A 57,671-nucleotide genomic window follows, 5' to 3' on the forward strand; every position below is an offset into this window, starting at 1 on the left:
TAGTAATAATAAAAATTTGAAATTTGAAAATGAAAAAGAGCAATTGTTACTAGAACTAGATTTAATCTAAGTTCTTTTTTTATGCTCGAAAATAAATTAAGGATGGTGCAATTATGAATAAAGAATTAAGAGAATTATTAGGACAAATAAACAATATGAAAACTAATGCTAAGAAATTAGTCAACGATGGAAAGTTAGAAGAGGCTAAAGCTATGAAAAATGATATAGCAGAATTACAAGCAAAATTTGATTTATTACAAGATTTAGAAATAGAAAAAATGGAAGGAATAGATAATATGATAGAATTTGAGAATAGAACAGAAAAAGTTAGTGACATAGTAGCATTTAATAAAGCCGTGTTGGGAAAAAAATTAACTGAGGCTGAAAATGCATTAGTTGAGAAAGCAGATGAAGATGGTGGATACTTAGTACCCAAGGAACAAAGAACTCAAATAGAAGAATTAAAGAGAAAATTAATACCTTTAAAACAATTCTGTAACGTAATACCAGTTGGTACACTATCAGGTTCAATGCCTTTAGAAGTTGATGCTAACGATGAATTAATTAATTTTGAAGAAATGACTGAAATAGGACAATCAACTATAAAATTCGGCAATGTACAATGGAAATTATCTGATTATGGAAATATAATACCTATATCTAACACATTATTACAAGATGAAAAAGCTAACTTAACAAACTATATAGGTCATAGATTTGCTAAGAATGCAGTTAAAACTGAAAATAAAAAGATATTAGAAATATTAGCTACAGCCACTAAAGTGCCTGGAACAGGTGAAGCTGGTGGATATAAAGCTATACAAAAGGCTCTTAATGTTCATTTAGATCCTGAAATTGCAGCTAATTCTATAATTATAACAAATCAAGATGGATATGATTATCTAGATGAATTAACTGATGGGAATAGAAGGCCTTTATTAACAGATTCATTAACAGTTCCAGGGACAAAAGAGTTTAAAGGTAAAAGAATAGTTGTACTATCTAATGCACATTTAGCATCTCCAGAAGGTAAATTAACTTTCTATGTGGGGGATATATCTGAAGCAGTAGCTTTCTTTGATAGAGAATCTTACGAAATGGCAGTTTCTAAAGAAGCAGGATTTACAAAAAATGCTACCTTAATAAGAATTGTAGAAAGATTTGATGTTAAATCAGTAGATACTAAAGCCGTTGTAAATGTTGAAATAGATTATACTCCCAGTGTCTAAGATACTTCAAATAAAGAATATATCATTAGAAGAAGTATCAGTGTCAAAAACTGAACCGGTTAAAAAAACTAGAAAAAAAAGAAGTAGGAAGGTGGATTAATATCTGCCTTCTTTTAATTAGGTGGTGATTAATTTGTTTAAATGCAAATGTGGGGAATACTTCATGCCTAATACAGGTGATGGACAAGAAAGAGGTATGCATGGAATTTTTCATAGCGCACTACATATAAATTCTGAAGGTACTTGTGCCATAGATAATTATTTAATTGACTGTGTGAGTGTCAAAAAACATTTAAATATAGAAGAGGACTTTCATACAGACGATGAAATTATCAATGGATACTGTATTGCAGCATTAGAATATGTACAAGATTATACAGGTATATCAGAAATTGATTTTGGAAATGAAGTTGATGGTGTAAAAAATTATAGTTTAGGGTTAGCAGTTTTATTATTAGCAGGTCATTTTTATGAACAAAGACAAGTTTATATTGATAGTAATAGTGATATAAACTTTACACTAAAATCAATTCTTACTATGAAAAAGGAGAATTGGATATGATGAATCCATCGGAATTAAGAGATAAGGTAACTATAATAAAAAAAGAATTAGTTTATGATAAAAACCATGGTGTAGAAGAAATGAAAGATATTATCATAATAAAAGGATTAAGAGCAAAAAAGAAAACTGTATCAACTAAAGACTATATGAGAGCTAATGCAGATAATACTAAAGTTACTTATAAATTTATAGTTAGAAAAAGGGATATCGATGAGTCTATGTATCTTATATATAAAGATAAACAATATGAGATTAAACATGTTCATGAATTTGAAGACCATATGTATTTAGAATTGGCTGTAGAGGAGGTCAATTAGTGTGGGATTTGAAATAGATTTTAGTGAGTTAATAGATAAACTTGATGAAATAGAGCGTAAACTTAAAACTGAGGTAATTGATAATGCATTAGAAAAAGGTGCAGATGTCATACTAAAAGCTCAAAAAGAAGCTGTACCAGTGGATACAGGAAACTTACAAGACTCATTGGATAAAGGAGATAAAACAGGATCAGGTACAAATAGAAAAATAACTATTGGTATTCAAAATACAGACGATGAATCTATCAGATATGGCTACTATCAAGAGTATGGAACTTCAGATATGGTCGGTAAGAAGTGGATGAAAAAAGCCTGGAATAAATCGGTTAGTGAAGCAAATAAAGCGATAGGTGAAAGTTTAGCTAAAGACCTATTTGAGTAGGTGATAAGGATGAATAAAAAAATAATTGATATAATGGGAAGTCTTGGTATAGAGGCTTATTATCATAAGACATTAAGTCCAAAAGATAAGTATGTAATATTTACTTTTTATGACGAAGAGGATACAGATGTGTTTGATAATAATAGTTTATCGACGATATATTATATTAGTTTAAATTTTTGGTGTAAGAATATTGAAAATTTAGATTTATATAAAGATATTAAAAAGAAATTTAAAGAAAATAATTTCATATTTAATGGATGTAAAGATGTATTTGATGAAAATTACTTCGGTAAAAATATGGATTTTATATTCAAGGAAATGAATTCAATTTAAGAATTCTTTTTTTATGAAAAAATTAAAGAAGGAATGGTGAAAATTAATGGCAGGGAAAAATTATAAACAAAAAATTATTTTTGGTATGGATTCTATACATGTTGCTACAGTAGATACTGACGGTACGTTTGGAACTCCAGTTGAAATACTAGGTGCAAAAGCATGTGAGTGCAGTTTTGAAAGTTCTGAGAAATTTGAATATGCTGATAACAAGGTTGTTGACTCAGATAAAAGAGTTACAAAAGGCTCAGGTAAGCTATCAGTCATAGGACTTACTATGGAAGAAAAAGCATTACTTTCTGGAGTAGAAGTGATGAGCGGTGGAGTTGCGATAGGTGCCACAACAAATGCCCCTAATTTAGCTTTAATGTTTGCACAAAATAAAAGGGACGGAGGAAAAATATTGAATGTGATATATAGTTGTCAATTCTCAATACCTAGTATTCAAGCTGTATCGACTGAGGAAGAAAGAGAAGCACAAATAGTTGAACTAGACTTTACTTGTTTACCAGACATAAATGACCAATTATTTATGTATCAAGTAGATACAACGGATTCAACAGCTGATAGCACAATGGTTAGTAAATGGTTTACAGAGGTGCAAAAACCAAAGCCTACAGCAGGGGTTTAATTTTATATAGAGGCCTAGTTTTAGGTCTCTATTTTTTTTACTTAAAATAAGCGAGGTGTAAAAATGAATCTTTCACATAAAATTATCTATGGACTATCTGATATTTATGTATGTCCACAAAATGGAACTCCAGTTAAGTTGGATGGAGCAATAGATGTAAATATAAAAGTTAGTAGAAATAGCATTTACATAAAGAAAAATGGAGATAAGTCAGAGAGAATTGACACTTCAGTTGATGCCTCTGGTACGTTGTCTTTACTTTCTTTAGATTTTAATGCTAGATCATTAATATTGGGACATCAAATAATTAACAATGGTTTAGCAGTAACTTTAGGGACTCCACCAAGGGTTGCATTGATGTTTAGTAGAGAAAAGGCAAATGGACATAAATTATATCATGTCTTTTACAATGTACAGTTTAAAGAAGATAGTTTAAAGGCCAGAACATTTGAAGGAAGTAGAGAAAAGGATATAGTAAGTATAGACTTTGATGTATTTAGAGATAAAGATAAAGATTTAATTTACTATGTTATAGATACAGAAACAGCTAGTAAATCTTTAATAGATAACTGGTTTAGTAAAGTCACATATCCTGAGGGGCTATAACAATGTTAGAAGGTACAATTGGAATACAAATAGATAAGTCTATCTATAAAATGAGACTAGACATGGGTTGCTTGAAGAATATGAAATACATATTTGAAAAGCACACAGTTGAAGAAATAATAGAAGGTGCATTCGATGGTGATAAAGATTTAGTGTATCAATTTTTAATACAAGCAATTTTAAGGTGTAATGATGATATAGACATAGATATGTTAACTAATCAAATAACATCAATAGATTTAAATTTGGCTAAAACTTATGTATGTTACTTAATATCAATATCATTTCCAAAAAATCAACAAAAAGAAGAATCTGAGTTAGCTAGATTTAGACGTTTAAAAAGTAGCTTAAACAGAGAGGACTGGAATTTTTCAGATATGGAATACATGTGGCATACTATATTAAAAAGAACAAATGACTTTAATTGTATATTACCTTTAAGTTATTTTAGTCAAATAGAGTCGCATAAAAAATTTAATAACATTAACAATGGAGATGAAAACACTGAGATTGTTAATGGTACAGAATACTTTTAAGAAAGTTGGTGATTAAATGTCAAGAAGTGAAGAAATAGCAAAACTAACGTCCAGTTTGAGTTTAGATTCTCAATCATTTTTAAAAGAGCTTAGTAATGTAAAAAAGCAAAGTAGAAATCTATCTAAAGATTTTGATGTAGCTACTAAAAGTATTGAAAATGCTGAAGATAAAATGGAAGCTATGACACATGCCTTACGAAAAGGTGAACGAGCTATAGAATCAAATTCTAAGAAGTTAGAAATGCAAAATAAACAGTATGATGATTTATTTAAGAAGGTTGAAAAACAGGTTAAAGCATATAATGAGTTAAAACAGCAGTTAAATGAAGCAGAAGATGCTTTAAGTAAAATGAATAAATCTGATAATGTAGAAGCATATACAAAACAAGAAAAAGCTGTAAATGACTTAAGGAAAGCACTAGAAAATAAAGCAGAGTTAATACAAAAGAACTCACATAAGTTACAACAGTACAGTACAGATATAGATAAAACTGTAAATGACATGAAGAAGTTGGAAAGGTCTATGGATGATATTAAAACATCCATGAATAACATGGACAGTGAAAATCCGTTAGAAGACTTGGGAGAATCATCTAATAAAGCTGAATCTTCTATTGCTAGTGTAGTAAATAGCATAACAGACTTAGCAGGCGTATCTAAAACAGCAGCCGCAGCAATAACAACTATTTTTACAAGTGGTATTGTAAGTGGTGCAATAAGCTATGATAAGGCTATAACATCTTTAAGAATAAATTTAAGACTAACAGAAAAGGATGCTAAATCACTTTATGATCAAATAAAGTTAATAGCTGATGATGGTTACAGTTTAGAAGGCGTTACACAAGCTACTACATTACTACAAAAAAGATTTAAATTAAGTAATCAAGAAACAAAAGATTTGGCTCAATCGATGGAATTATTAAATACTATGGGGTATGACTATAATAACCAAGTTAGATTTATGACATCAGCAGTTAATGACTTGGGCATGACTCATTCTGAAGCATTAGACATGATTATAGCAGGCGAACAAAAAGGTCTTAACATTAGTAATGACTGGTTAGATACATTGGTTGAATATACACCGATACTTAGTACATTGGGTTTAACTGGACAAGATGCATTAGCATTGATTAGTGAAGGTGTTAATGCAACGGGTTTGAGCAGTGATCAAGCTAGTGATATGATAAAAGAGTTTTTTTTATCGTTAACCGATGGTTCTGATACTAGTAAAGATGCATTTAAAGATTTAGGAATAAATATTGATAACCTAAAAAAACAAATTGATGATGGATCAATAACAAGTATTGATGCTTTGAAAAAAGTATCTAAAGCTATAATGAAGGTTGGCGATGATACAGAAAGAGCTAGGTTACTTCAAGAGATATTCAAAGGTACTGTCGAATATGGTTCTGAGGGCGTAATAGAGGCATGGTCTAACTTAGGTAATGAAGTTATAAATACTTTAGGTGCTATGGATGAAGCAAAACAAGCATATGAAGAATCATATGAGGCTATGCAACAGGACTTATCTAACGAATGGAAAGAATTATCCCAAACATTAGGCTCTATGGTTATACCTGGTTTAAGTAATGTAATGGATTATACCAACAAAGTTATGGATACTCTTAAATTATTGCCTATGGCTTTCCAATTCTTAGGTAATGATATAGGTAATGTATTCGATGGAATGAGTGGTAAAGTTAAAGAATTTGTATTGGCAGCAGGCGAAGATCTTGCTGGAATGTTTGAGTTCTTAAATCTTAATGACGCAGCAAAAGACGTTCGAGAATGGTTAAAACCAGTAGAAGAAGAACATAAGGCACTATCTGAAAGAATAAGACAACGTAATGAAGAAAATGCTAGACTAGATAAAGAGTTTTCTAGGATTTTTCATGCTACATGGGATGATATAACTGGTACATATGAAAATATTCCCGAAGAAGTTAAGACTAAGTTTACAGTTGAAACTGAAGAAGATAAGCAAAAGGTATTAGACTTATATAATGTGTATGAACAGCTACCCGAAGAAGTGCAAACTTTAATTAGCGCTGATAATTATGCAGCTTTAGAAGGTGCTAAAACTTTTGAAGATGTACTTAAAAACATACCAACTGAAAAGTTAGTATCAATTCTAAGCAACATTGATTCAAGTGGAACAATGACACCAGAAACATTACAACAAATTCTTAATGCCTTACCTGAAGAAGAACGTGTAAAAATACAAGCTAATATAGCAAATCAAGAGGCAATTAAGAAGACAACTGAAGATATTAAAAATATGCCGAAGGAAACAACGACAAATGTAAATGTAAATACTGGTGATAGTGCTACTAAAACTCAAAAAGTTAAGCAAGATATAGAACAATTGGATGGTAAAACATCAACTACTAAATTTGATGCTAACACAAAAGCAGCTCAAAATAACATAAATGCATTAAATAAAAATACTAGTGATTTTGATGCAAAACATACAGGCAGAACTAAGTTAATTAACTTTAGTGCAAATACAGGTCCCGCAAGTAGAAGTGTAACAGCTTTAAAAACCAATGTATCTGATTTTGTATCAAGATTTGCTAAAACTTTTACAACTACATTTAAAGTTGTTACAAAATATGAAACGCAAGGATCACCAACTCAACAAAGTAGTGGTGCAAAACCTGGTACACAATCTGTTAATTTACATCCTGAAACAAGATTAATAAGTAGTAGGGTATTAGATTTAAACTACTTAAATACAAATGTAAATACAGATAAATTAAAGGTATCTACTTTTGATATGCCTAAAATTAAATTATCAGATGTGAATTATACATCACCTACTTTTACTACTTCTCAAACGAAAACGATTGTTGAAGATAATTCTAGTGTGAATTTTCATGCCCCTTTGATAGTTGTTGAAGGAAATGCTGATAAGAATACAGTTAATAGTATAGAAAAAGTAAGTGATAGTTTAATTAATGAAATAATTAAGAAAATAGATAATAAAAATGAAAAACAGCGTCGTTTACAAGGTAGATAAAATACATATTTTAATGAGTTTGCAAATTTATTAAATTGGCCTATAGTATTCCGAAAAGGAGTATTATAGGCCTTATTTTTTAGTATTAAACAAGATATTACAATAATAGGTGTCAGCGGAGTAGATGTAACTATTCCATCTGTACTGGTTCAAAAAATAGATATGTAAATACTAAGGCTATAGGTAAATTCAATAATGAAAAACTATAGCCTTTTCTTATATAAATTTAATAATATTTGAGTATGTAAATTCTACATAACTAGTTACTATAATACGTTTGAAGACTAATTTAAATATATCTTAAGCTATTTCCTCAACGTGACATATAAAATCAACTAGTATATTTCTATCATCCCAACTATCATCCATTCTTAATGTTATATTCAATTCTTCATGTACACTGATATTAGGATCTGTACATACATAATATTCACTAATATTAACTAATGTCCCTTCCAAATCACCATAAAAACCATCTGCCAATCTATATTTTTTTCCTAATTCTAATTCCACTTCATTAACAAATTCATTGTTTATTACTACACTTCTCATTTGTATTCCCCCTTAAATTTATCAATTGTTTTAAGGCTACACATATGATATAATCTAATTGTGACTTAGGGCTTATACCATTGTGTGTAGGCTCTTTTTTATTTAAATATTTTAAATATATTCCATATACTAAATGTTGTTTTATTATAAACTTTATTATAGGCGGCTTTTTTAGGATTTTTAATCCAACCCATTCCTTTTTTACCATACCCAGGTATAACAGCTTTTTTGACTTGCCTTTTGAGTTTACCAGTAGTATGTGCTTTGATGGATTTTTTTAAGTTAGGTTTTCTTATACCAGTCTTCATTTTATTCTCCTTTCTGTATTTATTTGAGGTGTGATTCTCCCTACTCAATGGAGCAGGGATTAGTTTTACTTTTTCTTGATAGTTATTGTTTTACTTTCTTCATTAAAAGTAACTTCAACGGTTCTGTCATCCTTAGTTATATTCATTTCTTTAACCCATGCTATTGGAATCGTCAATCTACTAGTAATACTTCCTGATCCAGATTTAGCAAACATAACATTCAAGTCTCTTTTTTCTTTCATTTGTTCACCTCTTAATTTAATTATATAACGACTCGTTAATTAAGTCAATTAATTTTTCAAATAAAGATAATTAATCTAAATGATTGGTTATCTTTATTTTAATTTTATGGAAAAGTACAAGCACAATATTAACTAACTATACATAATATTAACTAAGATTATAAAATCTTATAAAAAATTAGATAAGGAGGTTATGATGGCATATAAACCAATAGTTATACCTGTTAGCTTTAAAACAACCGATTTGGATGATAAATTATTGCTAGATTGGTTGGAAGATAAATTTAGGTCATATGGGAATAATAAGAGTGCATATATCAAAAGTATATTAAGGGAAAAGATGAAAGAAGAGTTGGAAGAAAAATAAAAATTAAAAAGGACTCCTATCGACCCTCAGAAAGCAATAGGAATCCTAACACAGTGAACTATAAAAATATAATTCAATATATATTTCTACAATACGCAATTAAATCCTTCAAATTAATTAACAAAATGGATTTATTTGGAAAAAATTCGTGATATGAAAGTTAAAAAAACGGAGCTGAATCAAAATATAAAATAAAAAGACTCCTTAACGGAATCTAAAAAAATCTAACGGCTATTTCAACAAATGCGTAACAAGTTATATATCCACCAAAGAAAATCATTCCAGAAGTCATATCGTACCTCCAAAGATAAATTTATTATAAGATTATTGTTTCTAAAATAGGAGGATTTTATCCATGTTATTTACTATAAATGAAGTTAAAATTTATACTTTTGAGGAGTTTAGAGCAATACAAGAAAATAAGCAATCGGTATTATTAAATGATGAATTAAGTTATTTAGACGCAGTAATAGGACATATAGAAAGAAATAAAAGAAAATATATGACATTAGTGCTAATAATAGCATTAACAGTTGATTTGAGTACAGTAACATCATTTGCGATGGATACAACAGCTATAGATAAAGCTGGTATGCAAATATTGGAGTTAATTAGAAAAGTTGGTTACTGGATAGGGATAATACTTTGTAGCAAAGATGTAATAAAGCATTGTATGAGAGGTCATTTAGATAGTGTTGGAAGTATAGTGGCAATGTATGGTCTAGGATTTGGAGTTCTATATTTCTTACCTTGGTTATTTGATTTAATAAAAGGATTATTCTAGGAGGTATTTATTATGGATTGGATATTTAGTAAACTTAATGGAATTTTAATAACTACATCATCTTTAATGTATTGGGTATGTTTATTTGCATCGATGATATGTATATTGTTAGGTATGGCAGGTAGTGAGAAGTTTAAAAATGGAACTACTGTATCAGTGATAATCTATACTATACTTCAATGTATATTCAGCGTTGTAATTAAATAGGAAGTCATTATGTTATGAAGGTTAAATCTATAAAGATAAGTGATTATTTTGAAATAGTTAATCCGAAGTATGTTTTCTTTAAATTAATACCTCATTCTAGTTGCAAGAATAATAGCTCTGATAAATTAGCGCAGTTAGTCAATAAGATGTATTTAGATTTAACTAAGAGGGTTTATAAAGATCAACAGAAAATATTCTTTAAAACTGAATGTAAAGTTAGTTACTATATCTATTTAGAAAAAAGTAAGGCAGAATTTTACTTTATAATACCAGTACCATATAAAAGGTTATTCAAAGAAAAAATTTCTGATACATGGAGAAATGTTGAAATAAAAGAAGTTAATGAATTACCTCAATTCTCAAAAGATGCTACAAAGTATAGTTTATCGTATAAGAAGGCTGACGCACTGTCATTGGCAGTTGATAAACGTAATAACGACTTACTATCAAGCACACTTAACATAATGGATATATTAGAATCTGAAAATAATGATAAGATAGGGATAATTTATAACTTTGTCCCTTCTTCTCCAACTATTCTTAATTCATTCAAAGATTATCATAAAGAGGTTATGGAGAAATATAGAAAGAATAAGCCACTTGATAAAAATAAAAAGAATATTTGGTACATCATCAAAGTAGCATTTGGATTTTTAGCAAATACTATAGATGGACTAATAGAAGGGACTCAGAATGATTTAAAAGCACCTATTCAAAATAACATAACTCTTATTCAAAATAAAGAATTATCTAAGGCAACTTATAAGAAAGAAAACTCTGTATTATGCAGAAGTCAAATTATGGTATTATCTGAATCAAGTAATACTCAAAATCAAGAAGTTAATGCAAGAGCTACATGTGAAAATTTTTCAATAATAGATGAAGATAATGCACTTATTTATGATGAAGTAAAAAAAGACTTCGATATATTAGACTATCAATACCCATGCAAACTTAATGATACTAGCACTCAAGAATGTAGCAACTTTTTACAAATGCCAGGTCGTGAATTATTGCAACATTTTAAAGATATTGAACACTTAAAAGTATTAGAAAATCCAGTTCCCAAAGAGCTACAAACAGGGTTCTTTAGGCTTGGTAATGTAAAGGTTAAAGAAACAAATACCAATGCGTACAAGTCTAATGATAACCAGCTATCACGTTTAGGCATGGCGTATCTTGGTTGTATGGGAGCTGGTAAAACTACTTTCATGACTAATAATGCAAGTGATATTATTCAAGCTGGTTATGGTCTTGTTAACATAGATATAATTAATAATTGTGAATTATCTGAGTCGATTAAATCAATAACTCCTAAAGATAAACTAATAGAGATTGATTGTAGTAATCCTAATCAGATACAGAGTTTTGCATATAATGAAATACAGATAAATGATAGTATGTCTGATTATGAAAAGATAACAAATGCAACACTTCATACACAACAAATCGCAGTATTACTAGACTCCATTAATGATGACACATCCAAACTAAGTCCAAAGATGCTTAAATACTTATACGCAGCAGGTACAGTTGTATTTACTACAAAATATAATGCAAGTTTAAAAGATGTAATAAACTGTCTCACAATACCAGGTAAACGAAAATCATTTATTGATTCTTTATCAAAGTCACTGAGGGCATTATTAGAAGATGAAGTGTATACCCTTCAAGAACTTGATAAAGAAGAGAAGAGTGGTAAAATATCTAATAACGATTCTAAGGTTGAAGGCATTATTGATAGATCTATACACCTTAAAACTTCATCACACACTAAGTTGGCTTTTATGAAGTCTAGCGAAAATAACTTAAATTTTGTTGATTTATTAAGTCAAAATAAAGTTATATTAATTAAAATACCCGAATCAAAATTCCCTAGTAAAATGATTCGTAACATCTTAGCAACATACTTTTTAAGCAGAATATGGCTCAGTAAACAGATATTAGCAACTACAACACAACCTAAAACATTTTTATTCTTTGATGAATTTTACAAGTGCCATAACTGTCAATTATTGTATCAAGATATATTTGTAGAAGCACGTAAATTTGATTTAGTATCCATTGTTGCATTACATTACCTTAATCAACTAACGCAACAATGCAAAGAAGCATTAAAGGCTTCAGGAACATCATATTTGTTAATACAAGGAGCTGATGTAAAAGCTTATCAGGATTTAAAATCTAACTTAATACAATTTGGTTACGAAGAAGATGACTTATTAAATCTTGAAAGATACCATGCCCTTGCATTAATTAAAACGACTAAAAATTACGCTTCATTTATTACTAAATTACCACCACCTATAAATTAGGTTTGGTGGTTTTTAGTGTTTCCAATGGTTGTAGCTTTTGCATTAAAAAGGCATGAAGTTAGCCTAATTCGCTAAAGCTAACATAACCGCTTACTTCATATGACACTACGACTAGCGTCGCTTAACGCTTACATATTCGCTACGCATGTTATAGCGTATGATAGTTAGTAGTAAAAAGTTGCATGTCCTCCTATAAAATTTTAGTTTTATAGTAAATTATATTTAATTGTTATAAATAAATAGATTGATTATTTTAAGAAACACAAGAAAAGTATGATTTTATCAAAATTTAATCTTATCTTATATCCTTATATAGTATAATACAGTTATAAAATTAATTTAAATGAGGGGGATAATTGAGTGAAGGTTTTAGATATTGATATGGATTATTTTTTAGAAGATGTACCTTATTCCATACCTCAAGAGTGTACAAGTAGAGTTAGTGAAGATTATAAACCTTGGAATAAAGAGAAAATTATTGATTTTATTGAAAATAACTTGGGACTTTCAACAAACAGTAAAATCAAAGGTAAAATAGTACAAAATCACCATGAAGCATTATATTATTGGAATGATTTAGTAAGTATTGAAGCCCTTAGAGCACCTTTTGAAGTGATACATGTAGACTCGCATGCTGATTTAGGGTTAGGTTTTGCTTCTCAATTTTTTATTTTTGAAAATTTATTAGGTTTAGATGTAGATAAAAGGGTTAATATTCCAAATTACGAAAATCTATTTGAAGAATATAGTTTGCCTGGAATAGGTGATTATCTTCTATTTGCAATTGCTTTTAGATGGATTTCTAAACTTACATATGTTGCTAATCCAAATGGATTTGGTGATGATTATCCAATATTTATTATGAAAAATTTTCAAGATTCAAGCGGAATAATACAATTACCCTATAATAATAAATATAAATTAACAAAATTATTTGAATTATTTGGTGACAATAGAACTAGTATGGAAAAAAAATACTTAAATAATTCAATATTAGAGCCTGAAGTTCCATTTGAGATTAAAAAAAATATTGATGATGTAAAATATAATGGAGATTTTGACTTTATTACATTTTGTATTTCTCCTAATTATACTCCTAAAAGTGCAGATTTTATTATTGATATCTTTAAAGAGTATATAGAAATAGATTAATTCACTTTTTGTAGTATATATAGTTAAATTTTTACAATAAAATTTCATTTAAATTCGATATTTTATTTTATATAAGGACTCCGAAATGTTTTGGAGTCCTTATTATATTTCTATTTAAATAAGAGCATACCATAATCAACTAATATAGCTAATAAAATAATCCCGATAACTCCAGTATCAATATATCAATTTATAACTATTTCTAAAAAGTAATCATATGAAACAAATTACTCACCATATTTTAATCTTTGACTTTCTTTTATTTTAAGATCTAATTCTTCAGGAGAATATTTAGTAAATGATTCTTTAAAATTATGAAAGCTAGTTTTCTTAAACTCATGTTTAATACTACGGTTATTAAATTTTTTACTTTGGACTTCGAATAAATGTTTCTCTAATGCTTCAGCACTACCAAAACTAAATATAGCGTCATTATTAGATCCAGCATTAAATCTATTTTTATGGTTGTACTTTGGCTCAAAATTGTCTATAATATTATTATAATTTTGTATATTTGATTTGTTAAAGTCCTTGTTATTGCGAGTAACAGGGGCTTTTTTCTTTTCTATAAAGTTTTTATCATTGTTATATATCTCTTTTATATATCCAAAAGTATAAGACTCTGGATTGATTTCATTAGCAATTTCTATAGATTTTAATAGTTTATCTGTATTACAAGTAGACACAAATTCTTTTTGCGTATCAGTTAACTTTCTTTTAAGTTTGCACTTAGTTTCTACTATTGTTACATTAATGTTTTTATCTATTGACTCTTCTTGTTCATGATGTTCTTCTACAACTACTGAATAAGTATTATTATTAAGTATTATTATAGAGTCACAGTCTCCAGAGTTACAGTCTGTATCTATGGATTTATCCATGTGCATAGTCTGTGTAATTGGTGTTTTTTCAACGTTTTTATCTACATTCACAGTCTGTGTATCTGGACTATTTCCATTTACAGAAACTATAGTACCCTTCTTTTTAAAACCATTGTTTACAGTTTTATAAACATTTTTCTTTATTTCTTTAGCCTTATTAAACCTATCATCGTCATTTAACTCTGATTCATCTAATAATTCATATTCGTAGTAGAAAGTACCTGTCTCTTCATCTTTCATTTTGTATACTTTTAAGTATCCTAATTCTTGTAACTCTTTCCATGTTCTATCAAATGCAGTTCTACCTTCTTCTGAAATCTCCATTAAGAAACTTTTGTATAAATCAAAATCTGGTATAGTTATGTAACTTTGTATTAAAGAGTAAAGTCCCTTGGCACTAAACGATAAGAACTTATCTCTTAGTGCATAATTACTAACTTGAGTGAAGTATATTTTTTTCTTTCTAAATTTACCATTATTATTTTTCATTTTATTATCTCCTTAACATGTTTTGATGCAAAACATATTAAATTGAATTTGTTGACGTCACCAAAAGATTTTGTATCCATTATGACACCATTAAACATCATCATGCTATAACTTATATCTAATAAACCCTAGTATAAAGCAACAATAATGAGCATATAAGATGCTTATAACAATAAGTTCTCTTGGTATAGCGGGTCTTCCTGGTACAGCAACAATGGCTGTTTCAGTAGTTTTATCAGGTGTTGGATTAGGAGCTCATTTCCCACTAGCTGCTGGTATAATAGCAATAGATCCTATATTAGATATGGGACGTACTATGATAAATGTAAATGGAGCTAGTACAACAGCTATAGCAGTTGGAAAGTCTTTAGGAAAATTAGATAAAGACGTTTTCAATGGAAGTGAAAATAAGAGTAATAGTGAGAAAACAGCTTAGTTATATATATATTAAAAAGAGTTGCTTTTAGATTTGTAAATTTAAAAGCAACTCTTTTTTTATTTATAAATGTAATATAAAATAAATCAAAATTAAAATTAATTTTAAAATTTATTATAAAACTAAAATATTTCATATTATTACAAATTAAATAAAAAAATAATAATTAAGAAAAATAAATGTGAAAAAAGTAAAAAAAATATCACTGTATACATTGCAAATAGTTGATAAGCATCTTTTGACAAATATGTCAATTGACAATATAGAAACGAATAGTTACAATTTAGTTACATAATCTTAAAAAGCATATAATATAACTTTTATATAGAACATTGAAATTTATAAAAACTTTATAGGATTATAAATAGGGGGATAATTATGAAAATTAAAGAGAAAAAAATAATTGTACTATTTTTAGCCACGTCACTATCAATAGCAGTTTTTTTAGGAGGGTATTGGACACTAAAAAAAGAACAAATATCTTTAGTAGTAAAAGGTGAAGAAATAAAAGTATCTTCTTTTAAGAAAACTGTAAGAGAACTACTTAGTGAAAATGAAATTCAGTATGATGATGATGACATAATAACTCCAAGTTTAAGTTCAGAATTAGAGGATTATATGGAAGTTAAGGTAGTTGAGGTAACTCAATCGCAATTAACTGAAAAGGAGGATATACCATACTCAGTAAAATTAATAGATGACAATGATTTGCTAAAAGGAAAAACAAAAGTAACTCAAGAGGGTAAATCAGGAGAAAAAGAAATAACTTATAATCTTACATATTATGATGGTAAATTAGTTAAAAAAGCTTTAGAAGGTGAAAAAGTATCACAAGAACCAGTTGATAAAATAGTAAAAAAGGGTATTAAAGAAGAAGTAGAGGAAGTGGTTGTAGCATCAAGATCGACTACATCAAGAAACAGCAATTCTTCTGAAAGTAAAGCAAGTAGTGCTTCAAAAAATGGAAAACATATGGTAGTTCAAGCAACAGCTTATGCAGGAGATACTATTACATCTACAGGTACAGTTCCAAAATGGGGAACTATAGCAGTAGATCCTAAAGTTATACCTTATGGTTCTAAGGTTTATATACCTCAATTTAACAAAACTTTTATAGCTGAGGATTGTGGTGGAGCAGTTAAAGGTAATATTATTGATATATTTATGGGCAGTGAAGCTGAGTGCTATAAATGGGGTAGAAGAACTATAGATATATACATAAATTAACAGATTCGCTTTACTAAAATTATAAACTATATTATTATTAAAATATGTATTTATAAAATATACTAAAAGATTTAGATTTAAAAGGAGAAATTAAATGGGATACAAAAACAACTACGAAACATGGTTAAATAATCCTTATTTTGATGTAGAAACAAAAGAGGAACTAAATTCTATCAAGGACAATGAGAAAGAAATAGAAGATAGATTCTATAAAAATTTAGAATTTGGGACAGCAGGACTTAGGGGGATAATAGCAGCAGGTACAAATAGAATAAATAAATATACTGTAAGAAGAGCGACATTTGGACTTGCTAATTACATAATAAAAAATACAACAGAAGAAGAAAAAAATAGAGGTGTCGTAATTGCACATGATAATAGACATATGTCTAGAGAATTTTGTATAGAAACAGCTAATACATTAGCTGCATGTGGAATAAAAGCATACATATTTGATGGATTAAGAACTACTCCAGAATTATCTTTCGCCGTAAGAAAGCTAAATACTATAGCTGGTATAGTTATAACTGCAAGTCATAATCCACCAGAATACAATGGATATAAAGTATACTGGGAAGATGGGGCACAAGTTATGCCAGAAATAGCAAATGCGATAACTGATGAAATTAATAGTATAGATGACTATAGTAAAATACCTACTATAACTGAAGAAAATAAAAATTTAGTTGTGATGTTAGATGAAGAACAAGATACTGCTTTTATTGAAGCTGTAAAAACACAATCAATTAGAAAAGATGTTATAGAAAAAGTAGGAAAAGAATTTAAAATAGTTTACACTCCTTTATGTGGAACAGGAAATGTACCTATAAAAAGAGCTTTAAATGAAGTTGGATTTGAAAATGTATTAATAGTTCCAGAAGAGGAAATGCCAGATCCTAACTTTGCTGGAATAGAATATCCTAATCCAGAGGAACAAAAAGCTTTAACAAGAGGTATAGCACTTGCAAAAACAAGTGGTTCAGATCTTGTAATAGCAACTGACCCTGATTGTGATAGAGTTGGAGTAGCAGTTAAAACTGTTAGCGGAGAATATGCTCTTTTAACAGGTAACCAAATAGGTGGACTTTTAACTAACTATATAATAGAAGGATTAAAAGAAAATAATAAATTAAAAGAAGATTCAGTTCTTATAAAGACTATAGTTACATCAGAGTTTGGTGCAGACATAGCAAAAGCTAATGATATAGATGTATTAAATGTACTTACAGGGTTTAAATTTATAGGTGAAAAAATAAAATCTTTTGAAGAAACTAATAAAAATACTTATTTATTTGGATATGAAGAAAGTTATGGATATCTTGTAGGAACTCATGCTAGAGATAAAGATGGTGTTGTAGCATCATTATTAATAGCTGAGATGGCAGCTTACTACTATTCAAAAGGAATGAGTTTATATGAAGGATTATTAGAATTATATAAAAAATACTCATTCTTTAAAGAAAAGACTATATCAATAACATTAAAAGGTAAAGAAGGTATTGAAAAAATACAAGAAATAATAAGCTACTTTAGAAATACTAAGATAGAATCAATAAATGATGTTAAAGTAGTTGAATTAAAAGACTACAAAGAAGGAATAGATAATCTTCCTAAGGCAGATGTTTTAAAATACTTCTTAGAAGATGAATCTTGGATAGCAGTTAGACCTTCAGGAACAGAACCTAAGCTTAAATTCTATATAGCTGTAAAAGGAAAAGATGAAGAAGAAGCTAATGCTAAATTAGATGGAATAAAAGATAGTTTAGATAAAATACTAAGTAATGTAATGGACTTAGAAACTGTATAAGAAATATAATATAATTTAAAATAAGATGATAGGGCTGATATATTAATTTAGAGCTAAGCAGCTAAAATGCTGCAAAGTGAATTGAATTTTTATGTTAGCCCTTTATTTTTTTCAATAATTTGTGATGGTATAATTTAGAGGTAAAATATTTGTGTATTTTATTCATATTAATTAAATATTATAGTAGTAGAAAATAAGGAGGTGGATAGGATAAAAGAATGTTAAAATTAAATAAAGAAGAAATTATTAAAATAATAAGAACATCACGATATGGAGAGATAAACTCAAGGGCCGCAGAAGTATCATTTTATTTATTACTATCCTTATTTCCTTTTATATTATTTACGATAAGTATTGTAGTATATATACCTATAATACATATTAATAGATATATATATCTATTACAAAATATAATGCCAGAAGCAGCTTTTAATATAGCTAATTCTATAATACAATCAGCAATAGAAAATAGAAGTATTAGTTTAGGAATTACAAGTTTTTTTCTAACTATGTGGACCTCTACTAGAGCTGTTAGAGCCTTAATTAGAGGGATTAATAGATCTTATAATATTCAAGAAACTAGATCTTTTATTAAAGTATTTAGTATAGCTATGATATTTACTATTATGCTTTTGTTTTTGATTTTTTCTTCTATGATATTTTTAGTATTTGGAGAAAATCTAGGACACTTTTTATTAGAATCAATAGGGGTAGATAAAGTATTAATAAATATATGGAATATATGGAGATATTTAATAGGGATAGGTACTATAGTTGTAATATTATTAAGTTTATATATATATACACCTAATAAAAAAGTAAAAGTACGTGATTCTATACCAGGTGCTATAGTAGCTACTTTTTCTTGGTTTTTAATATCATATATTTATTCTTATTATGCAAATCACTATGCTAATTATGAAGTTATTTATGGGAGTATAGGTGGAATAATTATATTAATGACTTGGATTTATTTAAGTAGCTGGGCAATATTAATTGGTTCTGAGGTAAATGCAAAGCTTTTCTATAGGAAAAATGTAAAATATAGCACTAAGATAAGGAGAAAAGTATTTAAAAATTATTAATTATATAAAAATAAATTAAAGTAGTGAATTTTAATTTATTTTGGAATATAATAAAAATACGATAATAAACAAAATATCTTAAATAGATAAATAATATTGAGATATATGGATATATTATTTGAAAAATACAAAAATATATTATAAATAAAAGCGATGAATAGGAAGAGTAAATTCAACTCGATTACCAGAGAGGAAAGCTCAAGGGCTGAAAGGCTTTCTTAATTAGAGGAATTGAAAACTACCTAGGAGCTGCTATCTGAAGTTATCATTTAGATTTTAGTAAGAATAGCCGTTTACTGCGTTAAAGTTTTGAGTGAATCTTATTATAGATTAAATTAGGTGGAACCGCGGGAATATACTCTCGTCCTTATGTTAAAGGATGGGAGTTTTTTTGTATATAAAAACTAATTTAGATTGAAATACGAACAGAGTCGTCCTGTTATATGATAGATGTCTGTTTTTTATATAAAAATAAAAAAATGGAGGTAAAAAATGAGAATAGGTATATTGGGTTATGGAACAGTAGGTAGTGGTTTAATAGATATTATAGATAAAAATAAAGATAAAAAGAATATTGAAATAGTTAGTATATTGGTAAGAGATAAGAGTAAATATGAAGGTATAAATCATTATGATAAATTGACTACTGATATAGAAGAAATATTTAGTAAAAATTTAGATGTTTTAGTAGAAGTAATGGGAGGCTTGTATCCTTCCTTAGAATATATTAAAAGAGCTTTAAAAAGCAAAATTAATGTAGTTACTGCAAATAAGGACTTATTAGCTGAGAGTGGAGATGAGTTATTAAAATTAGCAAAAGATAATAATGTAAGTATAAAATTTGAAGCTTCAGTTGGTGGCGGTATACCAGTACTTAAGCCATTAATAGAATCTTTAGAAGGTAATAATATAAATAGTATATGTGCAATATTAAATGGAACAACAAACTTTATATTATCAAAAATGTATAATGAAGGTTTATCTTATAATGAAGCATTAAAACAAGCCCAGGAGTTAGGATTTGCAGAAGCTAATCCAGATTCAGATGTATTAGGGTATGATGCCGCTAGAAAGTTATCTATTTTATCTACATTAGCTTATGATAATAGGGTTTACTGGAAAGATTTATACTTAGAAGGAATAACTAATATTGATGAAAAAGATATTGAATATGCTAAAAAGCTAAACTGTAAGATAAAGTTAGTTGGGCAAAGTAAGTATGAAGACAATAAAGTAAGTGGTTTTGTAAGACCTGTATTAGTAGGTTCTAATAGTATACTGGCAAATATAGAAAATGAATTTAATGCTGTAGTTTTAAATGGTGATTCTGTTGGAGAAGTGTCTTTTGTAGGAAAAGGTGCAGGAAAGCTTGCTACTGGTAGTGCAGTATATGGTGATGTAATGGATATTTTAAATAATAGGATTTCTTCGATAGATTCATTTACTAAAGAAAAGGTAGATGTAAATAAAGTTTTAGATGAGAATTGTAGTGCTCTTCTTAGATTTAAAAGTAATCACAAGGATGAAATATTTAGTGTATTAAAAGAAAAAATAAAGAATTATGATATTTTAAATGAAGATGAAGAACTTGCTGTATTAGTATATGCTAATTCTGAAATTGAGATAAATGATATATTATCAGAAATACAAAATAAAGGATACTGTAGCCAAGTAAATAAATTAATAAAAATAAATTAAAATATATATAGGTTCTCAAAATATTATACTTATAGGTTTTGAGAACCTATTAATTTTTTATCTAGTAAAAATAAAATCTGTATCAGTAGATAGATCCTCGTTATATTTGTAACCATTTAAATTAAATGATTTCAGATCTTCTAAGTTATCTATTTTATTTTTTATAATAAATCTAGCCATATGTCCCCTAGCTTGCTTTGAATACATACCTATAACTCTAAACTTATCTGTTTTATCATTGTACTCTTTAAACTCAACATTGACGAATTTACATGATTCACCTAATATTTTTAAATCTATAGCTTTAACATACTCAGATGATGCCAGATTTAATAATATCTTATTATCATGTTTAGATAATTCTTTAATAAGGAAATTCGTTATCTTAGGCTTCCAAAATTTATACAAATTACTACCTTCATTATTTGTAAGTTTAGCCTTCATTTCTAATCTATAAGGTTCAATTAAATCAAGTGGAGATAATACACCGTATAATCCAGAAAGAATTCTAAGGTGATTATTTGTAAAATTAAAATCATCATCTGTAAAATTAGAAGTATTCATACAGCTAAAGACTTCACCATCAAAAGCTAATATACTTTGGTATTTAGGATTAGTACTCGAACCATAATTTTTATATCGACTTAAGTTTAAAGTTGCTAAGTCATCACTTAAGTTCATAAGATTTTTAACTTCAGATATGTTTAATGATTTTAATAAACTCATTAAGTAATTAGATTCATCTGAAAAATAAGGCTTTGAGTATATATTAATATTTATATTTTTATCAAAATTCATAGTAGTAGTTGGAGAAATTATTGTTATCATATTAAGTCACCTCTTTTTAATAATATTTCTATTTATACCAATATAATTTTGTTTAAATCAAAAACATCACTTTTATATAATAAATAAAATTATAAATAAATACAAAATAATTTAGAACAAACTATCATATAGTTATATTAAATTACATAAGTAAGTATAGTGAAGATAAGTTTTAAGGGTTTTTTAAATAGCAATAACAATAGAATGTACTTTAAGAAAGTTTGTATTGGAAAAAGTGTATACTATATAATGTTTTTATTGTATATTAACATCTTAGTATATTATTAAAGTGTCATAAATACAAAATAAAGTATTGTAAATAAGATTAATATGATATACAATATGAATATAGTGTACAATAATTATATAAAAATATAGAATTAGGGGTGTTTAATAAATGTTAAAAGTAGGTATTAATGGGTTTGGAAGAATAGGAAGAAATGTTTTAAGAATTGCTCAAGATAGACTTGATAAGGATATAGAAATTGTTGCAATAAATGCTAGAGCAGAAGCAGAAACATTAGCACATTTATTTACATATGATTCTTGTTATGGAATATTTAAAGGTAATGTTGAAGTTAAAGATGAAAATACAATAAAAATAAACTCTAATGAAATAAAAATACTTAGACATAATGATCCAGAAGAAATACCTTGGAAGGAATTAGGTGTAGATGTAGTTATAGAATCTACAGGATTGTTCACTCAAAAAGAGAAAGCTAGTAAACATATAAAAGCAGGAGCTAAGAAGGTAATTATAACAGCTCCAGGAAAAGATGAAGATATAACAATAGTTATGGGTGTTAATGAAGATAATTATGATAATGAAAAACATAATATAATATCAAATGCTTCTTGTACTACAAATTGTTTAGCACCAATGGCAAAGGTATTAGATGAAAAATTTGGTATAGAAAAAGGCTTAATGACTACTATTCATGCTTATACTAATGACCAAAGGATATTAGATAAGAATCACAAAGATTTAAGAAGAGCAAGAGCTGCTGCAGAATCAATGATACCAACTACAACAGGAGCAGCAAAAGCTGTATCTAAAGTATTACCACAATTAGAAGGTAAATTAAATGGTTTTTCAGTAAGGGTTCCTACTCCAACAGTTTCTATGGTAGACCTTGTTTGCGAGTTAAAGAAAGATGTTACTTTAGAAGAAGTAAATAATGTGTTAAAAGAAGCTTCAGAAGGTAAATTAAATGGAATTTTAGGATACTGTGATAAACCTTTAGTATCAATAGATTATAGGGGCGATAGTAGATCTTCTATAATTGATGCCTTATCAACTATGGTAATAGATAAAAATATGGTAAAGGTAGTTTCTTGGTATGATAATGAATGGGGATATTCAACAAGAACAGTAGACTTAGTAAATTATGTAGCTAAAAGTATGAAATTAGCTAATAATATATAAGATAATAAATTAATTAATTATAAAATCAATATGAATAGTATAATCTTTATGATTTATATTATTTATATTGATTTTTTTTATATTTATATTATAAAAATACAAGAAAAAACAAAATATGCTAAAAAAGTTGCAATTGCAATATTTTCTGATTATAATAAAATATACTAATATTAGAAAAATAAAGGAGGAAGAAATGGAAGCTGAAAAAGTCGTAAGAATGGATGAAAATATTTCGCCGAGACGTGTTAAGGCTGTTAGCCTAGAAACATTTGTTTTTATCGGTATTTTGGCCATTGGATTTGGATATACAGCAAGTGTTATGGGTGCAGGAATAATGTTTAAAGTTATAATGAATACTGCTCATGACTTGCTTTTAAATACAGTGTTTTTAATAATGGCTATGTCAGTCTTAGCAGGAGCTCTAAGTTCTTTACTATCAGAATTTGGAGTAATATCATTAATAAATAAAATATTCGCGGTATTTATGAGGCCATTATATGGATTACCAGGAGCAAGTATAGCTGGAGCAGTAGCTACATATTTATCAGACAATCCAGCAATAATATCATTTGCAAAGGATAAGAGTTTTACCAAATATTTTAAAAATCATGAAGTTCCTGCTTTATGCAATTTAGGAACTGCTTTTGGAATGGGCTTAATACTGACAACTTTTATGATATCTCAAGGAAAAGAATATGTATTGCCGGCAGTAATAGGTAATATAGGAGCAATAATAGGAAGTGTTATAAGTGTTAGAATAATGTTACATTTTACTAAAAAGTATTATGGCTATGATTCTAGCCAAAAGAAAGTTAAAAGTAAATTGAATGATTCAATTGAATATAGAGAAATTAGAGATGGTAATACATTCCAAAGAGTATTAGATGCAATGCTAGAAGGTGGAAAAAATGGAGTAGAGATGGGGATGGCAATAATTCCAGGCGTATTAGTAGTTTGTACTATGGTAATGTTACTTACATTTGGTCCATCAACAGACCCTAATACTGGTGCAGAGGTTTATACAGGTGCTGCTTATGAGGGGATTGCGTTACTTCCTATTATAGGAGAGAAACTTAGATTTATCTTAGAGCCATTGTTTGGATTTACATCACCTGAAGCAATAGCATTCCCTATTACTTCACTTGGAGCTGTCGGAGCAGCAATGTCATTAGTACCTCAATTTATAACAGATGGTGTTATAACTCCAAATGATATAGCTGTATTTACAGCTATGGGTATGTGTTGGAGTGGTTATTTAAGTACTCATGTTGGTATGATGGATGCATTAAATTCAAGAGGTTTAACAAGTAAAGCGATAATTGCACACACTATAGGTGGTATTTGTGCAGGTATGTCAGCTCACTTTATTTATATGTTATTATCTTAATATAAAATAAGCAATTAAGGTCTGTTTTTGATATGAAATCAAAGACAGGCCTTTTAACTTTGTTTGGATTGTTTATGAAAAAGTAATTCAGTATTTATATAAACTTAGAGTAATAAGTTTTAAAAAATTTCAATTTTATGAAGGTTAGTTAAATAACTTTATGGAATAAATTATAGAGGTAAAATATAAGTTGAAATAAAGTTATATTAAAAATTGTTAGAGAATCAGACAATTTATTAATAATAGAAAGAGAATTAGATATGATATAAGTGGTTATTAGGTATTTAAAGTCAAAAAAAATGAATAATAAAAAGTCAGTTTTAAATATCAACTGACTTTTGCAATAAGTTATATTATATGTTAATAAGATTAATGATCTTGGTGCTTTTTATGAGTACTTATTGGTCTAGCAGTATTTTGACTAACTGAACCTGTTTTAGATGGTCTTAATCTTGGTTCTAAGTTAAGTTCTTCACCTAGTTCTAATTTGAAGTTAGGATTTTTTTTATCATTTCTATTATATCTAGTTTTACTATCTTCTCTTTTATGTTTATCTAAACTCATATTATCCTCCTATATAAAGTTTATTTAATATAGTAATAATTTAACCTAAATTTCACTTTAGTATTCTAAAATAAAAGGCAATTATATTTTATGAATTATTAATACCAAAATAGATAATCATATATTTAGATAGATTCATGTTTATACTGAACAAAAGGAGGAAAAATTTTGAGTATTGCAATAAGTATTTTAGGAGGCTTGGGCCTATTTTTATATGGAATGAATATTATGGCTCAAGGATTGCAGAATTCAGCAGGGGATAGATTAAAAAGAATAATAGAGTTATTGACCAGTAACGTAGTAATGGGTGTATTAGTAGGAACTGTTGTTACTGCAATTATTCAAAGTTCTAGTGCAACCACAGTAATGGTTGTTGGATTTGTAAATGCAGGAATTATGACATTAAATCAAGCTATTGGGGTTATTATGGGTGCTAATATTGGGACAACTGTAACTGCTCAGTTAGTTAGTTTTAATTTAGAAGGCTTAGCACCAATAGCTTTAGGAATAGGTATTATTTTATATCTTTTTTCATCTAAAACAAGTGTAAAAAATATTGCTCAAATATTATTAGGATTTGGTATATTATTTACAGGAATGGAGTTTATGAAAGATGCTGTAAAACCATTAGCAGAATATAAAGGTTTTACAGATGCATTAATAGGTTTTGGACATAGACCAATACTAGGACTATTATTAGGTTTTGCAATAACAGGAATAGTACAAAGTTCAAGTGCATCAATGGGGATGCTAATAGCATTAGCAACGCAAGGTTTAATTCCGTTATCTTCAGCATTACCAATACTTTATGGAGATAACATTGGTACTTGTGTGACTTCATTATTATCAAGTATAGGAGCAAGTAGAAATGCTAAAAGGGCTGCAATAATGCACTTGTTATTTAACTTAATAGGAAGTATTCTATTTTTATTAGTTTTAAATAGACCTATAACTTATATTGTTACACAAATAGATCCTACAGATGCTGCTAGACAAATAGCAAATGCACATACATTATTTAATTTAATAAATGTTGCCATATTATTGCCATTTTCAAAGTATATAGTAAAATTAGCTATAAAATTAGTTCCAGACAATAATGATGAAAATGACGATAAAGCTACAAAGTATTTAGATGAGAGAATGTTAGAAACACCATCAATAGCTTTAGGAAATACAATTAAAGAAATCTCGAGAATGGGAAATATAGCAAAGAAATGTTTATCAAGTTCTATGGATGGTTTTATTAACAAATCAGAAAAAAGTGCTAAAATAGCATTTGAAACTGAAGAAACAATAAATACTTTACAAAAAAGCATATTAAATTATCTTTTGAATTTATCTAAAACATCTTTACCAGAGAATTTAGTAGAATCGGTGGATGTTTTATTTAATACTGTAAATGATATAGAAAGAATTGGAGATCACTCAGAGAATATTGCAGAATTAGCTACGACAGCAATTGAGAAAGATTTAGACTTATCCAGCGAAGGTGTTGCTGAAGTTAAAGAAATGTATAAGATGGTAATTCAGAACTATGAGGGTGCTTTAAAATTAATTAATGAAAAAGATCATGTCTTAGCTAGGCAGATACTTGAAAGAGAAGAGGAAGTAAATAGAATTGAAAAATCAATTCGTATAAATCATATTTATAGATTAAACAATGAGAAATGTAGTATAGATTCTGGTATTTTATATATCGATTTAATAAGTAATTTAGAAAGAGTTTCAGATCATTGCGCTAATATTGCAAAAAGATCTATAAATTAATTAAATGATGAAATACAATTAAAATAGCACAGCTGATATATTAAAAATAGCTGTGCTATTTTAATTGTTAAGTATATGTTATAATAGTATAAGATTATTATAATGGTAAAGGTGGGCTAGTAATGAAAGTAGTTAAAGATGCTATATATTCAAAATATTTTAATTATGATATTGATGAAGATATTATTATATATGAAGGTAGATTTTGTATTTATTTAGATAAAAAATACAAATGTAACGGGATAATTTATTATAAAATGATACCACCCATGTCAGTTAATTTTGAAGCATCTATCATAAATACCCAAGATGAAGACTTTGACCTAGCCTTAGATTATGATAATGCTATACTTGAAGTCTATGGGTATAAGCCAGTGTATATAACTATAAATACTATTAATGATTCTAATATAGATGGTTATATAAATGATAATAATATGAAATCCAAAAATACTTATGTTGAATATGTAGATTTTGATATTATAAATTTGAATCAGCTACCAGGAAAGCTTATAAATTATGAAAATAAATTGTTTGCAGGTAGAATTGAGTTTGAAATAAATGACTATAAGGTAGTTATAGATAAAAGGTACGACTATAGAAAAGAATTGAATGAAGAGTTAAAAATAAAATCAGGAAGTATAATAACCCACGTAGGAAGAATTTTTAAGAAAGATAATACGACTTTTAAAACTAATAACGTAGAAGATATTTTAGATAGAATTTCGACATCATTAAGTTTTATGTGTGGTAGATATGTTGATATTTGCTTAGCAAATGGATACCATGGTGAAAAAAATGTATACCGATTATGGAGAGAAGCAATTGTAACGCCTTTTAAGTTTGTTCCTACTTGGAGTGATACAATAGCAAATTATCATAATATAGAAAAATATATTTCACTTATGTGTAAAAAATTAGAAGATTCTTATTATGAGCCAACAATTAAACATATTATTGATTGGTATATAGAATCTCAAAATAATATAACACTAGAGAATAATATAATATCTGTGCAAATTGCATTAGAAACTTTATCTTATGTTGTATTAGTAGAGTTATATGATTTATTAGATGAACAAGAATTTGATGAGAATTCAACATCTAAAAATATTCGTATGCTTTTAGACATATGTAAAATTCCATATGGTCAAAAGGAATTATATTTATTTGATGATTGGATAAGAAGTAAATTTGATGATGGTATAGACTTAGTTATATATTTTAGAAATAAAATTGTTCATCCAAGTAGAAAAGGTCATAAGGCTAATTTAAGTGTTGATGACATGTGGAATATAATACAAATAGGGACAAGATATGTAGAACTTGCATTACTTTATGTCATTGGATATAAAGGAGAGTACTCTAATAGGTTAAAGTATAGATCTTATGGTGAAGTAGAGTTAGTTCCTTGGAATCAAGTATAACTTTTAGTTAATACACTAAAGTATATAAAAATTGACAAAAAAGTATAAGAAAAAAAGAAGGGAATGAAATTACTCTGTGGAATTTTATAAAGATATAATCTTATACTTTATATTAAAAGGAGACTCTAAATTATGGAAGATTTAGCTATTAAAATATTATTTGATATAAGTAACTCAAGTGAAAAATATGTAACGTATAATAATTATAACAATGACATAGAGGAATTGGATGCATTAGAGAAACTAATAAGATTTGATCATGCAATAAAATACCTAGAAAAAAATGATTATATTACTATAAATGACTACAAAAATACAGTGAAAAGGACGCAGAACTATATAGCTGTAATAGAAAATCAAGGCGTAATTATAAAACTTAAAGGTAAGGAAAAAATTAGAGAATTAATATAAATATTGATTAGAAATTTATATTAAGGGTAGATATAAAAATATTAAAACTATAAAGGGGAGTTTGACTTATGATTAAATTTTATGGATACTCAAAATGCTCAACAGTAAAAAAAGCAAAAAAATGGTTAAATGAAAATAACATTTCTTTTGAAGAAATTGAAATAACTGAAAATCCTCCAACTAAAGAAGAACTAAAAAAGATGTATAAAGTTAGTGGACTTGAATTAAAAAAGTTCTTTAATACAAGTGGTGTTAAGTATAGAGAACTAGGACTTAAGGATATAGTAAAAACTGAATCTGAGGATAAGCTTTTAGAAATTTTATCAAGTGATGGTATGCTTATAAAAAGACCGTTAGTATATGATGATAAAAATGTTTTACTTGGATTTAAAGAAGAAGAATGGAAAAATACCTTATTATAAAATTTAAATTATGTATATAAAAATGGCCTATAATTAATAGACCATTTTTTGTGTATTTAAATTTTATTCAATCGTAATATACACTAATGATACTTTGTTTTAGTGAATATTGCTCATAAAATCTGTTCTCTTAATTGAAATTTACTAAATATGTATATTATTATCTATTATCAAATTAGTCAAAAACTACTTTCCAATTTGGATTATCTTTAGCCTCAAAACACATTTCTATTTGCTTAGATGTAGTTTCTATATTTTCAATAAATTCTCCACCTATAAATTCACATTCAACAAAAACTTTACACACTCCATATGGATATAATGGTTTATTATGTTTATTCCTATCTTGAATAGCAATAATTCTTTTAGTAATAACATCAAGTCCTGATTCTTCTTTTACTTCTTTTATAGTATTTGATTCTATTGACTCTAAAACATCTACCCAACCACCAGGTAATGACCATAAGCATTTGACTTGGTTTAAATTTCTACAACTAAGTAAGAAGAATGACCGAATTAAAGATATGATAGTGAATGTAGCTACTAAGGATACATATGTAACTAGAGCCACTATTAGAAATAAACTCATTGAGTTAACCTAAAATAAGGAACTTTACTTCAAATTAATAAAACTATTTTATAATTGGAAGATAATAGAATATTTTGTATAATATAATCAAGTTCGCAGTTTTTATTTAATCCGAATTAAAAATAATTCTGATAACATATATATAAATATAAATTTGGAGGGAGTGAATACTATGGAGGAATGTCATGTAATTAGTGCAAAACGAATGGGATGGAGATAAATGTATGATTACTATACCTTTCCAGTTAATGAGTATAGTCAAGAACAAGCTATGGCTTAGTTTTGTCCTGTTCAAAAAGAAACAATGAAAGTTTATGCGTGCTTTTAATGGTGTTTCTGCAAAGTATTTGAACAATTACCTTGTATGGAACAACCTTGTAAACTATCACGACTATAAATCTTGAATGTTAATATGCGTTGCTTGTAGCAACGGGCAGTTCTTCATACAATAGTGGTAACGACTGAAAGAAAGGAGGTTATCCCTAATGTTAAACGAAAACATTAAAGCAATCAGAAAATCAAAAGGACTTTCGCAAGAAGAACTTGCTATTAAGCTGAATGTGGTGCGACAAACAATTTCTAAATGGGAGAAAGGGTTGTCAGTTCCTGATTCTAATATGTTAATCACCATATCAGAAGTGCTTGAAACACCCGTAAGTACTTTGCTTGGGGAAACTGTTGTTGAGTCGAAAGTTGATGACTTGAAAGCGATTTCTGAAAAACTGGAGATTATAAACTTACAACTTGCACAAAGGAATACCGGGATAAGAAAAATACTTCATTGGTTACTTATCTCATTGTGTACGGTCATAGTAACAATTTCTACGGTCTTAATAGTATTAAATAGTCCTTACTTAGGTTGGAATTATAATGACCCTGAAACTGCCGTTTTCGGAGTAGCTTTTCATGCATTTGAATGGCTGTTTGTCAGATTAGCACCGATTATCCTTATAGGGGCAATCGTTGGAATTTTCTTGACACATAAGAAAGTATAAAATTGCTCTACTTTTGGGGTACAGTTCAGACTTCAAAATCCAAGTTTGTACAGTAGATTTAGTTAACAATTTTAATATATTACGAACTAAAAAATCCATTTGATTATATGCCAAATGGATTTTTTTATCTTAACATACTATACTTAAGATCTACTTCTAAATTCTTCTATTTTTTTAATCATATTGTTTTTAATTGAATCACTTAATATTGTAGATTTTAATTTTGGATTATCTATATGATCATATATAGGGTCTAAAAATTCCACTTCAACAGGCATAGAAGTGATTTTACCAACTGGCTGATAGCCTTCATATGTATCTTTAGAGTTTTTTATTACTAAAGGAACTATAGGACATTTAGCTTTATATGCAATTTTTAATGCACCTGCTCTAAAATCGGATACTAATGCATTTGGCTCTTTTACCCACGTTAAGTCACCTTCAGGAAAGATTGCCATACTATGACCATCTAATATATTTTCTGAAGCTTCTATTATACTTTTAATGCCTTCTCTTGTGTTAGACCTATTAATATATACACATCTAATTAATTTGGTCCAGTGGCTGATTATAGGCATGTTTTTCCATATTGGGACATCTGCTATAACGCAACCTATTGGTCTATCAACACTTGATACTAAAATGAAGCTATCCAACATACTAGAATGATTGATAACAAATAAAACTGGTTCTTTTGGGATTTTTTCTTTGCCAATAATATTTAGTTTTATATTCACAATAGAGAGAGCTCTTTTTGCATGCTTTTCTAAAAAACTAAATTTTTCTCTTGCTGAATACTTATCAGAATTAATTTCGAATTTTGCTAACTTAGGTATAGCAAGAAAAAATACTAATATTATGTATAATGCAAATTTTATGTAATTAAACACTAACTTCATCTCCTTAAAATTTTTATGATACATTAAATAATTTTATCATAAAATATATTTATTTTCAAAATAATATAATTTAAATTATATGTAATAATGACTATGAAATTTTGAATATAAATAAGACAAGATAAATAATATATATTTATATATATTATTACTTGAAGATATGAAAATATAATTAAATTTAATAGATTTATTAATTTATAAGGAGGGTGTTAGGTGAGTAGAGATAGTTCAATAAGTTACAATGAAAGATTTTTAAAAATTAAGATAGCTGCAAATACAGGAGATAAGATTTTCTTGAAATTACCCATTGATTTTGTAAAAAGATTAGTAAAAAATAATGCTATAGATTTTTTAAAAGACCAATCAGATATTATAGATAGTGAAAAATTACTAAAGATTATGATGAATGCATTTGATTATAATATTGTTGGAGAAATAGCATACTTTGAAAGAAATAATGGTGATAAAATTAGATTTATCATAGATTAGAAAAATAAATATATTATATTTAAGATTGTTTAAAATTGAAATAATTTAAGCAATCTTTTTTATTGCAAGGAAATTATTAGAAAATTTAGTTGACCTATTTATATTAATTAAATATAATAAATGTAAACCTAAAAAAGTAATTAGGTTGACAAAAAGGAAGGGGAAATTAAAATGAATTCAAAAACACAAAATATAATTATATGTGGATTATTTGCTTCAATAACAGCAGTATTATCGCAAATATCAATACCATTACCATTTACAACTGTACCATTAACTATGCAAATATTTGCAGTTGCTTTAACTGGACTTATATTAGGTTCTAAAAAAGGGTTTATATCTATATTGATTTACTTATTGCTAGGAGCTATAGGAGTACCTGTATTTGCTCAAATGACTGCAGGATTAGGAATACTAATGGGACCTACAGGAGGATTTTTATTAGGATGCCCATTTATGGCATTTGTAGTAGGATATGTATCAGAAAAAAGTTCTTCAAAAATTTATACTTTATTATCCATGGTTTTAGGATTAAGTATTGTTTACATAACAGGAACTATTATGTTTTCAGTAATTACAAAGTCTACAATTCAAGAAAGTATATTAGCTTGTGTAGCTCCTTTTGTATTTGTAGATTTAATTAAATTATTCTTAGCAACAAGTATTGGAATATCAATATCTAAAAGGGTTAATATAGGAGTGAAGTCATGTTAAAAATAAGACCTCATCATATATTATGTATGAGGGCATATAAAGGTATGGGATATAGTAAAGAGTTTAGTATAAAAATGGAAAGCATAATAAAAGAAATTGGTGTTTATAATAAATATCTTAACAATATAAATTTAGAAAATAAATCAAAGGAAGTGGAAATAGTTTTTTCTACAGATAATATTTGTGAGAAGTGTCCTAGTAAATTAGGAGAAAATATATGTTCTACTCAAGAGAAGGTTGAATTGCTTGATTTAAAGATTAGCCAATATTTTAATATTAAAAGAGGAGTATATAAATATACTGAGTTAGAAAAATTAGTGTATAATAATATTACAGAAGACATTTTTGATGATATATGCAAGAACTGTAGTTGGTATGATATAGCTAATTGTAAGAGTTATATATTATAATTGGGGTGAAATTATGGATAGGGCTATAGAGTTAATAAATAGAAAATTTTTAAAAGATACAGAGTTTTTAGAATTAGAAGATAGTGATTGTGTTATTGAATGTAAATATACTAAACCACATAATGCTCACTATAATGAATATTTAATAACTATAAACAATGAAGGAAATATTGAAAAGTATTTGGTTTATTTAAAACATTTAGATTAATAATAAGCAGAGTTATTTCAAAGATTTATATTGAAATAACTCTGTTTTTTTATTATAAGAAAATTATAATCTCTTATAATATTAGCTGAGTGATGAGTATGTTTTTTATAAAAATAAATTTGATTTTTCAAAAGAACACTAAAAGAACAATGTATGAAATGTTGAAATATAGAGGTTTTTGGTGGATTTTATTGTTAGCTTAAAAAAAAGTAATGGAATATTATTGAATAAAAAAATAAAAGGATATATAATGAATTTGTTCTTAAGTATACAATATTTTTTGATTGTATACCGGGATACAGCATAAATTGATTGGAGGAATACTAGCTATGGAATTAATAAAAATTGCTAGTGCTGGTACGTTAGAGTCAAGCGATATCCAAATAATAATAGAGCCAAATGAAAATGGAATAGTTATTGAGCTTGAGAGTACGGTAAAAGCGCAATTTGGAGAACAAATTGAAAACGTTATTATAGAAACGCTTAAGGAACTTAATGTATTAAATGCAAAGGTATTTGCAAATGATAAAGGGGCTATAGATCCTGTTATAAAAAGTAGAGTACAAACAGCAGTATATCGTTCAGCTAATAGCAACGATTACATGTGGATGTAAGGGGGAGCAATTATGAAATTAAGACGTTCGATGTTATTTGTTCCTGGAAATAACCCTGGGATAATAAGAGATGTTCATATATATAAGCCAGATTCAGTAATATTTGACTTAGAAGATGCAATAGCAATAACAGAAAAAGATTCTGCAAGAATATTAGTACATAATATGTTAAAGAATTTTGCTGATTACTATAAAGAGTTAGGAATAGAAACTGTAGTTAGAATAAATGGACTTGCTACTGAATTTTGGAAAAATGATTTAGAAGCTGTTGTAACTGGTGGTGCTGAAGTTATAAGAATACCTATGACAGAATCAGCTGAAGATGTTATGTTAGTTGATGCTGAAATAGAAAGAATAGAAAAAGCATGTGGTAGAGAAGTAGGATCAACAAAAATAATGGTTGCTATAGAAACTGCCTTAGGAGTTATGACTTGCTTTGATATTGCAAAAGCACCAAGTAAGAGACTTATTGGAATGGCATTAAGTGGAGAAGATTTCGTAACAAGTATGAAAACTTCAAGATCTTCAGAAGGTGATGAGTTATTTGTAGCTAGAGGTATGATAGCTATGGCTGCAAGAGCTGCAGGACTAGAAGTGGCAGATACAGTTTATGCTGATGTAAATAATGATGAAGGATTCTTAAAAGAGGCTAATCTAATAAAAAGAATGGGATTCGGTGGTAAATCACTAATACATCCAAGACAAGTTGAACTTATACATGATGTATTTACTCCAAGTGAAAAAGAAATAGCGAAAGCAGTTAAGATTGTTGAAGCTACAAAAGAAGCATTAAAGCAAAACTTAGGAGTATTTACTGTTGATGGAAAAATGGTTGATAAACCAATAATAGAAAGAGCTCAAAGAACATTAGAACTTGCAAAAGCTGCAGGTGTATTAGTTGGAGGTGAATATTAATATGCAAAATAAAAGAGTTACAAGTGAATTGTTAAAAAACGTAAAAGGTTATGAAAGTAAGCAAGCATATGTTGCTCCTTTTGCTAATCAACCAGCTGATAAAATGAACCAAACTGATAGTGAAAACTTAAAGGATCATGTAAGAAGAGATAAAATAGTATCTTCATTAAAAGAAGCTATAGAAAAATGTGAAATAAAAGATGGAATGACTATATCTTTCCACCACCATTTCAGAGCTGGAGATAAACTTTTAATGATGGTTGTTGATACTTTAGCTGAAATGGGAATTAAAAACCTAAGAATAGCAGCATCTTCACTAACAAGTGCTCATAATGGTCTAGTAGCACACATTGAAAATGGTGTTGTTAATAGAATAGAAACTAGTGGACTTAGAGGGAAATTAGCAACAGCTGTTTCTGAAGGAATACTAGAATATCCAGCAGTAATACGTTCACATGGAGGTAGAGCTAGAGCTATATCTTCAGGAGATGTAAAGATAGATGTTGCATTTATAGCTGCATCTTCAGCAGACTGTATGGGTAATGCAAACGGTGTTGTAGGAAAATCTATATGTGGATCTTTAGGGTACGCTAAAGTTGATGCACAATATGCTAATAAAGTTGTAGTTGTAACTGATACTTTAGTTTCTTATCCAAACTTCCCACAAAGTATACCTCAAACTCAAGTAGATTACGTTGTAATAGTTGATGAAGTAGGAGACTCTAATGGAATAATGTCTGGAGCAACTAGATTTACAAATAACCCTAAAGAGCTACTAATGGCTAAAAGAGTTTTAAATGTAATGAAAGCTTCTGGATTATTTGTTGATGGATTCTCTATGCAAACAGGTACTGGAGGGGCATCTTTAGCAGTTACAAGATTTGTTAAGGAAGAAATCAAAAAAAGAGATATAAAACTAAGCTATGCTTTAGGTGGTATAACTGGGCCAATGGTTGAGTTATTAGAAGAAGGATATGTGTCAACATTATTCGATACACAAAGTTTCGACTTAACTGCAGCACAGTCTGTAGGAAAGAATGAAAGACATGTTGAGGTAAGTGCTGACTTCTACGCATCAATAGGAAATAAATCAGCTGCAGTTAACAAATTAGACTTTGTTATACTAAGTGCTCTTGAAATAGATACAGACTTCAATGTAAATGTTATATCTGGATCTGATGGTGTAATAAGAGCTGCATCAGGGGGACATAGTGATACGGCGGCAATGGCTAAAATTTCAATACTTACAGCTCCACTTACAAGAGGTAGATTATCAACAATAATAGATAAAGTTACTACTGTTGTTACTCCTGGAAGTACAGTTGATGTAGTTGTTACAGATTATGGTGTAACAGTTAATCCAAATAGACAAGACTTAATAGAAAAGTTTAAGGCTGCAAATTTACCGTTAATAACAATGGAAGAGTTAAGAGCAATGGCTATAAGGCTTGTTGGACAACCAAAAGAAATAGAATTCAGTGACGAAGTAGTTGCTGTAGTTGAATATAGAGATGGTAGTGTTATAGACACTATAAGAAAAATTAAGTAAAGCTAAATTTAATAGCATATAGATTGCTACTTTGTTATAAGTAACAATTATATATAAATAAAAAAATAATTTATAAAACAATGAGGTAGATGGCAGAGTTTTATAAAATTATAGAGTTATTTTTAATAGACATTAAGATATATTAGTAGATGGGTATAAACTTGATTGTCTAAATAGCTTAATTAAATAATTTATTTGCACGATTATAAATCAGAATATTTTTAATTTATAGTCAAATTGTATTAAAACTAGAAAATTAAACTTAGCTATATGGCTAAGGAAATGTTTAAGAGTAAACATGGAAAAAAGGTATTGTAATTTGGCAATACCTTTTTTCTGATTAGTAAACCATGTAAGAGTTATATAATATAGACTGGAGGATAAAATGTATTATAATGTAGAAAGTATAAGCCTAAAATCAAAATATGAAACAAATGAAGTTAGTAAATTTCTTAAAAAATTTGATTTAAGATATGAAGATGTGGATTATACAGTAGTTATTAAAGAAAACGATGAAATAATAGCAACATGTTCTAAAAAAGAAAATATTTTAAAGTGCTTTGCAATAGATGAAAATTATCAAGGATTAGGTTTATCGAATAGTCTTATATCTAAGGTTACTGAAAAACTATTTTTAGAAAGAAGGTATCATAGTTTTATTTTTACAAAACCAGAAAATCAATATTTATTTGAAGGTCTAGCTTATAAAAATATTTTTACAACAGATAAGGTTAGTTTATTAGAATCAGGTAATAAAAATATTAATAGCTCATTAGATAAATTAAAAAAAGACTATAATATAGACGATAATGCAAAATATGCATCTATAGTTATGAACTGCAATCCATTTACTTTAGGTCATAAATATATTATTGAAAAAGCATCAAGAGAAAATAATAATGTTATAATATTTGTAGTTGAAGAAGATAAGTCAGTATTTCCATTTGAATCAAGGTTTAAATTAATAAAAGAAGGAACTAAAGACTTAGACAATGTTACGGTGATACCAGCTGGAGAATATGTAATATCATCAGCTACATTTCCAAATTACTTTTTAAAGAAAAATGATGATGCATTGAAGGAATACACAAAATTAGATTGTAATATATTTGGAAAATATTTTGTTCCTAAATTTAATATAGTAAAAAGATACGTAGGTACAGAACCTCATTGTGAAGTGACTAATATGTATAATGAAACAATACAAGAGATAATGCCAAAGTATAATGTTCAAGTAGAGCTTATAGAAAGAAAAGAAGTTAATGAAGATGCAATAAGTGCTTCTAGAGTAAGAAAATTATTAAGTGAAATAAAATTTGATAAAGTTAAAGAGTTAGTGCCTAAGACAACATATGATTTTTTACTTAGTGAGGAAGGTGAACTGGTAATAAGTAAGCTAAAAGCTTAATTTACCAAATTAATTATGAATTTAATAGATGCGTTTTTATTTGATAGAGAAAAAAGAGTTAAACATCAAGAAAAATTATTAAGAGAATATAGTGACAACACACTAGTTACACTTAAAATTAATTATCCTGGAATTGAAAAATCAAACTATATTACTGATGATATAGTTAATATTATTTATAATGAGATATTAACTTATTTTAAAAAGTATATAGTTTATTATGAAAAATATAAAAATAAAGAAGGTGTAATTTGCCATTTTTCATTTGATAAAGATTTTGTAACTGTAAAAAAGTTAATGATTGATATAGAAGAAAACCATATATTAGGAAGATGCGTAGATATAGATGTATATACTATGAAGTGTAATAAGAGCATTGGAATTTCAAGATCTCATCTTTACAAAGCACCTAGAAAATGTTTTATATGTGATATGGAAGCTAGAATATGCTCAAGAGCACAAAATCATAGTGTAGATGACATAAAAAAATACTTTGAAGATACATATTCAAAATATAAAGAACATGAAAAAAAAAGAGATATTCTAGCTTATAATACTTCACAACAAGCTTTAAAAGCAATGATAAGTGAGGTATCAACATTTCCTTCATTTGGACTAGTATCTCCAGTTAGTCAAGGTTCACATAAAGATATGAATTATTATACTTTTTTAGATAGTGCAATGGCAATAACACCTTATCTAAAAGAAATGTATAAATTAGGATACACATATAATAAATCATATTTAGTATTTGATGCGATAAGAAAAGTTGGAATAGTATGTGAAGATGAAATGTTTAAAGCAACAAAAAATATTAATACTCATAAGGGTATGATATTTCTAATGGGAATTACAATAGCTGCAGTAGCTAAGGTTAATTATAATGGGGAAAAACTTGATAAAATCCCAAATACTATAAGAGAAATGGTTAGTAATATACTAGATGATTTTAAAGATATAGATAAAAAAAATAATCTTACACATGGAGAAAAATTATATTTAGAGTATGGATTTACAGGTATTAGAGGTCAAGTAAAAGATGGACTATCATTTTTATTTTATAATATACTTGATAAATATAGTGATTCTAAATTAGGAGAAAATGAGTTATATACACAAATATTAATAGAATTAATGTCTATAGTTGAAGATAGTACTGTTGTTTATAGACATGATATAGAAACTCTAAAAAAAGTTCAAAATGATGCAAAGGAACTTTTAGAAATAGGTGGAGTATATACAAATGAAGGAAAAAATAGAATTATCGAATTAGAAAAAGAATATATAAGAAAAAATATTAGCCCTGGTGGCTGTGCAGATTTACTTGCTATTAGTATTTTTCTTTATAACTTAAAAAAGCAATGTCTTAACTAAAATTAAGATATTGCTTTTTATATATTGGCTATGATAGATAATATTGTAAAAAATATAGTTAAGATATAATAGCCTAGATATTAAATTGACTTACAACAATTTCTAATGAATCTTCTAAATGTTTTTTTATAGTTCTTTCGGCTAAATCCTTATCTTTTGATACGATAGCTTGAAGTATATATCTATGTTCAACTAAAGCCTTTTCCCTACGGCTATTATCCTCGATTGATATATTTCTAAATCTTTGTAAATAGCTATTTAAATTAGATATCATAAGAGGAAGCCTTTTCATTTTACTAGCTTTATATATTATTGAATTAAATTCCCCAAATAATTTTATAACTTCATTAATCTTTCCTTCAGAATTTACTTTTTCTGTATAGTCTAATAATTGATTGATTTCATCAACTTCTTCTTCAGTAATATTATCCATAGCTGTAGTGATAACTAATAATTCTAGTGATTGTCTAATTCTATATACTTCGATAACATCTTCTTTAGTAATAGTATTTACAACGACACCTGATCTATGAATGTATTCTACTAGACCTTCTAACTCTAACTGCTTTAGAGCTTCTCTAACTGGAGTTCTACTTATATTCAATCTCTCAGAGTATTCTTTTTCGATAATTCTTTCACCTAAAGGTATTTTACCTTCGATTAATGTTTTTCTTAAGCTTTCATATACTACTTCCCTAATAGGTCTATTTTGAGACAAATCAGTGTTTTTAACAAACTCATCCATCCAATTTTTCATTTTTATCTTCCTTCCATTTTAAGGTTATGTCATATATAAATTTTACACTAAAAACAATAAAATACCAACAGATTACGACAAAAAAATGATAAAATTTGTATACGAATTTTTAAATTGAAATACTAAATAAATAAATTGTATACAATTTTAATTATATATTAATATCAAAACTTTAATTTAAAGCAAAAAGATTAGAATTATAATTATAAATAATAAATTTGATACAAAAACAAGGAATAAACTAGTGGATATCTTTTAAATATATATAAAACTCAACTATAAAAATAAATAGAGAATGAGCAAAATTATTTGTAAAAGGTGGAATTATAGTTTGACATTGTATACCAAACAACTCTAAAAAGAACACTAAAAAAACTTGGTATACAATAAGTAAGATTATATAATAAATAGAGTAGAGAATAACAAGAATCGACTATTTTTTTAGTGTGATAAAAATGTTACGTAAATAAATTATAGATAGGAGTGTGACATAAGATGAGTAAGTTGAAAATAACTGAAACTGCATTAAGAGACGGGCATCAATCTTTAATGGCAACAAGGTTAAAAACTGAAGAAATGATACCTATTTTAGAAACAATGGATAAAGTAGGATATCACTCAATGGAAGTTTGGGGTGGAGCAACATTTGACTCTTGTATAAGATTCTTAAATGAAGACCCATGGGAGAGATTAAGACTTATAAGAAAGCATGCAAAAAATACAAAGCTACAAATGTTACTTAGAGGTCAAAATCTTTTAGGTTACAGAAACTATGCTGATGATACAGTAGAAAAGTTTATAGAATTATCTATAAAAAATGGAATCGATATTATAAGAGTATTTGATGCATTAAATGATGTAAGAAACTTAGAAGCATCAATGAAGGCAATAAAAAAATATAATGGACATTGCCAATGTGCAATATCTTATACAACAAGTCCAGTACACACTACAGAGTACTATGTTGAATTAGTAAAGACTATGGAAAATATGGGTGCGGATTCTATATGTATAAAAGATATGGCAGGGGTACTTACGCCATATAATGCATATGATTTAATAAAAAAATTAAAAGAAGCAACTGACTTACCTTTAGAGTTACATACTCACTGTACAGGTGGTATAGCTGAAATGTTATATATGAAAGCTGTTGAAGCAGGAATAGATATAATAGATACAGCAATATCTCCATTATCAGGTGGAACGAGCCAACCTCCAACTGAATCTTTAGCAATAGCATTTGGTGAAATGGAAAGAAATCCAGAATTAAATATGGAGGCTTTACTTGAAGTTGCAGAATACTTCAAACCAATAAGAGATAAATATATGGCAGAAGGTATACTTGATGCTAAAGTTTTATTAACAGATCCTCAAACTTTAAAATACCAAGTTCCAGGAGGGATGTTATCTAACTTATTATCTCAAATGAAACAGCAAAATGCTGAAGATAAGTACGAAGATGTTTTAAATGAAGTACCTAGAGTTAGAAAAGACTTAGGATATCCACCACTTGTAACACCTTTAAGTCAAATGGTTGGAACACAAGCATTATTTAATGTTTTAACTGGAGAAAGATATAAGTTAGTTCCAAAAGAAATAAAAGATTATGTTAAGGGACTATATGGAAAGGCTCCTGCACAAATAGATGAGGAAATTAAAAAGAAAATAATCGGTAACGACGAAGTTATAACTGTTAGACCTGCTGATTTAATAGCACCTGAATTTGAGGCTATGAAAAAGGAAGCTGGAGATTTAGCTAAAACTGATGAGGATGTATTAGCGTATGCTTTATTCCCACAAGTAGCACCAAAGTTTTTAGAAGCTAAGTATAATGAATGTGCTACGACAGAAGAAGTTGATGATAACGCGATACAATATATAACAGTAACTATGTAGAGAATAGGTGGTAAATATGAATATAACATTTATGGAAGCTATATCTATCACAATATCAAGTATGACAATAGTTCTTTTAACTTTAGCTTTAATAGCTGTAGTATTAAGTTCATTTAAAGTTTTATTTAAAGAAAAGAAAAAAGAAGAAGTTAAGCCTGTTAATACAAATACAGTGGTAGATGATAATGATGAAGAAGAAAGATTAGTAGCTTGTTTAGTTGCATCAATTATGGCTGGAAATGGAAAACCAAATCCAAATCTTCACATAAGAAAAATAACAAGAATAAAATAATTAAAATAATTATTAATTAATATTAAATAATATGATTTTTTATTGAAAGGGAGATTAAAATGAGTATAAAAACTTATAACATAACATTAAATGGAAAAGTATATCAAGTTGAAGTAGAAGAAGTACAACCAGGACAAAAGCCAGTTCAAACTGCAGCACCAGCAGCTCCAAAGGCTGCACCAGTTTCAAATGGAGCAGGTGAAGAAATAACAGCTCCAATGCCAGGAAGCATGTTTAATATATTAGTTAAAGAAGGACAAGCAGTTAAAAAAGGTGATGTAGTTGCTATACTTGAAGCTATGAAAATGGAAAATGAAATAGTAGCTCCAGTTGATGGTCAAGTTTCAGCTATACATGTTGAAAAAGGACAAAACGTAAATCTTGGAGATGTAATATTAAAAATAGCATAGTATTTTAAAGCTTGAGGAGGAAGATGACATGGGTCAAATGTTAATGGATTTCGTAATGGAATCAGGGTTCGCACAGATGAACATTAAACAAATAATAGTCATAGCTTTAGCATGCTTTTTCTTATACTTAGCTATTAGCAAAGGTTATGAACCATATTTACTTATACCAATAGCAACTGGTATGTTACTTGCAAATATGCCAGGTGTTGATTTAATGCAGGCAGCACACGATGGTGAAAAAGGTGGATTATTCTACTATCTATATCAAGGGGTCAAGCTTGGTATTTACCCACCACTTATATTCCTATGTATAGGAGCAGGAACGGACTTTGGTCCAATGATAGCAAATCCAAAGACAATGTTACTAGGAGGAGCTGCACAATTTGGTGTATTCTTCGCATTCTTAGGAGCAATACTTTTAGGATTTACAGGACCACAAGCGGCATCTATAGGTATAATAGGTGGAGCAGATGGACCAACAGCAATACAATTAACTGGTGCATTAGCTCCAGAATTATTAGGTACAATAGCACTAGCTGCATATTCTTATATGGCACTAGTACCAGTTATACAACCACCAATAATAAAGGCTTTAACTACTAAGGAAGAAAGATCTATAAAGATGGAGCAAACTAGGGTTGTTACTAAAAAAGAAAAGATAATATTCCCAATAGTAGTTATGATAATAGTTATAGGATTATTACCAACAGCAGCACCACTTGTAGGTATGTTAATGTTTGGTAACTTAATAAAAGAATCAGGATTAGTTCCTAAATTAGTAGAAACTGCTCAAAGTTCTTTAATGTACATAGTAACTATATTACTAGGGTTATCAGTTGGAGCAACGACTAATGCAGATACATTATTAAGTGCTCAAACTTTAGGTATAATAGCAATGGGACTTGCTGCATTCTCAGTAGGTACAGCAACAGGAGTTTTAGGTGGAAAGTTAATGTGTAAATTAACTAAAGGAAAAGTAAACCCAATGATAGGTGCAGCTGGAGTTTCAGCAGTACCAATGGCATCAAGAGTTGTTCAAAAAGTTGGGCAAGAAGAAAATCCTTCAAACTTCTTATTAATGCATGCTATGAGTCCAAACGTAGCTGGAGTTATAGGTTCTGCTGTTGCAGCAGGGATATTACTTAAGTTCTTTGCATAAAGATTATTAAATTTTGAGAAGTATTAATATATTTATATAAAAAGGAGATGTAAATCTTAATGATTTTAAAATCATTTTGATACATCTCCTTTTTTATTATAATTTACTTACTATATTAGATAGTATTGAATCTAAATCATCACTTATTTCTTTTACTCCATTATGAGTTATATTTATTATTTCCTTAGTCATAGGAAGCTCTCCTAGAAGATCTATGTTGTTTTCTTTAAAGAATACATCACTTTCTTCACCGTCAAATAATTTTATTTTTTTATTACAATCAGGACACTCAATATAGCTCATATTCTCAATAACACCTAAAACATTAACATTAAGCATTTTTGCCATGTTTATAGCTTTTGCTACTATCATAGAAATCATATCTTGAGGAACAGAAACCATTATAACTCCATTTATAGGTAAAGACTGCATTACAGTCATAGCTACATCTCCAGTACCTGGAGGCATATCTATTAATAAATAATCTAATTCTCCCCATAATACATTGCTATAGAATTGTTTAACAGCATTAGTTATCATTGGACCTTTCCAAACTACAGGCTGAGATTCTGTATCTACCATATAATTTATAGACATTGTTTTTATATTATCTTCATTAGCAACAGGATAGATATCATTACCATTAGACATAGCTCTTTCATCTTTTAATCCCATAAGCCTAGGTATACTTGGCCCAGTAATATCAGAGTCTAATATACCAACATTATATCCAAGACTATTTAGCTTTTTGGCAAGTAATGTAGTTACAGTTGACTTACCAACTCCACCTTTACCACTCATTACACCGATAACTTTTTTAATTTTATTATAAGGGTGATTTACTACACCACAACTATTAGCATTTGTATTGCAATTTCCTTTTGAAGGACAAGAATTACAGTTTGACATTTTACTACCTCCGAAAATATATAATTATGTATTTAGTATACTATTATAATACAATAATACCCTTAATATTTAAATAAAATCATATAATATTAAAATAAACAATAATAAATAAAGATTAACATAAATCTATTGAAATTGATTTTTATTGACATGGTAAAATGAAATAATTAGTATTTATAATATATAGTTTTAAATGGGGGGTAAAGAATGAGTATTTTAAAAGAAGCATTATTACATATACCTAAAAGTAATTATGCATATGGATATGATGAAGAAGTTTTACATATACGTTTAAGAAGTAAAAAGGGAGATATTGAAAAAGCAACTTTAAGAATTGGGGATCCATATATGTGGGAAGAAATAGTCGCTGCAGGTAACCTTAATTCTACAGGTCAAAATTGGAGTGGTGGAAAGTATATTCCAATGAAAAAGGAAGTTGAGACTGAATTATTTGATTATTGGATTGCAGAGTGTAAACCTGAAAATAATAGATCTAGATATTGTTTTGTAGTAGAAAAAGAAGATGAAAAATTATTATATACAGAAAAGAAAATATTTGATTTAAGTAAAGATGAAAACTTTAAAGAACTTAGTAATATTGAGAATTTTTTTGGATATCCATACTTAAATAAAATAGATATACCAAGTCCGCCAAAATGGGTTAAAGATAGTATTTGGTATCAAATATTTCCAGATAGATTTGCTAATGGGAATCCTAATATAGACCCTATAAACGTAGAGCCTTGGGGATCAAAGCCTACTCATTATAATTATACAGGTGGTGATTTACAAGGGATAATAGACCACTTAGATTATTTAGAGGATTTAGGAGTAACAGGAATTTATTTATGCCCAATAAGTAAGGGGAATACAAACCATAGATACGATACAATTGACTATATGGAGATAGACCCATACTTAGGAGATAAAGAAACTTTAAAAAAACTTGTAGATGAATTACACAGTCGTGGTATGAAAATAATGCTAGATGCTGTATTTAATCATATAGGTTATTATTCTCATATGTGGCAGGATGTTATAAAAAATAAAGATAACTCTAAATACAAAGATTGGTTTTATATAAAAGATATGAGTAGAATTGATACTCCTTTAAAATATTTGAATAAGAAGAACATACCTTATGAAACATTTGGATGTGTTGCAGAAATGCCAAAATTAAATACGGAAAATCCAGATGTTGTTGATTATTTAATAGAAGTAGGAAAGTACTGGGTAAGGGAATTTGATATTGATGGCTGGAGATTAGATGTATCAAATGAGGTAGACCATAGATTTTGGAGAAAGTTTAGAGAAGAAGTAAAAAAAGAAAAACAAGATGTTTATATTTTAGGTGAGATATGGCATAACAGCTTACCTTGGCTTATGGGAGATCAATTTGACTCAGTCATGAACTATCCTTTAACAAATTCAATAAGAGATTTCTTCTGTATAGGTCAAATGAATGCAGAAGAATTTAAATACTTAATAAACAATGTAAATATTAGTTACCCAAGACAAGTAAATGAAGTAACATTTAATTTAGTAGGAAGTCATGATACAACTAGAATGCTTACCTTTGCAGGAGGGAATATAGATAAGCTTAAATTAGCATATTTATTTATGTTTACTCAAAGTGGTTGTCCGTGTATTTACTATGGGGATGAAGTAGGTATGGAAGGTTTGCAAACACCAGAGTGTGAAGGTCAAAGAGAGTGTATGGTATGGGATGAGGATAAACAAAATAAAGATATACTAGAATTTATAAAAGATATTATACAAATAAGAAAAGAGAATGATGACTTTAAGATAGTAAAGAATGAATGGGTAATAAATGATAAAGATAGTGGATTATTAGTATTTAAAAAAGGAAAAGTGACAGTTATAATAAATAATTCTTCAAAAGAAATAGAATGTGAACTTCCAAATTATCTGAAAAATAGAGAAGTATATGATTTATTTAAGAAAATAAATATAAAGTTAGAAGATAAAATATGTTTAAAATCAAATGGATTTGCTTTATTAAAGGAAAGTAATTTGGTTTTATCTATAATATAATCAAGTTTCCTAATTGTTAATAATTTTGAACCTTAATAATCTTTTAAATAAATCTTATTAGGAACAAAGATTTATTTAAAAGATTAAAATATTTTAGTATAAAAATAGAATAAAATAATTTTTTATAGGGAGAAATAAGTTTGAAAGAAAAATTAAAAAGAATAACTATGGAGTTTGTGACTAGTCCGATAATTTTGATACTATATTGGATTTTATGCTATGAACTAACTGATTTATGTATGTATGGGAGATACAATAATAACATTTACATATTTATAATATGCTTAGTATTCCTCATATTTATGGCTATTTTTTATATAATAAGAATTAATAGAAATAAAGAACGTAAATTAAAATTATTAAATTCTAAAAGCTGGAAATGTATTTCGCTTATAATTATTTTTACAATGACTTTATTTTACGGAGTAAAAATATATAAAAGTGCAACTAATTACGGTGGTAAACTTGCATGGGTTATTAAAAGAGTTAAAAGTGAAAAAAATGTAGATTTCAATAAAGATAATATTTATAAATATGGAGTAAAAGGTATTTTTGAAGATATAAATAAAAAATACAAATTGCCTGGAAAGCTTTATATATCAAATGACTTTAGTATTAAGTTTGAAAAAGGTGGCACAATTACATACTTTGAAACTTTTATTTATGGAAAAGATAAAAATGGAAAAGAAAAAACATATTTAATATACTATGACAAAAATAAATCAAAAGATATAAAGCTTATATTAAATGGGGTAGTAAATTCTGATTATAGCAATGATAAGTTACTAGATCCGTTATTTGAAACGGTTGAATTAATTTCTATAAAAGATACAGTTAGTAATTGGAATGAAAATGAATTTGCTCTATTATACAAAGGTAAAGTAAATTGGGAAAGTTACAGAAATGGAATTGTTTTAATTAATAAAAAAGGAGAAGAAATACCACTAAATTTATTTGGAGATAAATTAGTAGGATATCCTGTTTCTATATATGTACCAGAAAAAGAAGAAATAACTCCAGTTAGGTATAATTTATTAACTGATTCATATTGGTTTGAGTATTTAGATACTGATGAAGAAGATTTATCAAATGAAATTCAACAGGAGTGGAATGTTATAGAAGGAAGCTCAAGTACTAAAGATGAGTTTTATTTATATGATGGAATTAGATATAAGTTGAATGTAGAGGATAAAGCAGCAGGAAGCTTTTTCTATTCACTTTATAAAACTAAAGATAATGGTAACAATTGGTTTGCTATAAATGAGAATCCATTTGATGGAGCAGTTGGAGAAGCTTATGGAATATATTTTATTGATGAAAATATAGGATTTATAGGTGTTTCTAGAAATGGCGGATGTGAAGGTGAGTTATACAGAACAGAAGATGGAGGAAAGTCTTTTAGCAAGGTAGAGTTTGAAGAAAAATCAGTTACTCTAGATAATGGTACTTCTATAATGCCTTTTGATTATCCAGGCATTCCTTATGAGAAAGATGGAAAGCTTTATGTGAATATAGAACAAGGTGCTGATGGAGACTATAATGGAAATAGTAGTTTAATTTATAGTTCTAATGATAAGGGACGAAATTGGAAATGTATAGAATAATTTAAAAGTCGTAGAGGAATATAGATTTGTTATATTTGATTAGCTAACTCTGTGATTTATATACTACAAAAATACCAATATATGGTATGTTAAGCTTACTTATTAGAGCGTATGATTATTAAAAAATTATTAATTTATATCGTAATTTTAATATAAATTTAAAGAAATCCATCAAGAAGATTATATACTTGATGGATTTTTTTATAATATTTTAATTATAATATATTTTTTAAGTCTAATAGGCTATTTATTTCATACTTTGGAATAATGTCAGATTGATTTTCTTTTTTAGAAGAATTAAACCAACAAGTATCAATTCCAGCATTTAATCCACCTTTAATATCAGATGATAAACTATCACCTATCATTAAGACAGAATTTTTATTAGAATGATTTATGCTATTTAAAGCATAATCAAAAATTTTAGAATCAGGTTTAGCTATTTTTATTTCATCAGAAATAATAACATCGTCAAAATAATCTTTAATAATAGACTCTTTTATTCTTTTATTTTGCACTGAAACTAATCCATTTGTTATTATTACTATTTTATATTTTCCATGAAGATATGATAGTAATTCTTCAGTTTCTTCGTAAATAAAAGATCCTTCAGCTAAATAGCTAGTATACATATCACTTAAATCTTGAGGATTACATAATAAATTTATTTCATCTGAAAAACGTTTAAATCTTTCTACTTTTAAATCATCTGATGAAATTAATTTTTGTTCAAATTCTTTCCAAATATTTTTATTAATTCTTTTATAAACATCAATGCAAAAATCTTTGTCTAAATTAGTATCAATAGATTCCATTAATCTATCTAAAGCAACATCTTCAGATTTTTTAAAATCAAATAATGTTTCATCTGCGTCAAAAAAAAGAACTTCGTATTTCATAATATATCTCCCTTTACCTAATAATGTATGTCTATGAAATATTATATCATAACATTATTTAGCAAAGAGAGAATTATAAAGATACGTAAAGACATTTTTTAGTATAGCATAATTAATTACAATTTAATTTTGCTTATTGTTGTACTCATTTATAAGAGCTCTTTCACCCATTTCTACTAATTTTCTAGTAGCTATACCTCCTACATAAGGAAATTCATCACTTGAGAAATTGTTTAATTCACTAGATATTTCTAATTTATATTGTTCTAAAGCCTTTCTAGCATTAGAATCAATTGATTTATTATTCATTATATTATTTTCATTATTAAAGTTCATAAAATAACCTCCTCATTTATATTTTTATTTTTATCAATTAAAAAATCTTTATACAATTTTAAATAAATTTAACAAAAATAACCACTATAAAATTAAAAAATATGACATAAATAAATAAAACTTAATAAATAATAAAATATTATTTGAATTTAGTATGACAAATAATATATAATAAGATGTTAAATAATTTTGTAGAGGTGAATGAGATTGGAATTAAATCTATTAAGTAGACAAATATGGATTATAAATAAAGATTTTAGAAGATATTCAGAGAGTGTTTTAAAAAAACATGATATCACTTTAGTTAGCTTAAGGTATCTAATAATAATAAAAAAGATTGAAGGTATAAATTTACAAGACATTGCAGTTGCATTAAATGTTGATAAAGCAATGGTTACAAGAACTATAAAGAAGCTAGTAGACTTAAAGCTTGTAGAAAAGATACAGGATAAAAATAATAGCAGATCATATAGCTTATATTTAACTGGAAAAGGTGAAGAAACAGTTGATGATATCAAATCTATATTTAAGGACTGGTTCTATTCAGTAACTTGTGACTTTAATGAAGAAGAAAGAGAATTATATATGAGCTTTATTGAAAGGGTTTACGCAAATAGGATTTATAAAGATTCAGTATAAAAAATAGCATGAATTAAAATATATTATTAGATTTTAATTCATGCTGTTAATATTTTAGTGAGAAAGTCTAAAAGTTTCGCAAGTCGCATTTTCAAAGTTTATATCAACATGTTTAGCGTTACATGCACCGTTAACATTATAAGTACAATTTTTAGCGCTACAAGATATATTTTGAGTATTAGTTAAATTTGTCTCACTTGAAAAATTTGAAAAACTAAATGATGATTTATTTTTAAAGCTATCACAGTAAGTTTCAGGAGTTATAGTAGCTTCATATCCTTCTACTTTTATATGAGAAGCATAACAATAATTATTTTTGTTATAAGCGCAATTGTATGCTTGACAGTTTAAATTACTTTCCATAAACAACCTCCTAATTTAATATTTATTAATATTATGCTAAAAATGACAAAATTTAATCTAAAATAAGTAATTTTATTCTTTAATTAGCTTAATAAGTTAATAAAAAATATTATACTAGGCATGGTAAATAAATCTAATAAAAAAGCACCAACTAAAGGTACTACTAAGAACGCTTTATCCGAATGTCCATATTTTTGGCTAACTGATGTCATATTTGCAATAGCATTAGGAGTTGCACCAAGACCATGACCAATCATACCACTTATAATAATAGCAGCATCAAAATCTTTACCTAATATCCTAAAGCAAATTATTGTAGCATACAGAATCATAAATATAACCTGGCAAATAATTATAAAAACTATAGGACCAAATAAGCTAGATAATTTTAGTAAGTCAACACTCATTAAAGCCATAGTTAAAAACATACCTAAAGATAGTTCGCTTAAAAAATCAAGCAGTTTTAAATCTATATTTATAATATTTGTTTTATCATTTACATTTCTAAAAATAACAGCAATAAACATAGAACCAACAATACTAGGTAAAATTATATTTGTAATATTATAAAATAAAGTTGTTATAAATTCGCCTAGGGTCATACAAAGTAGTACTAATAAAAATTGCTCAAAAAACATAAAAGGTGTTAAACCATAATATGTATTAGTTACGCCGACAGTTGTGTTTTTAAGAGGTGAATATGTATTAGTTTTATTAGAAGGTTTCAACTTATATTTTTCAATTAAATATTTAGCAACAGGTCCTCCAAGTATACCACCTAAAATAAGACCTAATGTTGCAGCTGCAATACCAACACTAGAAGCATCTTTTATACCTAAACTTTCTATAGTTGCACCAAAAGCAGCAGCGCATCCATGTCCGCCTTCCATTGAAATTGTTCCGCACATTAAACCAAGCAATGGGTGAATGTTACAAATCTTTGAAAGAACTACAGTTAAGCCATTTTGACAGTAAGCAAGCAGTCCACATAAGAGCCAGTATTTGATTAAAAGCTTTCCTCCTTTTTTTACTAATGAAAGACTAACACCAAGCCCAATAACTGTAAAGAAAAAAGACATAAAGTAAGGCATAAGACTTGTATCCATACTAATAGATAAAATACCAAAGGAGTTTAGGATTAAGGTTAAAATACAAAATAATAAACCGCCAATTACAGGGGAAGGGATACAAAAATTATTTAGAAATTTAAGTTTATTTTTTAATATACTTCCAAATAAAAAAAGCATAATTGTGAGAATCAAAGTATATGTTGAATTAAGGTCTATATTAAACAAATTATATCCTCCTTTTATATAATACTTGTACTAAATATATATTAATTAAATATAAGAAATATTAAAAAGATACTACATTTATTTTTAATGTAGCATCTTTTTAATATCTTAAGCTAATAAATAATCTTTCACTTTACAAAAATAAACTGTTTTATTAAATTGACCGTGAGAAGATATAAATCTCATACTAACATGTGAAGGTATTAAATGAGGGTTAGCATCAAAAAATTCTTTATCTGCATTAATTAATGAATCAACATAATCAGGTAAAAGTTCTAAGAAGTTATTATATCTGCCTTTAGCAACTTCAAATTCATCACTTCCGACATTAACAAATAAAGTTAATACATAACTATTATCATCTACAAATACCCACTGACCACATAGTTCATCTCTTAATACTGGTTCTGTATCATTTAAATAATACTCTGGGGCAATAAATAGGGTACCTTTACCTCTATTTTGTGAGTCGGGTATCAATGTATATCGTCTAAATAAGGTAGGGTAAGTAGCCGTTACAGGATTTATAATATTAACAGATAAATCATTCAAAATATCACACTCCTAAAATTAATTTATATAATATTATATTGAAATTATTGATTTTATTTACAAAATAAATAGATTTACATAAAAATGAAAAAATATTAAAAACATATTGACATTGATTAAGAAAAAATATAAAATTTATAAAAATATAAATTTAATCGTATAACCCTAATGATATGGTTTAGGGGTCTCTACCAGAAACCGATAATTTCTGATTACGAAGAAAACTTATGTACTTATTTACACAATAGGTTTTCTTTGTAGTTAGGAATTTTTTTTATACAAATTTTTATATAAATGCTTAAATAATTACAAATAATATAGTGAAATAAATATAATTAAGAGGGAGAGTTTATTATGAGAAAGTTACCAAAAATAGAATTACATTGTCACTTAGATGGAAGTGTTAGAGCAGAAACAATATTAGATATTGCAAGAAAAGAAAACTTAGAATTACCATCTTATAATATAAATGATATAAAAAAACTTGTACAAGTACCAATAGATTGTACATCTTTAGATGAATATTTAAAGAAATTTGATTTAGCTAATAAAGTAATGCAAACAAAAGAAAGTATTAAGAGAGTAACATTTGAATTAGTAGAAGATGCAGCTAATGAAAATGTTAAATATATTGAAATTAGATTTGCACCAATGCTTCATATGAAAAAGGGATTAAGTATAAAAGAAGTAATACAAAGTGTTTTAAAGGGGATGAATCAAGCATGTGAAAAGTATGAAATAAAAGCAAATTTAATACTTGGATGCATGAGAAATATGAGTGTAGAAGATGCTGAATTAGTTGTAAAAGAGGGGAAAGAATTTTTAGGAAAAGGTGTAGTTGCAATTGATTTATGTGGTCCAGAAGTAGAGGGGTTTGCTACTAAGTATAAAAAAGCAATAGAGTCAGCTAGAAGCTATGGATATAGAGTTACAATCCATGCAGGTGAAGCAGCAAGTGGAAAAAATGTAATAGATGCAATAAATTTATTGGGAGCTGAAAGAATCGGTCATGGAATAAATATAAAAGATATGAAAGAAGCTTACGACTTAGTTAAAAGAACAAATGTAACTCTTGAAATGTGTCCTACTAGCAATCTTCATACTAAAGCCATTGATAAAATTAGTGATTATCCATTCTTTAATTTTTATAAAGATGATTTAAGTGTTACTTTAAATACAGATAATAGAACTGTTTCAGATGTAGATCTTACAAATGAAATAAGTTTAGTTAAGGATAACTTTAATATGAGTGAAGAGGATTATAAAAGAATATATTTAAACAGTGTAGATGCAACATTTGCAGATGAAGATACTAAGATGTGGTTAAAAAGCTTAATATAATTGTAAACCATGGCCAGAACGTGGAAACTCAATATAGTCATGGATTATATTTTGATGAACAATATTAATATATTACGAATAAAATATTAAAAATATAAAAAATACTGTATATTATTTTTAATATGTGCTATAATAATATTTGTAGCGATACACAAATAAATTAAGAAAAACCTAGTAATAGGTTTATAGGAGTATTTTTTAATGAATAATGGAATAGTAAAATGGTTTAACAATGAAAAAGGATTTGGTTTCATATCAGTAGAAGGTGGAGATGATGTATTTGTACATTTTTCAGCTATACAAACTGATGGGTTTAAGTCATTAGAAGAAGGTCAACAAGTAAACTTTAATATAGTTAAAGGTGCTAGAGGTCCTCAAGCAGAAAACGTAACTATATTATAATATATATATGTTCGTGAAAAAGACACATTACGTGTCTTTTTTTATTTTATATAACTATTAATATACAAAACTGATAGATTGATATTAAATTATATAATGAAAAAATGGGTAGATTTAAATTTGATAAGATAATTAAAACTGTACATGAAATTAAAATTACATTTTTATGTACAGTTTTATCTTTCTAGAGTAAGTATATTATATTTATTATTTTGCCTTATTCATTATTTCTAAGAAATCTAAAGCAGAATCTAATAAATATTTACCTTTGTAGTAATCTAATTTTATATCATCAAAATTTTCTACAGCACGAACTGTTTTTGGTCTTTCATTAAAAGTACCTAAAATATTGAAATCCTTATCTAATACAGCAACAGTAGGCCATTTTAATTCAGTAACACCTAAAATAGGGGCTAAGAACTTTTTACCTCTAGACATAGAAATTACTGAAATATTGAAGTTAGGATTAAGTTCAGTGAATTTTTTTAAGACAGTAATATTTAACTGATAATCTGGGCACCATATCTCACCAGATACTAAAAAATTAATTTCTTTATCAAATCCTTCTATAGCAGAAACTACTTCCTCAGGTAAGTTTATTCTAGAGTAGTTTTTAGGTATTCTAGCTCTTTCACTTTTAGTTCCTTCTCCAACAGATGTTTCAAAGTTAGTTCCAACTTCAAATAGTTCTTCAATAGTCATAGTAATCATAGTTTACCTCCTAATATGTAAATTCTATTTTTATAGTATCATTTATAAAATTCTTTAGCTATAAAAATTTATCAATATTAATAAATTTCAGAAAAAATATACATAATACTCTTAAGGATGTGATTATATGAATGAAGAATTAGAAAGAGTTAATTACTTATTAAAAAAGAAAAAAGTAACTTATCAAGAATTCAATGAACTTATAGGAAGTTATTATATAGATGATTATGAAGAACTAGAAGATGGATATTATATTTTAAATGTAATATCACCATTACATTCATTAAGTCAAAGTAATGGTGATAATTATTATACTGATTTTATAAAAGTAATATATTAAAAATATTTATATACCAAATAAGTTATTAATATTTTTAATATAGATTAGTTAGATCATTTATAAAATATTTAGTTGTTAAATTGCATAATACTCATCAAAATTAGATTCCTCTAAATTATTAAATTCATGTAAGTTATTAGATTTATATAAATTTATTAATTTAAGTTTTACTAACTCTAATGAAACGTATTCTTCTCTTGCTACATTAAATATACTTTGACCATGATATCTTTCTAATATATCATCATCTAATAAAAACTCTGCTGCAAATATTTGAGCTTCTTTTTCATATTTTGTTAATAAAAGAGGATCAGTCTTTTTTAACTCAAATGTATCTACATTAGGATGTAGAATTGAATGTCCAAGTTCATGTGCATAGGTCATTCTTGCCTCATAATCACATAGCTTTGTATTTATAAAAATGAATTGAGTATTTTCATTTTTTAAATAAGCACCATTTGATATACAGTTTTCATCTATATAGCATAATACTATATTTCTATGATGTATAATATCAAGCGGTGTTTCATTCTTATAAAGTATTTTTAATCTCCTAACTATTTCCCTTATTCTTGTACCTCTGCACAATATAAATCTCCCCTTTTATAATGTATATTTATCTGTTTTTGTTTCTATTTTTCTTTTGTTCTTCTAAAGCTAAAAGCATACCCATTCTCATTGCTTGTAGCATACTATCTATAGCTTCTTTTGAAGCTGGCTCCCCATCAAACATTATATTGCCAGATTCAAACTTTTGTTTAGTTGATTCATATATTTGTTCAAACTCTTCATCTGATTTATCAGCTAAGCTATTATTTTGAACTTCAATATCATCAGTAAGACCTAATAGATAATCTGTAGATACATTTAAAGCCTCTGCAAGTTGTGTTAGAGCAGCAGCTTTTGGCTCTCTTATATCATTTTCATATCTCGATAAACTTCCTTCTGTGATATTTGCCTTTGTGGCTAGTTCTTTTTGATTAATATTCATAAGACGTCTAGCTTTAGAAATTCTGTATCCTATAGTTTCCAATAAAAACACTCCTTTAATTTTATTCGATTAAAATTTATTTAAAATAGAAAATAATAGTGTTTAAAAAGGTAATTTTCTATGTAAAAGATATTAAAAAAATTTTTTTATTTAATTTTGTAACTAAATGGTAACACAATATTACCAAAAAGGAAATAAAATTGTATAGTAAGGTAATAAAAACATAAAAATCATTACCTAAGTTAAAAATAAATTGTAAAAGTGGTAATTGACATAGGTGAAAAATAGTAATACTATGTAATTGTAAAAGAGGTAATAAAATAAAGCATTAGAAATACATAATAGGCATTAGGGGGAAATAAAATGGAACATAGACTTTTAAAATCAAAAAGGGTTTTAAATGGATTTACTCAAGAACAAATAGCTAATGTAATAGGCATAAATACTAAAAGTTACAATTTAAAGGAAAATGGAAAAAATAGATTTTCTCTAGAAGAAGTTGTAAGGGTAAGTGAAACTTTAGAGCTTACTTTAGAAGAAGTTAATGATATATTTTTGCAAATGAAGTTACCAAAAGGTAATAAAAAGAGGGGGCGTATAAGATGAATTCATTAAAAATCTTCAGAAGTAATGAATTTGGAGAACTAAGTGTAATTGTTAAAGATAACAAGGAATATATAGAAGGCATACAAGTTGCGATGATACTTGGATATTCAAATCCTAGAGATGCAATTATTAGACATTGCACGAATGAGGGGGTAATTTTTTCCGACGTAGGGGTAGTTACAGGTAAAAGAAGTGATAATAGTGACATAGTTCAATATGTTAATAAAAAATTTATAGATGAAGGCAATATGTATAGACTTATTATGAGGTCTAAATTACAAAGTGCAAAAAGATTTGAAAGATGGGTAGTTGATGAAGTAATACCAAGTATTAGGAATCATGGAACATATATGAATGATGATGTAATAAGTAAAACTTTAGAAGATCCAGATTTTATAATCCGTTTAGCAACTAAGCTAAAAAAGGAAAAAGAAGAAAAAGTATTAGCCCTTGAAAAAGCAGAAAAATTAGAAGAAGTTATAGCTATAGATAAACCGTATACGGATTTTGGAAAAGGTATAGCAGCATCAAAAGATGCAATAAC

General features: G+C 27.4%; 66 protein-coding genes, 1 pseudogene, 1 riboswitch and 1 other annotated feature (2 of these 69 cut by a window edge). Of the genes and pseudogenes, 49 read left to right on the forward strand and 18 right to left on the reverse strand.

What is annotated here, in order from left to right; translation table 11 throughout:
* From H8923_RS06690 to H8923_RS06735, 10 genes are all read left to right on the forward strand, one after another.
* Positions 1 to 70 carry the 3' portion of a head maturation protease, ClpP-related gene (locus H8923_RS06690; protein ID WP_153973063.1) on the forward strand. 605 nt of this gene lie to the left of the window's left edge, so the window shows 70 of its 675 coding nt (coding positions 606-675); its start codon lies beyond the left edge, outside the window; the stop codon is at positions 68 to 70.
* A gap of 43 nt (positions 71 to 113) precedes the next feature.
* Positions 114 to 1,229: a phage major capsid protein gene (locus tag H8923_RS06695; protein ID WP_153973062.1), complete on the forward strand. Its 1,116-nt coding sequence runs from the start codon at positions 114 to 116 to the stop codon at positions 1,227 to 1,229.
* Positions 1,230 to 1,362: 133 nt separating this feature from the next.
* Positions 1,363 to 1,791, forward strand: coding sequence for a head-tail connector protein (locus tag H8923_RS06700; protein ID WP_153973061.1), 429 nt, complete (start codon positions 1,363 to 1,365; stop codon positions 1,789 to 1,791).
* Positions 1,788 to 2,108 (forward strand): phage head closure protein, encoded by a 321-nt coding sequence (locus tag H8923_RS06705; RefSeq protein ID WP_153973060.1) that lies wholly within the window; start codon positions 1,788 to 1,790, stop codon positions 2,106 to 2,108. Before H8923_RS06700 ends, H8923_RS06705 begins: the two co-directional genes overlap by 4 nt.
* Position 2,109: 1 nt before the next feature.
* On the forward strand, positions 2,110 to 2,490 hold the full coding sequence (locus H8923_RS06710) for an HK97-gp10 family putative phage morphogenesis protein (RefSeq protein ID WP_187127879.1): 381 nt from the start codon (positions 2,110 to 2,112) through the stop codon (positions 2,488 to 2,490).
* 9 nt (positions 2,491 to 2,499) lie between these two features.
* A complete protein-coding gene (locus H8923_RS06715) occupies positions 2,500 to 2,826 on the forward strand; it encodes a hypothetical protein (protein ID WP_187127880.1) in 327 nt (108 codons plus the stop codon).
* Between the two features lie 46 nt (positions 2,827 to 2,872).
* A complete protein-coding gene (locus H8923_RS06720) occupies positions 2,873 to 3,457 on the forward strand; it encodes a major tail protein (protein ID WP_153973165.1) in 585 nt (194 codons plus the stop codon).
* A gap of 63 nt (positions 3,458 to 3,520) precedes the next feature.
* Complete coding sequence (locus H8923_RS06725) at positions 3,521 to 4,063, forward strand: major tail protein (RefSeq protein WP_153973164.1); 543 nt, start codon at positions 3,521 to 3,523, stop codon at positions 4,061 to 4,063.
* 2 nt (positions 4,064 to 4,065) lie between these two features.
* Entirely contained in the window at positions 4,066 to 4,599 is a 534-nt protein-coding gene (locus tag H8923_RS06730; protein WP_153973163.1) for a hypothetical protein, read from the forward strand.
* Between the two features lie 16 nt (positions 4,600 to 4,615).
* Positions 4,616 to 7,621 carry a phage tail tape measure protein gene (locus H8923_RS06735; protein ID WP_153973162.1) on the forward strand — a complete coding sequence of 1,002 codons (3,006 nt, stop codon included), beginning with the start codon at positions 4,616 to 4,618 and terminating at the stop codon, positions 7,619 to 7,621.
* 300 nt (positions 7,622 to 7,921) lie between these two features.
* On the opposite strand, the gene H8923_RS06740 is transcribed toward H8923_RS06735, so the two are convergent.
* The 3 genes from H8923_RS06740 to H8923_RS06750 all read right to left on the reverse strand — a co-directional run bounded on the left by H8923_RS06740 (position 7,922) and on the right by H8923_RS06750 (position 8,723).
* Positions 7,922 to 8,173 carry a hypothetical protein gene (locus H8923_RS06740; protein ID WP_153973161.1) on the reverse strand — a complete coding sequence of 84 codons (252 nt, stop codon included), beginning with the start codon at positions 8,171 to 8,173 and terminating at the stop codon, positions 7,922 to 7,924.
* A 98-nt stretch (positions 8,174 to 8,271) separates the two neighbouring features.
* On the reverse strand, positions 8,272 to 8,481 hold the full coding sequence (locus H8923_RS06745; RefSeq protein ID WP_153973160.1) for a hypothetical protein: 210 nt from the start codon (positions 8,479 to 8,481) through the stop codon (positions 8,272 to 8,274).
* A gap of 65 nt (positions 8,482 to 8,546) precedes the next feature.
* Positions 8,547 to 8,723 (reverse strand): AbrB/MazE/SpoVT family DNA-binding domain-containing protein, encoded by a 177-nt coding sequence (locus H8923_RS06750; RefSeq protein WP_153973159.1) that lies wholly within the window; start codon positions 8,721 to 8,723, stop codon positions 8,547 to 8,549.
* Positions 8,724 to 8,919: 196 nt separating this feature from the next.
* On the opposite strand from H8923_RS06750, the gene H8923_RS06755 reads away from it, so the two are divergent.
* From H8923_RS06755 to H8923_RS06775, 5 genes are all read left to right on the forward strand, one after another.
* Entirely contained in the window at positions 8,920 to 9,090 is a 171-nt protein-coding gene (locus H8923_RS06755) for a hypothetical protein (RefSeq protein ID WP_153973158.1), read from the forward strand.
* Positions 9,091 to 9,445: 355 nt separating this feature from the next.
* Entirely contained in the window at positions 9,446 to 9,874 is a 429-nt protein-coding gene (locus tag H8923_RS06760) for a hypothetical protein (protein WP_153973157.1), read from the forward strand.
* A 12-nt stretch (positions 9,875 to 9,886) separates the two neighbouring features.
* Entirely contained in the window at positions 9,887 to 10,081 is a 195-nt protein-coding gene (locus H8923_RS06765; protein ID WP_153973156.1) for a hypothetical protein, read from the forward strand.
* A gap of 14 nt (positions 10,082 to 10,095) precedes the next feature.
* Positions 10,096 to 12,396 carry a hypothetical protein gene (locus H8923_RS06770; RefSeq protein WP_153973155.1) on the forward strand — a complete coding sequence of 767 codons (2,301 nt, stop codon included), beginning with the start codon at positions 10,096 to 10,098 and terminating at the stop codon, positions 12,394 to 12,396.
* A 360-nt stretch (positions 12,397 to 12,756) separates the two neighbouring features.
* On the forward strand, positions 12,757 to 13,548 hold the full coding sequence (locus tag H8923_RS06775) for a peptide arginase family protein (RefSeq protein ID WP_147541220.1): 792 nt from the start codon (positions 12,757 to 12,759) through the stop codon (positions 13,546 to 13,548).
* Between the two features lie 227 nt (positions 13,549 to 13,775).
* Here the strand turns inward: H8923_RS06775 and H8923_RS06780 are convergent, their stop codons facing one another.
* Positions 13,776 to 14,918: a hypothetical protein gene (locus H8923_RS06780; RefSeq protein ID WP_147541219.1), complete on the reverse strand. Its 1,143-nt coding sequence runs from the start codon at positions 14,916 to 14,918 to the stop codon at positions 13,776 to 13,778.
* 160 nt (positions 14,919 to 15,078) lie between these two features.
* Here H8923_RS06780 and H8923_RS06785 point away from each other — a divergent pair, with 160 nt between their 5' ends.
* From H8923_RS06785 to H8923_RS06805, 5 genes are all read left to right on the forward strand, one after another.
* Entirely contained in the window at positions 15,079 to 15,354 is a 276-nt protein-coding gene (locus H8923_RS06785) for a cation:dicarboxylate symporter family transporter (RefSeq protein ID WP_330596633.1), read from the forward strand.
* 378 nt (positions 15,355 to 15,732) lie between these two features.
* Positions 15,733 to 16,581 carry a 3D domain-containing protein gene (locus H8923_RS06790; protein WP_153925916.1) on the forward strand — a complete coding sequence of 283 codons (849 nt, stop codon included), beginning with the start codon at positions 15,733 to 15,735 and terminating at the stop codon, positions 16,579 to 16,581.
* Positions 16,582 to 16,675: 94 nt separating this feature from the next.
* Complete coding sequence (locus tag H8923_RS06795; RefSeq protein WP_153925918.1) at positions 16,676 to 18,388, forward strand: phospho-sugar mutase; 1,713 nt, start codon at positions 16,676 to 16,678, stop codon at positions 18,386 to 18,388.
* Between the two features lie 218 nt (positions 18,389 to 18,606).
* Positions 18,607 to 19,473: a YihY/virulence factor BrkB family protein gene (locus H8923_RS06800; RefSeq protein WP_153925920.1), complete on the forward strand. Its 867-nt coding sequence runs from the start codon at positions 18,607 to 18,609 to the stop codon at positions 19,471 to 19,473.
* Between the two features lie 144 nt (positions 19,474 to 19,617).
* Positions 19,618 to 19,845: a binding site (T-box leader), on the forward strand.
* 120 nt (positions 19,846 to 19,965) lie between these two features.
* Entirely contained in the window at positions 19,966 to 21,171 is a 1,206-nt protein-coding gene (locus tag H8923_RS06805; protein ID WP_153925922.1) for a homoserine dehydrogenase, read from the forward strand.
* A 57-nt stretch (positions 21,172 to 21,228) separates the two neighbouring features.
* Here H8923_RS06805 and yaaA read toward each other — a convergent pair whose 3' ends face one another.
* Complete coding sequence (gene yaaA, locus H8923_RS06810) at positions 21,229 to 21,999, reverse strand: peroxide stress protein YaaA (RefSeq protein ID WP_153925924.1); 771 nt, start codon at positions 21,997 to 21,999, stop codon at positions 21,229 to 21,231.
* Positions 22,000 to 22,396: 397 nt separating this feature from the next.
* Between yaaA and gap the strand changes: the two genes are divergently transcribed.
* Both gap and H8923_RS06820 read left to right on the forward strand, forming a co-directional pair.
* A complete protein-coding gene (gap, locus tag H8923_RS06815; RefSeq protein WP_153925926.1) occupies positions 22,397 to 23,425 on the forward strand; it encodes a type I glyceraldehyde-3-phosphate dehydrogenase in 1,029 nt (342 codons plus the stop codon).
* A gap of 193 nt (positions 23,426 to 23,618) precedes the next feature.
* Entirely contained in the window at positions 23,619 to 24,812 is a 1,194-nt protein-coding gene (locus H8923_RS06820) for a CD0519/CD1768 family membrane protein (protein WP_243139911.1), read from the forward strand.
* Positions 24,813 to 25,181: 369 nt separating this feature from the next.
* Here the strand turns inward: H8923_RS06820 and H8923_RS06825 are convergent, their stop codons facing one another.
* Positions 25,182 to 25,376 carry a hypothetical protein gene (locus H8923_RS06825; RefSeq protein ID WP_153925928.1) on the reverse strand — a complete coding sequence of 65 codons (195 nt, stop codon included), beginning with the start codon at positions 25,374 to 25,376 and terminating at the stop codon, positions 25,182 to 25,184.
* A gap of 168 nt (positions 25,377 to 25,544) precedes the next feature.
* Here H8923_RS06825 and H8923_RS06830 point away from each other — a divergent pair, with 168 nt between their 5' ends.
* The 4 genes from H8923_RS06830 to H8923_RS06845 all read left to right on the forward strand — a co-directional run bounded on the left by H8923_RS06830 (position 25,545) and on the right by H8923_RS06845 (position 29,406).
* Positions 25,545 to 27,146 (forward strand): Na/Pi cotransporter family protein, encoded by a 1,602-nt coding sequence (locus H8923_RS06830; RefSeq protein ID WP_153925930.1) that lies wholly within the window; start codon positions 25,545 to 25,547, stop codon positions 27,144 to 27,146.
* Between the two features lie 122 nt (positions 27,147 to 27,268).
* Positions 27,269 to 28,573, forward strand: coding sequence for a hypothetical protein (locus H8923_RS06835; protein WP_153925932.1), 1,305 nt, complete (start codon positions 27,269 to 27,271; stop codon positions 28,571 to 28,573).
* Between the two features lie 132 nt (positions 28,574 to 28,705).
* A complete protein-coding gene (locus H8923_RS06840; protein WP_153925934.1) occupies positions 28,706 to 28,984 on the forward strand; it encodes a hypothetical protein in 279 nt (92 codons plus the stop codon).
* Positions 28,985 to 29,052: 68 nt separating this feature from the next.
* Positions 29,053 to 29,406: an arsenate reductase family protein gene (locus H8923_RS06845; protein ID WP_153925936.1), complete on the forward strand. Its 354-nt coding sequence runs from the start codon at positions 29,053 to 29,055 to the stop codon at positions 29,404 to 29,406.
* A 175-nt stretch (positions 29,407 to 29,581) separates the two neighbouring features.
* Here H8923_RS06845 and H8923_RS06850 read toward each other — a convergent pair whose 3' ends face one another.
* Positions 29,582 to 29,935 carry an NUDIX domain-containing protein gene (locus H8923_RS06850; protein ID WP_317982850.1) on the reverse strand — a complete coding sequence of 118 codons (354 nt, stop codon included), beginning with the start codon at positions 29,933 to 29,935 and terminating at the stop codon, positions 29,582 to 29,584.
* Here H8923_RS06850 and H8923_RS17170 point away from each other — a divergent pair.
* Positions 29,868 to 30,008, forward strand: a pseudogene (locus tag H8923_RS17170) (IS1595 family transposase); the annotation flags it as partial. The gene H8923_RS06850 and the pseudogene H8923_RS17170 sit on opposite strands and share 68 nt — an antisense overlap.
* A gap of 472 nt (positions 30,009 to 30,480) precedes the next feature.
* On the forward strand, positions 30,481 to 30,990 hold the full coding sequence (locus H8923_RS06855; RefSeq protein WP_153925938.1) for a helix-turn-helix domain-containing protein: 510 nt from the start codon (positions 30,481 to 30,483) through the stop codon (positions 30,988 to 30,990).
* A gap of 143 nt (positions 30,991 to 31,133) precedes the next feature.
* Here the strand turns inward: H8923_RS06855 and H8923_RS06860 are convergent, their stop codons facing one another.
* A complete protein-coding gene (locus tag H8923_RS06860; protein WP_153925940.1) occupies positions 31,134 to 31,889 on the reverse strand; it encodes a lysophospholipid acyltransferase family protein in 756 nt (251 codons plus the stop codon).
* A gap of 213 nt (positions 31,890 to 32,102) precedes the next feature.
* Between H8923_RS06860 and H8923_RS06865 the strand changes: the two genes are divergently transcribed.
* The 9 genes from H8923_RS06865 to citG all read left to right on the forward strand — a co-directional run bounded on the left by H8923_RS06865 (position 32,103) and on the right by citG (position 39,570).
* A complete protein-coding gene (locus H8923_RS06865) occupies positions 32,103 to 32,378 on the forward strand; it encodes a hypothetical protein (RefSeq protein WP_317982817.1) in 276 nt (91 codons plus the stop codon).
* 171 nt (positions 32,379 to 32,549) lie between these two features.
* Positions 32,550 to 33,092, forward strand: a complete 543-nt coding sequence (locus H8923_RS06870) for a biotin transporter BioY (protein WP_153925942.1) — start codon at positions 32,550 to 32,552, stop codon at positions 33,090 to 33,092.
* A complete protein-coding gene (locus H8923_RS06875; RefSeq protein WP_153925944.1) occupies positions 33,086 to 33,502 on the forward strand; it encodes a DUF1284 domain-containing protein in 417 nt (138 codons plus the stop codon). The genes H8923_RS06870 and H8923_RS06875 overlap by 7 nt, the downstream gene beginning before the upstream one ends.
* A 13-nt stretch (positions 33,503 to 33,515) precedes the next feature.
* Positions 33,516 to 33,710 (forward strand): hypothetical protein, encoded by a 195-nt coding sequence (locus tag H8923_RS06880; protein WP_153925947.1) that lies wholly within the window; start codon positions 33,516 to 33,518, stop codon positions 33,708 to 33,710.
* Positions 33,711 to 34,018: 308 nt separating this feature from the next.
* Positions 34,019 to 34,324 (forward strand): citrate lyase acyl carrier protein, encoded by a 306-nt coding sequence (gene citD, locus H8923_RS06885; protein WP_330596635.1) that lies wholly within the window; start codon positions 34,019 to 34,021, stop codon positions 34,322 to 34,324.
* A gap of 12 nt (positions 34,325 to 34,336) precedes the next feature.
* Positions 34,337 to 35,239, forward strand: a complete 903-nt coding sequence (locus tag H8923_RS06890) for an aldolase/citrate lyase family protein (protein WP_153925948.1) — start codon at positions 34,337 to 34,339, stop codon at positions 35,237 to 35,239.
* A gap of 1 nt (position 35,240) precedes the next feature.
* Positions 35,241 to 36,788, forward strand: a complete 1,548-nt coding sequence (gene citF / locus H8923_RS06895) for a citrate lyase subunit alpha (protein WP_153925950.1) — start codon at positions 35,241 to 35,243, stop codon at positions 36,786 to 36,788.
* Positions 36,789 to 37,173: 385 nt separating this feature from the next.
* Positions 37,174 to 38,196, forward strand: coding sequence for a [citrate (pro-3S)-lyase] ligase (gene citC, locus H8923_RS06900; protein WP_153925952.1), 1,023 nt, complete (start codon positions 37,174 to 37,176; stop codon positions 38,194 to 38,196).
* A 15-nt stretch (positions 38,197 to 38,211) separates the two neighbouring features.
* Positions 38,212 to 39,570 (forward strand): triphosphoribosyl-dephospho-CoA synthase CitG, encoded by a 1,359-nt coding sequence (citG, locus tag H8923_RS06905; protein WP_153925954.1) that lies wholly within the window; start codon positions 38,212 to 38,214, stop codon positions 39,568 to 39,570.
* 73 nt (positions 39,571 to 39,643) lie between these two features.
* Here citG and H8923_RS06910 read toward each other — a convergent pair whose 3' ends face one another.
* On the reverse strand, positions 39,644 to 40,327 hold the full coding sequence (locus tag H8923_RS06910) for a GntR family transcriptional regulator (protein ID WP_153925955.1): 684 nt from the start codon (positions 40,325 to 40,327) through the stop codon (positions 39,644 to 39,646).
* A gap of 495 nt (positions 40,328 to 40,822) precedes the next feature.
* Between H8923_RS06910 and H8923_RS06915 the strand changes: the two genes are divergently transcribed.
* From H8923_RS06915 to H8923_RS06930, 4 genes are read left to right on the forward strand one after another with little or no spacing between them, the layout of a single operon-like run.
* On the forward strand, positions 40,823 to 42,223 hold the full coding sequence (locus tag H8923_RS06915) for an oxaloacetate decarboxylase subunit alpha (protein ID WP_153925957.1): 1,401 nt from the start codon (positions 40,823 to 40,825) through the stop codon (positions 42,221 to 42,223).
* A 16-nt stretch (positions 42,224 to 42,239) separates the two neighbouring features.
* Positions 42,240 to 42,515 carry an OadG family transporter subunit gene (locus tag H8923_RS06920; protein WP_153925959.1) on the forward strand — a complete coding sequence of 92 codons (276 nt, stop codon included), beginning with the start codon at positions 42,240 to 42,242 and terminating at the stop codon, positions 42,513 to 42,515.
* 59 nt (positions 42,516 to 42,574) lie between these two features.
* Positions 42,575 to 42,925, forward strand: coding sequence for a biotin/lipoyl-containing protein (locus tag H8923_RS06925; protein WP_153925961.1), 351 nt, complete (start codon positions 42,575 to 42,577; stop codon positions 42,923 to 42,925).
* 28 nt (positions 42,926 to 42,953) lie between these two features.
* A complete protein-coding gene (locus H8923_RS06930; protein ID WP_153925963.1) occupies positions 42,954 to 44,084 on the forward strand; it encodes a sodium ion-translocating decarboxylase subunit beta in 1,131 nt (376 codons plus the stop codon).
* A 96-nt stretch (positions 44,085 to 44,180) separates the two neighbouring features.
* Here H8923_RS06930 and H8923_RS06935 read toward each other — a convergent pair whose 3' ends face one another.
* On the reverse strand, positions 44,181 to 44,993 hold the full coding sequence (locus tag H8923_RS06935) for an Mrp/NBP35 family ATP-binding protein (RefSeq protein WP_153925965.1): 813 nt from the start codon (positions 44,991 to 44,993) through the stop codon (positions 44,181 to 44,183).
* A 207-nt stretch (positions 44,994 to 45,200) separates the two neighbouring features.
* Between H8923_RS06935 and H8923_RS06940 the strand changes: the two genes are divergently transcribed.
* Both H8923_RS06940 and H8923_RS06945 read left to right on the forward strand, forming a co-directional pair.
* Positions 45,201 to 47,048: a glycoside hydrolase family 13 protein gene (locus tag H8923_RS06940; RefSeq protein WP_153925967.1), complete on the forward strand. Its 1,848-nt coding sequence runs from the start codon at positions 45,201 to 45,203 to the stop codon at positions 47,046 to 47,048.
* A 140-nt stretch (positions 47,049 to 47,188) separates the two neighbouring features.
* Entirely contained in the window at positions 47,189 to 48,652 is a 1,464-nt protein-coding gene (locus H8923_RS06945; protein WP_207707750.1) for a WD40/YVTN/BNR-like repeat-containing protein, read from the forward strand.
* A gap of 215 nt (positions 48,653 to 48,867) precedes the next feature.
* Here H8923_RS06945 and H8923_RS06950 read toward each other — a convergent pair whose 3' ends face one another.
* Positions 48,868 to 49,551: a YjjG family noncanonical pyrimidine nucleotidase gene (locus H8923_RS06950; protein WP_153925968.1), complete on the reverse strand. Its 684-nt coding sequence runs from the start codon at positions 49,549 to 49,551 to the stop codon at positions 48,868 to 48,870.
* 123 nt (positions 49,552 to 49,674) lie between these two features.
* Positions 49,675 to 49,887, reverse strand: a complete 213-nt coding sequence (locus H8923_RS06955; RefSeq protein ID WP_243139912.1) for a small, acid-soluble spore protein, alpha/beta type — start codon at positions 49,885 to 49,887, stop codon at positions 49,675 to 49,677.
* Between the two features lie 207 nt (positions 49,888 to 50,094).
* Between H8923_RS06955 and H8923_RS06960 the strand changes: the two genes are divergently transcribed.
* Positions 50,095 to 50,526, forward strand: coding sequence for a MarR family winged helix-turn-helix transcriptional regulator (locus tag H8923_RS06960; protein WP_172976700.1), 432 nt, complete (start codon positions 50,095 to 50,097; stop codon positions 50,524 to 50,526).
* Positions 50,527 to 50,580: 54 nt separating this feature from the next.
* On the opposite strand, the gene H8923_RS06965 is transcribed toward H8923_RS06960, so the two are convergent.
* From H8923_RS06965 to H8923_RS06975, 3 genes are all read right to left on the reverse strand, one after another.
* Entirely contained in the window at positions 50,581 to 50,889 is a 309-nt protein-coding gene (locus tag H8923_RS06965) for a DUF1540 domain-containing protein (protein ID WP_153925972.1), read from the reverse strand.
* A gap of 83 nt (positions 50,890 to 50,972) precedes the next feature.
* Positions 50,973 to 52,184 carry a sodium/glutamate symporter gene (gltS, locus tag H8923_RS06970; RefSeq protein WP_153925973.1) on the reverse strand — a complete coding sequence of 404 codons (1,212 nt, stop codon included), beginning with the start codon at positions 52,182 to 52,184 and terminating at the stop codon, positions 50,973 to 50,975.
* Between the two features lie 108 nt (positions 52,185 to 52,292).
* Positions 52,293 to 52,736, reverse strand: a complete 444-nt coding sequence (locus H8923_RS06975; protein WP_153925975.1) for a staygreen family protein — start codon at positions 52,734 to 52,736, stop codon at positions 52,293 to 52,295.
* Between the two features lie 135 nt (positions 52,737 to 52,871).
* Positions 52,872 to 52,971: riboswitch (purine riboswitch) on the forward strand.
* 119 nt (positions 52,972 to 53,090) lie between these two features.
* On the opposite strand from H8923_RS06975, the gene add reads away from it, so the two are divergent.
* Both add and H8923_RS06985 read left to right on the forward strand, forming a co-directional pair.
* The gene (add, locus tag H8923_RS06980) at positions 53,091 to 54,077 is read left to right on the forward strand and encodes an adenosine deaminase (protein WP_153925977.1); all 987 of its coding nucleotides are present in this window, start codon (positions 53,091 to 53,093) and stop codon (positions 54,075 to 54,077) included.
* 201 nt (positions 54,078 to 54,278) lie between these two features.
* Positions 54,279 to 54,479 carry a cold-shock protein gene (locus tag H8923_RS06985; protein ID WP_122639205.1) on the forward strand — a complete coding sequence of 67 codons (201 nt, stop codon included), beginning with the start codon at positions 54,279 to 54,281 and terminating at the stop codon, positions 54,477 to 54,479.
* Between the two features lie 207 nt (positions 54,480 to 54,686).
* Here the strand turns inward: H8923_RS06985 and H8923_RS06990 are convergent, their stop codons facing one another.
* The gene (locus H8923_RS06990) at positions 54,687 to 55,190 is read right to left on the reverse strand and encodes a thioredoxin family protein (RefSeq protein WP_153925980.1); all 504 of its coding nucleotides are present in this window, start codon (positions 55,188 to 55,190) and stop codon (positions 54,687 to 54,689) included.
* Between the two features lie 127 nt (positions 55,191 to 55,317).
* Between H8923_RS06990 and H8923_RS06995 the strand changes: the two genes are divergently transcribed.
* Positions 55,318 to 55,530: a hypothetical protein gene (locus H8923_RS06995; protein WP_153925982.1), complete on the forward strand. Its 213-nt coding sequence runs from the start codon at positions 55,318 to 55,320 to the stop codon at positions 55,528 to 55,530.
* A gap of 75 nt (positions 55,531 to 55,605) precedes the next feature.
* Here the strand turns inward: H8923_RS06995 and H8923_RS07000 are convergent, their stop codons facing one another.
* Entirely contained in the window at positions 55,606 to 56,118 is a 513-nt protein-coding gene (locus H8923_RS07000; protein ID WP_153925984.1) for an ImmA/IrrE family metallo-endopeptidase, read from the reverse strand.
* 28 nt (positions 56,119 to 56,146) lie between these two features.
* The gene (locus tag H8923_RS07005; RefSeq protein ID WP_153925986.1) at positions 56,147 to 56,563 is read right to left on the reverse strand and encodes a helix-turn-helix domain-containing protein; all 417 of its coding nucleotides are present in this window, start codon (positions 56,561 to 56,563) and stop codon (positions 56,147 to 56,149) included.
* A 321-nt stretch (positions 56,564 to 56,884) separates the two neighbouring features.
* Here H8923_RS07005 and H8923_RS07010 point away from each other — a divergent pair, with 321 nt between their 5' ends.
* Both H8923_RS07010 and H8923_RS07015 read left to right on the forward strand, forming a co-directional pair.
* Positions 56,885 to 57,127 carry a helix-turn-helix transcriptional regulator gene (locus H8923_RS07010; RefSeq protein ID WP_153925988.1) on the forward strand — a complete coding sequence of 81 codons (243 nt, stop codon included), beginning with the start codon at positions 56,885 to 56,887 and terminating at the stop codon, positions 57,125 to 57,127.
* Positions 57,124 to 57,671 carry the 5' portion of a phage antirepressor KilAC domain-containing protein gene (locus tag H8923_RS07015; protein ID WP_153925990.1) on the forward strand. It continues 259 nt past the right edge of the window, so 548 of the gene's 807 nt are visible here — the first part of the coding sequence; the start codon lies at positions 57,124 to 57,126; the stop codon falls past the right edge of the window. Before H8923_RS07010 ends, H8923_RS07015 begins: the two co-directional genes overlap by 4 nt.

This window comes from Romboutsia faecis (assembly GCF_014323405.1).
In the GTDB taxonomy this organism is placed as follows: domain Bacteria; phylum Bacillota; class Clostridia; order Peptostreptococcales; family Peptostreptococcaceae; genus Romboutsia_E; species Romboutsia_E faecis.

Excerpts from the sequence above, each read along its gene's own strand:
- H8923_RS06695 (WP_153973062.1), top strand. The coding sequence starts at position 114 with ATGAATAAAGAATTAAGAGAATTATTAGGACAAATAAACAATATGAAA.
- H8923_RS06705 (WP_153973060.1), top strand. The coding sequence starts at position 1,788 with ATGATGAATCCATCGGAATTAAGAGATAAGGTAACTATAATAAAAAAA.
- H8923_RS06715 (WP_187127880.1), top strand. The coding sequence starts at position 2,500 with ATGAATAAAAAAATAATTGATATAATGGGAAGTCTTGGTATAGAGGCT.
- H8923_RS06720 (WP_153973165.1), top strand. The coding sequence starts at position 2,873 with ATGGCAGGGAAAAATTATAAACAAAAAATTATTTTTGGTATGGATTCT.
- H8923_RS06725 (WP_153973164.1), top strand. The coding sequence starts at position 3,521 with ATGAATCTTTCACATAAAATTATCTATGGACTATCTGATATTTATGTA.
- H8923_RS06730 (WP_153973163.1), top strand. The coding sequence starts at position 4,066 with ATGTTAGAAGGTACAATTGGAATACAAATAGATAAGTCTATCTATAAA.
- H8923_RS06735 (WP_153973162.1), top strand. The coding sequence starts at position 4,616 with ATGTCAAGAAGTGAAGAAATAGCAAAACTAACGTCCAGTTTGAGTTTA.
- H8923_RS06740 (WP_153973161.1), bottom strand. The coding sequence starts at position 8,173 with ATGAGAAGTGTAGTAATAAACAATGAATTTGTTAATGAAGTGGAATTA.
- H8923_RS06745 (WP_153973160.1), bottom strand. The coding sequence starts at position 8,481 with ATGAAGACTGGTATAAGAAAACCTAACTTAAAAAAATCCATCAAAGCA.
- H8923_RS06750 (WP_153973159.1), bottom strand. The coding sequence starts at position 8,723 with ATGAAAGAAAAAAGAGACTTGAATGTTATGTTTGCTAAATCTGGATCA.
- H8923_RS06755 (WP_153973158.1), top strand. The coding sequence starts at position 8,920 with ATGGCATATAAACCAATAGTTATACCTGTTAGCTTTAAAACAACCGAT.
- H8923_RS06760 (WP_153973157.1), top strand. The coding sequence starts at position 9,446 with ATGTTATTTACTATAAATGAAGTTAAAATTTATACTTTTGAGGAGTTT.
- H8923_RS06765 (WP_153973156.1), top strand. The coding sequence starts at position 9,887 with ATGGATTGGATATTTAGTAAACTTAATGGAATTTTAATAACTACATCA.
- H8923_RS06770 (WP_153973155.1), top strand. The coding sequence starts at position 10,096 with ATGAAGGTTAAATCTATAAAGATAAGTGATTATTTTGAAATAGTTAAT.
- H8923_RS06780 (WP_147541219.1), bottom strand. The coding sequence starts at position 14,918 with ATGAAAAATAATAATGGTAAATTTAGAAAGAAAAAAATATACTTCACT.
- H8923_RS06785 (WP_330596633.1), top strand. The coding sequence starts at position 15,079 with ATGCTTATAACAATAAGTTCTCTTGGTATAGCGGGTCTTCCTGGTACA.
- H8923_RS06790 (WP_153925916.1), top strand. The coding sequence starts at position 15,733 with ATGAAAATTAAAGAGAAAAAAATAATTGTACTATTTTTAGCCACGTCA.
- H8923_RS06795 (WP_153925918.1), top strand. The coding sequence starts at position 16,676 with ATGGGATACAAAAACAACTACGAAACATGGTTAAATAATCCTTATTTT.
- H8923_RS06800 (WP_153925920.1), top strand. The coding sequence starts at position 18,607 with ATGTTAAAATTAAATAAAGAAGAAATTATTAAAATAATAAGAACATCA.
- H8923_RS06805 (WP_153925922.1), top strand. The coding sequence starts at position 19,966 with ATGAGAATAGGTATATTGGGTTATGGAACAGTAGGTAGTGGTTTAATA.
- yaaA (WP_153925924.1), bottom strand. The coding sequence starts at position 21,999 with ATGATAACAATAATTTCTCCAACTACTACTATGAATTTTGATAAAAAT.
- gap (WP_153925926.1), top strand. The coding sequence starts at position 22,397 with ATGTTAAAAGTAGGTATTAATGGGTTTGGAAGAATAGGAAGAAATGTT.
- H8923_RS06820 (WP_243139911.1), top strand. The coding sequence starts at position 23,619 with ATGGAAGCTGAAAAAGTCGTAAGAATGGATGAAAATATTTCGCCGAGA.
- H8923_RS06825 (WP_153925928.1), bottom strand. The coding sequence starts at position 25,376 with ATGAGTTTAGATAAACATAAAAGAGAAGATAGTAAAACTAGATATAAT.
- H8923_RS06835 (WP_153925932.1), top strand. The coding sequence starts at position 27,269 with ATGAAAGTAGTTAAAGATGCTATATATTCAAAATATTTTAATTATGAT.
- H8923_RS06840 (WP_153925934.1), top strand. The coding sequence starts at position 28,706 with ATGGAAGATTTAGCTATTAAAATATTATTTGATATAAGTAACTCAAGT.
- H8923_RS06845 (WP_153925936.1), top strand. The coding sequence starts at position 29,053 with ATGATTAAATTTTATGGATACTCAAAATGCTCAACAGTAAAAAAAGCA.
- H8923_RS06855 (WP_153925938.1), top strand. The coding sequence starts at position 30,481 with ATGTTAAACGAAAACATTAAAGCAATCAGAAAATCAAAAGGACTTTCG.
- H8923_RS06860 (WP_153925940.1), bottom strand. The coding sequence starts at position 31,889 with ATGAAGTTAGTGTTTAATTACATAAAATTTGCATTATACATAATATTA.
- H8923_RS06870 (WP_153925942.1), top strand. The coding sequence starts at position 32,550 with ATGAATTCAAAAACACAAAATATAATTATATGTGGATTATTTGCTTCA.
- H8923_RS06875 (WP_153925944.1), top strand. The coding sequence starts at position 33,086 with ATGTTAAAAATAAGACCTCATCATATATTATGTATGAGGGCATATAAA.
- H8923_RS06880 (WP_153925947.1), top strand. The coding sequence starts at position 33,516 with ATGGATAGGGCTATAGAGTTAATAAATAGAAAATTTTTAAAAGATACA.
- H8923_RS06890 (WP_153925948.1), top strand. The coding sequence starts at position 34,337 with ATGAAATTAAGACGTTCGATGTTATTTGTTCCTGGAAATAACCCTGGG.
- citF (WP_153925950.1), top strand. The coding sequence starts at position 35,241 with ATGCAAAATAAAAGAGTTACAAGTGAATTGTTAAAAAACGTAAAAGGT.
- citC (WP_153925952.1), top strand. The coding sequence starts at position 37,174 with ATGTATTATAATGTAGAAAGTATAAGCCTAAAATCAAAATATGAAACA.
- citG (WP_153925954.1), top strand. The coding sequence starts at position 38,212 with ATGAATTTAATAGATGCGTTTTTATTTGATAGAGAAAAAAGAGTTAAA.
- H8923_RS06910 (WP_153925955.1), bottom strand. The coding sequence starts at position 40,327 with ATGAAAAATTGGATGGATGAGTTTGTTAAAAACACTGATTTGTCTCAA.
- H8923_RS06915 (WP_153925957.1), top strand. The coding sequence starts at position 40,823 with ATGAGTAAGTTGAAAATAACTGAAACTGCATTAAGAGACGGGCATCAA.
- H8923_RS06920 (WP_153925959.1), top strand. The coding sequence starts at position 42,240 with ATGAATATAACATTTATGGAAGCTATATCTATCACAATATCAAGTATG.
- H8923_RS06925 (WP_153925961.1), top strand. The coding sequence starts at position 42,575 with ATGAGTATAAAAACTTATAACATAACATTAAATGGAAAAGTATATCAA.
- H8923_RS06930 (WP_153925963.1), top strand. The coding sequence starts at position 42,954 with ATGGGTCAAATGTTAATGGATTTCGTAATGGAATCAGGGTTCGCACAG.
- H8923_RS06935 (WP_153925965.1), bottom strand. The coding sequence starts at position 44,993 with ATGTCAAACTGTAATTCTTGTCCTTCAAAAGGAAATTGCAATACAAAT.
- H8923_RS06940 (WP_153925967.1), top strand. The coding sequence starts at position 45,201 with ATGAGTATTTTAAAAGAAGCATTATTACATATACCTAAAAGTAATTAT.
- H8923_RS06950 (WP_153925968.1), bottom strand. The coding sequence starts at position 49,551 with ATGAAATACGAAGTTCTTTTTTTTGACGCAGATGAAACATTATTTGAT.
- H8923_RS06955 (WP_243139912.1), bottom strand. The coding sequence starts at position 49,887 with ATGAACTTTAATAATGAAAATAATATAATGAATAATAAATCAATTGAT.
- H8923_RS06965 (WP_153925972.1), bottom strand. The coding sequence starts at position 50,889 with ATGGAAAGTAATTTAAACTGTCAAGCATACAATTGCGCTTATAACAAA.
- add (WP_153925977.1), top strand. The coding sequence starts at position 53,091 with ATGAGAAAGTTACCAAAAATAGAATTACATTGTCACTTAGATGGAAGT.
- H8923_RS06985 (WP_122639205.1), top strand. The coding sequence starts at position 54,279 with ATGAATAATGGAATAGTAAAATGGTTTAACAATGAAAAAGGATTTGGT.
- H8923_RS06990 (WP_153925980.1), bottom strand. The coding sequence starts at position 55,190 with ATGATTACTATGACTATTGAAGAACTATTTGAAGTTGGAACTAACTTT.
- H8923_RS06995 (WP_153925982.1), top strand. The coding sequence starts at position 55,318 with ATGAATGAAGAATTAGAAAGAGTTAATTACTTATTAAAAAAGAAAAAA.
- H8923_RS07010 (WP_153925988.1), top strand. The coding sequence starts at position 56,885 with ATGGAACATAGACTTTTAAAATCAAAAAGGGTTTTAAATGGATTTACT.